This window comes from Polynucleobacter sp. JS-Fieb-80-E5 (genome assembly GCF_018882015.1).
Classification (GTDB): domain Bacteria; phylum Pseudomonadota; class Gammaproteobacteria; order Burkholderiales; family Burkholderiaceae; genus Polynucleobacter.
In genome coordinates, this window is sequence record NZ_JACVPH010000006.1 from 115,344 (window position 1) to 173,014 (window position 57,671).

Consider the following 57,671-nt stretch of genomic DNA (forward strand, 5'->3'; position numbering starts at 1 on the left):
CATTAGGTGCTGATCTCGCCATCAATTACAAGACACAAGATTTTGTAGAAGAAGTGAAGAAGGCAACTGATGGCAAAGGCGTTAACGTCATTCTTGATATGGTGACTGGCGCTTATGTACAAAAAGAAATTGACTGTCTCGCTGATGATGGTCGCATTGTGATTATTGCCATTCAAGGTGGATCAAAAGCAGAAGTGAGTACCAATCAGATTCTGCGCCGTCGCTTAACGATTACTGGCTCAACCTTACGTCCACGCCCAGTTTCATTTAAGAAGCAAATTACCAAACAGCTTTTTGAGAATGTTTGGCCTTTGCTCAATGCTGGCAAACTAAAGCCAGTCATTTATAAAACGTTTATGCTAGATCAAGCGGCAGATGCTCATGCATTGATGGAGTCATCCGAGCACGTTGGCAAAATTGTTTTAACTGTTTAGAAATATTCATTACCCCTATGCGACCACTCATCGTTATCGGCAATTGGAAAATGAATGGCAGTCTTGCAAGTAATCAAGATTGGATCAAGACCGTTGCTCGTGGCATGGAGAGTGGAATGCCATCAGGACGTAAATATGCGGTTTGCCCGCCATTTCCGTATTTATCCCAATGTGCACAGTTGATTAAAGAGTATTCATTGGCTTTTTTGAATCTAGGTGCACAAGACGCATCAGCCCATAGTTCAGGCGCTTATACCGGTGAGGTTGCGGCCTCAATGCTCAAAGAACTTGGTTGTACTTATGTCATCGTTGGGCACTCTGAGCGCCGTCAAATGCACCAAGAGGTTGATGAGGCTGTTGCTGCTAAAGCCCTCGAGGTGTTGGACAATGGCATGACTCCAGTAATTTGTGTGGGTGAGACTGCTGATGAAAGAAATTCGGGCAGGGCGGAAGAGATTGTTTGTGCTCAAGTTGCAAAGCAGGCGGGTGTTTTACAAGATCGTCTTGCTGACTGCCTAATTGCTTATGAACCAGTATGGGCGATCGGTACGGGTAAAGTTGCCAGCGCCCAAGTTGCACAAGATATGCATCGTGCTATTCGTCTGCAATTGGCTGAATTTAATGAAGATGTTGCATCTCACGTTGGAATTTTGTACGGCGGCAGTGTCAAGCCTGACAATGCTGTTGAATTATTTGCCATGCCAGATATAGATGGTGGATTGGTTGGGGGGGCATCCTTGAATCCCCAAGACTTTCTAGCTATTTGTCAGGCATAGATTTTTTATTTGGAGATAAGCTGTGGAATGGTTTAAGACTTTATTGATCGTATTGCAGGTAATTTCAGCTTTGGCTGTCATTCTATTGGTGCTATTACAGCAAGGTAAGGGTGCCGATATGGGTGCAGCCTTTGGCTCAGGCTCTTCTGGCAGCCTCTTTGGTGCTAGCGGATCCGCTAATTTCTTGTCTCACACAACGGCTGTTTTTGCAGCAGTTTTCTTCCTTTGTACTTTAGGAATTACTTGGATTGGCAATAAGAAGGAAGTAAGTCCTGGGGTCCTCTCGGGAACTGTAGCACCGGCAGCAACGCCAGCCGCTCCAGTAGCCCCAACACAGGACCCAAGTAAACCAGCAGTTCCTAAGTAAAACAGTAGGCTTTTACAGATTTTCTAGCCCAGAATTTGGGTTAGTGCACTTGTGCAATGCAGTAGAATTGATGAGTTTTCAAGATGCCGACGTGGTGAAATTGGTAGACACGCTATCTTGAGGGGGTAGTGGCTTAGGCTGTGCGAGTTCGAGTCTCGCCGTCGGCACCAAAAAAGGGTATTGATGAGCATTTTTTGCTCTAAATCAATATCTTATGTAGTGGAATAAGTAATAATTTGTTGTTTTTAAGTATTACCAGACAAACGAATCAGGGCTATTTTGAATCTCGCTAATTACTTTCCTGTTCTGCTTTTTATCCTCGTAGGTATTGGGGTGGGATTGGTCCCCATGTTCCTCGGAAAAATCTTGGCTCCTTCGAAGCCTGACGCTGAAAAGCTCTCTCCCTATGAGTGCGGTTTTGAAGCTTTCGAAGATGCGCGTATGAAGTTTGACGTGCGTTACTACTTAATCGCCATTCTCTTCATCCTTTTTGACTTAGAAACTGCATTCCTATTCCCATGGGGTGTAGCTCTACGTGACATTGGATGGCTTGGCTACGCCTCTATGGTGATTTTCTTATTGGAATTCATTGTGGGATTTGTATATATCTGGAAAAAGGGCGCTCTCGACTGGGAGTGATAGATATGGCATTAGAAGGCGTACTTAAAGAAGGTTTTGTCACCACCACTGCGGATCAGTTAATTAACTGGACGCGTAATGGCTCCCTATGGCCTATGACCTTCGGTCTGGCTTGTTGTGCTGTAGAGATGATGCATGCGGGTGCCTCCCGTTATGACTTGGATCGATTTGGCGTTGTATTCCGCCCATCTCCACGTCAATCCGATTTGATGATTGTTGCAGGTACTTTATGTAACAAGATGGCCCCTGCATTGCGCAAGGTTTACGACCAAATGCCAGAACCGCGTTGGGTAATCTCTATGGGTTCCTGCGCCAATGGCGGTGGTTATTACCATAACTCTTATTCAGTAGTACGCGGTTGCGACCGCATTGTGCCAGTCGATATTTATGTTCCAGGATGCCCTCCAACTGCAGAGGCGCTGATCTACGGAATTATTCAGCTACAGTCCAAGATTGCTCGCACGAGCACGATTGCGCGGAAGGCTTAAGTTATGTCAGATCGTTTAATTCAATTAGCAGCCAACTTAGAAAAAGTTTTAGGTAAGCGCGCTAAATCCATTGAGATTGCATTAGGTGAGGTGACTGTAGTTGTTAATGCGGACACTTATTTTGAATCTGCCATGTTGTTACGTGATGATCCTTCACTTGCTTTTGAGCAATTGATTGATCTGTGTGGTGTTGACTATCAAGATTTTCGTGATGGAGCATGGAGCGGTCTGCGCTTTGGCGTTGTAAGTCATCTACTTTCTTTGCAACACAACTGGCGTTTACGTGTTCGTGTTTTTGCGCCCGATGATAGTTACCCATTAGTAGCCTCAATTACACCAGTTTGGGCTGCAGCCAATTGGTTTGAGCGTGAAGCTTTCGATCTCTACGGCATTCTATTTGACGGTCACGAAGACTTGCGTCGCATTCTGACTGACTATGGCTTTATTGGTCATCCATTTAGAAAAGATTTCCCAATCAGCGGTAATGTGGAAATGCGCTATGACCCAGAGTTGAAGCGCGTTGTCTATCAACCGGTCACGATTGAGGCTCGCGAAATTACTCCACGCATTGTTCGTGAAGAGCAGTACGGAGGTCCGGTTTAAGTCATGGCACAAATTAAGAACTACACCCTCAATTTTGGTCCTCAGCATCCTGCAGCGCATGGCGTATTACGTCTAGTGCTTGAACTCGATGGTGAAGTGATTCAACGCGCTGACCCGCATATCGGTTTATTGCATCGCGCGACAGAAAAATTAGCTGAAACACGTACTTGGATTCAAAACGTTCCTTACATGGATCGTTTAGATTACGTTTCCATGATGTCCAATGAGCATGCCTATGTCATGGCCATTGAAAAATTACTGCAAGTTGATGTTCCGTTGCGTGCTCAATATATCCGCGTGATGTATGACGAGCTCACTCGTTTGCTCAATCACTTGCTTTGGATTGGTTGTCATGGTCTGGACGTTGGTGCAATGGCTGTCTTCTTGTACGCTTTCCGTGATCGCGAAGATATCTTTGATATGTATGAGGCGGTATCTGGTGCACGTATGCATGCCGCTTACTATCGTCCAGGTGGCGTTTATCGTGACCTGCCTGATCAAATGGCTCAGTACACCAAGAACAAGATTCGCAGTACATCTGCCATTAAGCGTTTGAATGAAAACCGTAGCGGCACATTATTGGACTTCATTGAGCAATTTACCAATGGCTTTGATGCCAATGTGGATGAGTACTGCAACCTCTTAACTGATAACCGTATTTGGAAGCAACGATTGGTGAATATCGGTATTGTGACTCCAGAGCGTGCATTGCAGCTCGGATTCACCGGTCCGATGCTACGTGGTTCAGGTATCGAATGGGATTTACGTAAGAAGCAACCATATGAAGTCTATGACCGTTTAGATTTTGATATTCCTGTGGGTGTGAATGGCGATTCTTATGATCGTTATTTAGTGCGCATGGAAGAAATGCGTCAATCTAATCGCATCATCAAACAGTGCGTAGCTTGGTTAAAGGCTAATCCAGGTCCTGTGATGAGCGACAACCATAAGGTTTCCCCACCAAAGCGCGTGGATATGAAAACCAATATGGAAGAGTTGATTCACCATTTCAAATTATTTACTGAAGGCATTCACGTTCCAGATGGCGAGGCTTACTCAGCCGTTGAGCATCCTAAAGGTGAATTTGGTATTTACTTAATTTCTGATGGTGCGAATAAACCCTATCGCATGAAGATTCGTGCGCCAGGATTTGTGCACTTGTCGGCAATGGACGAGATGTCACGTGGCCACATGTTAGCTGATGCGGTAACGATTATTGGTACCCAAGATATTGTGTTCGGGGAGATTGACCGCTAATAAGGCGTGCCAAGGAATATTTAATGACTACGACTCTGCAACTATCCGATAAAACACTAGCTGATATTCATCGCAATATCGCTAAGTATCCTGCTGAGCATAAGCAATCCGCTGTGATGGCTTGTTTGATTGCCGCTCAAACTGAGGTGGGCTGGGTTTCTCCTGAAGTGATTGAAACGGTTGCCCAGATTTTAGAAATGCCAAGCATTGCTGTTGATGAAGTCGCAACTTTCTACAACATGTACAACACAAAGAAAATTGGTAAATACAAATTGGTAATTTGCACTAATTTGCCATGCCAATTAACCCATGGTGAAACTGCAGCAACATACCTCAAAGAGACTTTAGGTATTGGCTACAACGAAACTACTCCATGCGGTACTTTTACCTTGAAAGAGGGTGAGTGCATGGGTGCCTGTGGTGATTCGCCAGTGATGTTGGTGAATGACAAGCGCATGTGCAGTTTTATGAGTAAAGAAAAGATCGATGCTTTATTGAGTGATTTGCGTGCAGAAGGGAAAGTAGCATGACCAGCTTGCACGATCGCCATATCAAGCCTTTAATCCTCGCTGGATTAAATGGAGATAACTGGCGTTTAAATGATTACGAAAGCCGTGGGGGCTATCAACAATTACGTCGTTTAATTAACGACAAAGTATCTCCTGATGCCATCATTGCCGAATTAAAAGCTTCTTCATTACGTGGTCGCGGAGGCGCAGGCTTCCCAACAGGTTTGAAGTGGAGCTTTATGCCCCGCCAATTCCCGGGACAAAAATATTTAGTTTGCAATAGCGATGAAGGTGAGCCCGGTACTTTTAAAGACCGTGACATCATGCGCTATAACCCACACGCTTTGATCGAAGGCATGATCATTGGCGCCTATACAATGGGTATTACAGTTGGTTACAACTACATCCACGGTGAAATCTGGGATGTGTATTCTCGCTTCGAAGAGGCGCTTGAAGAGGCGCGTGCTGCTGGATACCTTGGTGACAAAATACTAGGAAGCGATTTCTCCTTCCAGTTGCATGCATCGCCAGGTTGGGGTGCTTATATTTGCGGTGAAGAGACAGCCTTGCTTGAATCTCTAGAAGGTAAAAAAGGGCAGCCACGCTTTAAGCCACCATTCCCTGCAAGTTTTGGCTTGTATGGCAAACCTACAACCATTAATAACACCGAAACATTTGCCGCTGTGCCATTCATTTTGGCCATCGGCGGTCCGGCCTATTTGGAACTTGGAAAACCCAATAATGGTGGAACCAAAATATTCTCGGTATCGGGTGACGTAGTTCATCCAGGCAACTATGAAATTCCGTTGGGAACCCCATTTGCAGAGCTCTTAAAGCTTGCTGGCGGTATGCGTGATGGCAAAGCTTTGAAGGCTGTAATTCCTGGAGGATCTTCTGCGCCAGTTGTTCCTGGTGTGCAGATGATGGATCTGACTATGGATTACGACAGCATTGCAAAAGCAGGATCTATGTTGGGATCTGGCGCTGTGATTGTGATGAACGAGACCCGTTGTATGGTCCGCGCCTTAGAGCGTTTGTCCTATTTCTATCACGAAGAATCTTGTGGTCAATGCACCCCATGTCGTGAAGGTACTGGTTGGTTATGGCGCATTGTTCATCGCATTGAACATGGTGAAGGGCGTCCAGAGGACTTGGATTTGCTCAATGACGTAGCTGCCAATATTCAAGGTCGTACGATTTGCGCTTTAGGTGATGCAGCAGCAATGCCGGTACGTGGCATGTTGAAACATTACATGGATGAATTTGCGTATCACGTAGAACATAAGCGCTGCTTAGATTCTGCAAAACCTTTATAAAGATTTAGAGTACGGGATATCTAAAAGTGAGCATGGTAGAAATCGAATTAGATGGTAAGACTGTAGAAGTTCCGCAAGGTTCGATGGTGATGCACGCCGCGAACAAGCTCGGCACCTACGTTCCTCACTTCTGTTATCACAAGAAGTTATCGATTGCCGCTAACTGCCGCATGTGTTTGGTTGAAGTAGAGAAGGCTCCCAAACCTCTACCCGCTTGTGCTACACCAGTAACTCAAGGCATGAAGGTGTTTACGCATTCTGCCAAGGCGGTAGAAGCTCAGCGTTCTGTCATGGAATTCTTGCTCATTAACCATCCATTAGATTGCCCAATTTGCGATCAGGGTGGCGAGTGTCAGTTACAGGACTTAGCAGTTGGTTACGGAAAATCAAACTCACGTTACGATGAAGAGAAGCGTGTTGTCTTCCATAAGAATGTTGGCCCATTGATCTCCATGCAAGAGATGACGCGTTGCATCCATTGCACTCGTTGCGTACGCTTCGGCCAAGAAGTTGCCGGTGTTATGGAGCTGGGTATGGTCAACCGTGGTGAGCATTCCGAGATCACCACCTTCGTTGGTCAGACGGTAGATTCAGAGTTGTCTGGAAACATGATTGATTTGTGTCCAGTTGGTGCTTTAACCAGCAAGCCATTCCGTTATGCAGCGCGTACTTGGGAATTAGGCCGCAAGCGTTCAGTTAGTCCTCACGATAGCTTAGGTGCGAATACTACAGTTCAGACTAAAGCTAATAAAGTCATGCGTGTAGTTGCTCTAGAAAACGAAGCCATTAATGAATGCTGGATTAGCGATCGTGATCGCTTCTCTTATGAAGGTTTAAATAGTGCTGACCGTGTAACCACGCCAATGGTGAAGCAGGGCGGCCAGTGGTTAGAAACAGATTGGCAGTCAGCTTTAGATTATGTTGCTCATTCTCTGAAAACAATTTCAGCAGAAAGTGGTCCTGAGTCCATTGGTGCTTTAGCCCACCCAATATCTTCCACTGAGGAATTGCACCTCTTGCAAAAGTTAGTGCGTGGCCTTGGCTCCAATCAAATGGAAACTCGATTGCGCCAAACGGATGTAAAAAATGCAGCAGCAGCGCCATGGTTGGGAATGCCAATCGCCAAGATCAATGAATTGGATCGTGTATTAGTTATTGGTAGTTTCTTGCGCAAAGACCAGCCTGTATTGGCTGCTCGTATTCGTACTGCCAGCAAACGCGCTTTGCAAGTATTGCGTATTGATGCAGGTGGTGATGACTGGTTGATTCCAAGTAGCGGTATTTCAGTAGCTCCAAGCGCATGGTTGAATGCATTGAGTGAAGTTGCACTTGCTGTTGCAAAAGCAAAATCATTAACAGCGCCAGTTGGCACATTTAATTTAACTATTTCTCCTGCGGCGCAGAAGATTGCCGATAGCTTGCTTTCCGGTGAGTCAAAGGCTGTATTGCTCGGTTCTGCTGCTATTGCGCATCACCATGCTTCTGACTTGCACGTTATGGCGCAATTTATTGCTGATCAGACTGGTGCTACTTTAGGCTTCCTGCCGGTTGGCGGAAACGCAGTTGGTGCATCTTTAGTGAATGCTAACGGCGTGGGTGTTGAGTCAGTCTTATCTGGCGAACGTCGCGCAGTGATCTTGATGAATATCGAGCCAGATTCAGATTTGCCAAACCCAGCAGCTGCTCGTGCAGCCCTGGAAAAGGCTAACACCGTTATTGCTTTGAGCGCTTATAAGAGTGCTGACTTGATGGAGGTAGCTGATGTCATTCTGCCTACTTCAGTTTTCTCAGAAACAGTCTCTACCTTTGTGAATTTAGAGGGAAGAGTTCAAACTGTCCAGCCTTCAGTGAAGCCTTTAGGTGATTCACGTCCAGCATGGAAAGTATTGCGCGTATTAGGCGGGCTCTTAGGTTTAGACGGTTTCTTGTTTAATGCTCCTGAGGAAGTCCTAGGAGAAGCATTGGACGATGGTTATTGCAATCGCTTAAATAACAAAGCTTCTAGCTCTTCGATTGCCAATGGAAATCTAGCGCCTTTCAATGGTCTCGAGCGTTTGGCTGATGTCAACATTTATGCTGGCGACCAAATCGTACGGCGTTCTTCAGCCTTGCATTTAACGCGTGATGCTAAGCGCGGCAATCAGGTAGGCCTAAATAAAATTACTTTCGCTGAATTGGGTCTCAAAGAGGGTGATGCAGTGCGCGTTACCCAAGACTCTCATTCAGTCGATATGCCGGCAACATTAGAAGTTAATTTAGCGCCTGGAGCTGTCAGAATTTCTGCTGGCACCATGGCTAGTGCCAAATTGGGATCGATGTTTGGTCCAGTAACTATTAGTAAGGCATAAGGGACGAGATGGATAATTTCTTGAACCTCATTACCACTCAAGGTGAGGCTATTTTTGGCTCACTGTGGCCCTTAGTTTGGGCATTAGTGCGCATTGTAGTCATCGTATTGCCAATGTTTGGTTGTGTAGCTTACTTAACCCTCTGGGAAAGAAAATTGATTGGCTGGATGCATATTCGTCTTGGCCCAAATCGCGTAGGTCCACTGGGTTTATTGCAGCCAATTGCTGACGCATTAAAGCTCTTGATGAAAGAGATCATTGCACCTGCTCAAGCTAGTAAGGTTTTGTACTTTATTGCACCAATCATGGTGATCATGCCTGCATTTGCTGCTTGGGCGGTGATTCCATTTCAGGCGAAGATGGTTTTGGCTGATGTAAACGCAGGCTTGCTTTATATCATGGCTATTTCCTCTATTGGTGTTTATGGGGTCATCTTGGCTGGTTGGTCTTCTAACTCTAAATATCCATTCCTCGGTGCAATGCGCGCTTCAGCCCAAATGATCTCCTATGAGATTGCAATGGGTTTTGCATTGGTTACCGTCTTGCTTACCTCGGGTTCATTAAATTTAAGTGCCATTGTTACTTCACAAGAGCAGGGTTACTTTGCCAGCATGGGCCTTAATTTCCTCTCGTGGAATTGGTTACCTTTATTACCAATGTTCTTGATTTACTTTATCTCTGGCGTTGCTGAAACAAACCGCCATCCATTTGACGTGGTTGAGGGTGAATCTGAGATCGTAGCTGGACACATGGTTGAGTATTCAGGCATGTCTTTTGCCATGTTCTTCTTGGCTGAATATGCCAACATGATTTTGATTGCAGCTGTTGCATCCATCATGTTCTTAGGCGGTTGGTTGCCGATTGTTGACTTGCCAATCTTGCGTGATATTCCAGGGTTCTTCTGGTTATTTGGTAAAACATTCTTCCTCTTATCCTGCGTTATTTGGTTACGCGCTACATTACCGCGCTATCGCTATGACCAAATCATGCGTTTGGGTTGGAAAATATTTATTCCCATCTCAGTATTTTGGGTGGTTGTTATCGGCGCGTGGGTTGTCTCACCATGGAATATTTGGAAATAAGTTGATAAATCATGTTTAAGAAAATTTCCCAATTCCTCGATAGCTTGATGCTAAGAGACATCTTGGTTGGTATGTCTATTACTGGTCGCTATCTCTTCAAGCCAAAAATTACCGTTCAATACCCCGAAGAGAAGACGCCGTTGTCTAGTCGCTTCCGTGGTTTGCACGCACTTCGTCGCTATGAAAATGGTGAAGAGCGCTGTATTGGCTGCAAGTTATGTGAAGCAGTTTGTCCGGCTTATGCCATCACCATTGAAACTGCTGAGCGTGATGATGGCACTCGTCGCACCAGTCGTTATGACATCGATCTCACAAAATGTATTTTCTGTGGTTTCTGTGAAGAGGCTTGTCCAGTAGACGCCATTGTTGAAACAAATATTTTTGAGTATTTTGGCGATAAGCGCGGTGACTTGTATTTCACCAAAGATATGCTTTTAGCTGTAGGCGATAAATACGAAAAAGATATTGCCGCTAACCGTGCAGCTGATGCACCTTACCGTTAATCGAATCGAGCTTAACTAATATGACATTCGATCCATCTACTTTATTTGCCATGTTCTTCTATGGCTTTGCAGGCTTATTGGTGTTTTCTGCGCTTCGTGTGATCACGGCTTGTAACCCAGTGCATGCAGCACTATTTCTGGTATTGGCGTTCTTTTGTGCATCAGGCCTCTGGATGTTGCTCAAAGCCGAATTCTTGAGCTTGGCTCTGATTTTGGTCTATGTTGGCGCAGTGATGGTTCTGTTCCTCTTCGTGGTGATGATGTTGGACTTAGATGTTGAACATTTACGTCGCGATTTCAAAAAGTTTCTGCCAGTTGCCTTCTTGATGGGTGCCGTTATTGTTCTAGAGCTGTCGATTGTGATCATTCGTAGCTTTATCGGAACCAATGCTCCAGTGCAGCCTATGCCAGAAGAAATGATGGCTAACAATACCCAAGCTTTGGGTATGCTGATCTTTGTAGATTATGTATACGCCTTTGAGGTTGCTGGTGTGATCTTACTGGTGGCAATTATTGCCGCTGTAGCATTGACATTGCGTAATCGCAAAGACTCTAAATCGCAGAATATTCACGAGCAAGTCAATGTCGTTGCAGCAGATCGCATGCGCATTGTGAAAATGGGTTCAGACATGGCTGCAAAGCAAGATATAAGAGGGGAGAAGAAATGAATATCACTCTCGCTCATTATTTAGTGCTGGGTGCGATCTTATTTGCAACTAGCGTTATCGGAATTTTCTTAAACCGTAAGAATGTCATTGTTTTGCTAATGGCAATTGAGCTGATGCTTCTCTCGGTGAACATGAACTTTGTGGCTTTCTCCCATTATTTGGGTGATATGGCTGGTCAAGTATTCGTATTCTTTATTTTGACTGTGGCAGCTGCTGAGGCGGCTATCGGCTTGGCAATTTTGGTTGTGCTCTTCCGTAAGGTTGACACGATTAATGCTGATGATCTTGACCACCTAAAAGGCTAGTCATGCAATTGACCTTAAACATTCCTGTACTTTGCGCCATTCCTTTGGCGCCATTAGTCGGCTCTATCATCGCTGGCTTCTTTGGCACTAAATTAGGCGGCAATCGCATTGGTCATGGCGCAAGTCAGTTCGTGACTATTTTGGGCGTAACCATTGCATTTGTACTTTCCTGCAATGTATTAGTTCAAGTGATGGATGGCTTCTATTTCAACGGAACTGTTTACCATTGGATGCAATTGGGCGAACTCAATTTAGATATTGGCTTCCTAATTGACCCTTTAACGGCAACGATGATGTGCGTAGTGACCTTTGTGTCATTGATGGTTCACATTTATACCATTGGCTATATGCATGGTGAAGAAGGTTACAACCGCTTCTTCTCCTATATTTCTTTATTTACCTTTGCCATGTTGATGTTGGTAATGAGTAATAACTTGTTGCAACTCTTCTTTGGCTGGGAAGCTGTGGGTGTGGTTTCTTATTTGTTGATTGGCTTCTATTTTGAGCGCCAATCCGCTGTATTTGCCAATATGAAGGCTTTTTTAGTTAACCGCGTCGGTGACTTTGGCTTCATCTTGGGCATCGGTATTCTGCTGGCCAGTACTGGCTCGATGCAATATGACGTGATCTTCTCTCAGAATTCTGCTTTAGCAGCCCAGACATTGCCTGGTACTAGCTGGAATTTAATGACGGTTGCTTGTATCTGCTTGTTTATTGGTGCAATGGGTAAATCTGCTCAATTCCCATTGCATGTTTGGTTGCCTGATTCGATGGAAGGCCCAACACCAATCTCTGCATTGATTCATGCCGCAACTATGGTTACCGCTGGTATTTTCATGGTGTCACGGATGTCACCACTGTTTGAGCTTTCAGATGTCGCGCTGAGCTTTATTTTGGTGATTGGTTCAATCACAGCGCTCTTTATGGGCTTCCTTGGTATTGTGCAAAACGATATTAAGCGTGTTGTTGCTTATTCGACCTTATCTCAGCTGGGGTATATGACAGTCGCTTTGGGTGTATCTGCATATCCAGTGGCTATCTTCCATTTGATGACGCACGCTTTTTTTAAAGCATTGCTATTCCTTGCTGCAGGTAGCGTAATTCTTGGTATGCATCATGAGCAAGATATGCACAAGATGGGCGGTCTTTGGAAATATATGCCAATTACTTGCCTCATGATGTTGCTGGGTAATCTGGCGTTGGTAGGGACTCCATTCTTCTCAGGCTTCTATTCAAAAGATTCCATTATTGAGGCGGTGGCTGCAAGTCATATCCCTGGTTCAGGCTTTGCCTACTTTGCAGTCATGGCTAGCGTATTCGTAACAGCCTTGTATTCATTCCGTTTGTATTTCTACGTATTCCACGGTAAAGCACGCTGGGGTCATGAGGATTCACATGCCCACGACCATCATGATCATGCAGAGCAGGGTGACGATCATGCGCATCATGGTTTAGCTCCAGGTCAAAAGCCACATGAATCACCATTCGTTGTCACTTTGCCATTGATCCTTCTGGCAATTCCATCCGTGATCATTGGTTTCTACACCATCTCTCCCTTGTTATTCGGAACTTACTTTGGCGACTCCATCTTTATTGACTTGGCTCGCCATCCAGTGATGAAAGAGTTGGAAGATGAGTTCCATGGTCCAGTTGCTATGGCAATTCATGCATTCACTTCACCAGTCTTGTTGTTGGTAGTACTTGGCGTGTTGACTGCTGCGATTGGTTACCTCTGGGCTCCTAAACTACCAGCCAAAGTTGCTGAAACATTTGCACCAATTAAGAAATTATTTGATAACAAGTACTACCTCGATGAAATTAACCAAGCTGTTTTTGCTAAAGGCCTTATTTGGATCGGCAGTTTCTTATGGCATCGTGGCGATCAAAAGATCATCGATGGTTTCTTTGTTAATGGCAGTGCGCATGCAGTAGGGCGCTTTGCCGGAGTAATTCGTCATTTGCAATCCGGTTATCTCTACCACTATGCCTTCGCAATGATTGCGGGCCTAGCAGTATTGTTGGCTTGGGTTTTGTATGCTTACCTGCCTTTTGTTCGCTAGGCCTTTGTTACTTAAGTAGCCACTATGATTCTTTCTTACGCCATTTGGACCCCGATTGTCTTTGGACTCATTATTTTGTTTTATGGGTCTGAAAGATCAACTGCCGGTGTACGCTGGTTGACGCTGATCGGAGCGGTACTTAGCTTTATTGCAACGCTTCCATTGTTGATTAATTTTGATATCGCTAATTCTGGAATGCAGTTTGTTGAAAAGGTCAGCTGGATTCCACGTTACGACATTAACTATCACTTAGGTATTGACGGGATTTCTGTTTGGTTCATCGTGCTTACTGCATTCATTAACGTTATTGTGGTGATTGCAGCATGGGAAGTGATTCAAACCAAGGTATCGCAATACATGGCTTCGTTCATGATCCTGTCTGGACTAATGATCGGCGTATTTTGCGCTCTTGATGCATTGCTTTTCTATGTATTCTTTGAGGCGACATTAATTCCGATGTACATCATTATTGGTGTATGGGGTGGCCACAACCGTATTTATGCGGCATTTAAGTTCTTCTTGTATACCTTGCTTGGCTCTTTACTTACTTTAATTGCCATGCTGTATCTGTACAACGTGACTAATACATTCGATATTCTGGCTTGGCAAAATGCCCGACTAGATATTGTTGAGCAGATCCTATTGTTTGCAGCATTCTTTATGGCGTTTGCTGTCAAGGTTCCAATGTGGCCATTACATACTTGGCTACCAGACGTCCACGTTGAAGCGCCAACAGGTGGCTCAGTAGTCTTGGCTGCCATTATGTTGAAGCTCGGTGCATATGGCTTCCTGCGCTTCTCTTTGCCAATCGCGCCAGATGCGAGCCAGTACTTGGGCCCATTTGTTATCTTCCTGTCTTTGGTTGCTGTGATCTATGTAGGTGCAGTTGCTCTTGTTCAAAAAGACATGAAAAAACTGGTTGCCTATTCTTCAGTTGCTCACATGGGCTTTGTAACCTTAGGCTTCTTCCTCTTTAGTCCGCTGGGTATTGAGGGCGGCATTGTGCAGATGATTTCACACGGCTTTGTTGCCGGTGCGATGTTCTTGTCCATTGGCGTGCTTTATGACCGCATGCATACCCGTCAGATCGCTGATTACGGTGGCGTAGTGCATCGCATGCCTGCATTTACTGCATTTGCCGTACTAATGGCGATGGCCAACTGTGGTTTACCTGCTACCTCTGGTTTTGTTGGTGAATTCATGGTGATCTTGGCTGCTGTTGATTACGACTTTGTCATCGGTATCCTAGCTGCTACAGCATTGATCTTAGGCGCCGCTTATTCCTTGTGGATGGTGAAACGTGTATTTTTCGGTACCGTTAACAATGCCCACGTTGAAGAGTTAAAGGATTTGAACGGTCGCGAATATTTCTTGATGGCAGTTTTATCTATCTGTGTAATTGGTATGGGTGTCTATCCAAAACCATTCACGGACATCATTCATCCAGCTGTAATTAATCTGTTGCAGCATGTTGCTGTCAGCAAACTCTGAGTAAGTACAAATGCAAGCATTCGACCTTTACGCCATCCTGCCGGAACTTGTTTTACTCATAGCAACCTGCTTGTTATTGGTTGTTAGCGTTTATGTTCGCGAAAGAGTGATATCTACCCCTGGTGTTGAGCAAGACATCTTTCATACTCCGCGTGGAGTTGGCTTCGTGTACTTTTTCTCACTGATCTTGTTGGCCTATCTCATTTTTGCTTTTATTAGCCGCATGGGCGATCCAGCGCTTGTAGCAATGAATGGCCTATTTCAGTCTGATCCATTTTCTAACTTGCTCAAGGCATGTTCATGCATCGCTGTTTTGGTGAGCTTGATTTACTCCAAGCAATATTTGATGGATCGTGCCTTGTTCCGTCCTGACTTCATTGTCTTGGCTCTGCTTGCTTTGCTTGGCCAGTTTGTATTGATCTCTGGTGCAAATCTATTAACTCTATACCTAGGCTTGGAGTTGATGGCTTTGCCTACATACGCATTGGTTGCAATGCGTCACAGTAGCGAAAAGAGTGTGGAAGCTGGTATTAAGTACTTTATCTTGGGTGCATTAGCATCTGGTTTCTTGCTCTATGGCATGTCGATGCTCTATGGTGTCACCGGATCGCTTGACCTTATTGAGATCTTTAAAACGGTTGCCGACCCTCGTGTAAACCATTTGGTGATGGCGTTTGGCTTGGTATTTATTGTTGCTGGTTTGGCCTTTAAGTTGGGTGTGGTGCCATTTCATATGTGGGTACCAGACGTTTATCAAGGTGCTCCAACAGCTGTTACTTTAATGATTGCTGCAGCACCCAAGCTAGCTGCCTTTGCTTTGTTATTCCGTTTATTGGTAAATACTTTATTGCCTTTACTAGGCGACTGGCAGCCAATGCTTGTCCTGTTAGCAGTTCTATCGTTAGTTGTTGGTAATGTGACTGCGATAGCGCAAACCAATATCAAGCGCATGCTGGCTTATTCTGCCATTGCGCAAATGGGTTTTGTGCTATTGGGCATGCTATCTGTTTTCGATGATCACGCATTTAGTGCGGCAATGTTCTACGCCATTACTTATGTGCTAACAACGCTTGGCACGTTCGGCTTGTTGATGGCTTTGTCACGCAAAGGTTATGACTGCGAAACCTTGGATGGTTTAAAAGGCCTCAATAAGAAGCATCCGTGGTTTGCTTTTATTGGTCTGGTGATGATGTTTTCCTTGGCTGGTATTCCGCCTACAGTCGGTTTTGCTGCTAAGTTAGGTGTTTTGGAAGCTTTGGTGGATGCGGAGCATACATTCTTAGCTGTAATTGCTGTGATCGCCTCTTTGATTGGTGCTTTTTATTACCTCAGAGTGGTTAAGGTAATGTACTTCGATGAGCCTGAGCATGAGATTGCAGTTTCTGGTTCGGGCTTTGCCAAGGGAATCTTGAGTCTCAATGGCATTCTGGTTTTAGTTATCGGTATTGTTCCTGCGGGTTTAATGAGTCTTTGCTTGGATGCAATGCGCCGTACCTTATTAGGGTCTTAAAAGTAATCAAATTCTATCTAAAGGCTCCGTAAGGGGCCTTTATCATTTCAGGTACCATCAAAATGACATTCAATTTAGCTAATCTAGTTTAATCAATAACAGACGGAATATGTACTAAGACCCATGACTGAAAAATCATTTGAAGATCTACCGACTGGTGATGAGCATTTACGTGAAGAGCGTCTATCTGGCGAAGATATTTACGGCGGCATCTTTTTAAAGATGAAGCGAGATAAAGTCTCATTGCCTGATGGTGAAGAGGCGATACGCGAATATTTAACTCATCCGGGTGCGGTAGCTATTGTTGCGATCTTAGATGATGGTCGTGTGTTGCTCGAGCGACAATATCGCTATCCGATTGCAAAAGCCTGCATTGAAATTCCTGCTGGAAAGTTAGACCCCAAGGAAGATCATCTGGTTTGTGCTCAGCGAGAGCTTGAGGAAGAAACTGGGTATACAGCCAAAAAATGGAGTTTCATTCGTCGTATTCATCCTGTGATTTCGTATTCAACAGAGTTTATTGATATCTATCTGGCAGAGGAGCTGATTCCCGGTAAAAGCCATCTAGATGATGAAGAATTTTTGGACGTATTTGCTGCTCCATTGGAGCAATTGATATCCTGGGTTGAGAATGGTGAGATTACAGACGTCAAAACCACGATAGCCACCTATTGGCTTGATCGCTATCGTAGGGGCTTAGTAAAACCGCATCCAATCGAATAGGTTGTATTCAAACCCGATTAAAATGGGGGTATTGAATTTATCGTTTTTGCCCTTATATACGTTTTATGAAAGTTTATAACTTAGCCTGCCCCCTAGACCATCGCTTTGAAGGATGGTTTGCTTCAGAAGAAGATTGCCTTGCTCAGCAGGACAAGGGGATGCTTGCTTGTCCAGTATGCGACAGCACGGAAATCACTCGCATGCCTTCAGCGCCGCATATTGGCAAATCATCGTCTACCGAGTTAACTGTATCCAAGCCTCAATCCGAAAATTTAAGCGGGGGCGTCGTTGCTCTTACTGGTAGCGATCATTCGCACTTAGAGGCTCAGGTACAGGCCGCCTTTTTGAAAGGTATGCGTGAGCTAATGGGTCGCTCTGAGGATGTTGGCAATTCCTTTGCTGATGAAGCTAGAAAAATTCACTACAAAGAATCTCCTGAGCGAAGTATTCGTGGGCAAACTACTTTCGATGAGGCTGAAGCCTTGAGAGAAGAGGGCATCGATGTCCTCTCGATGCCAATGATTCCCGCTCTTAAAAATACGCTACAGTAATTTTTTACTTCATCCTGGCAAATAAAAAAGCGATCCGAAGATCGCTTTTTTGCTAATCACTTCCTGATATTACTTAGAGGTAGGCATTACAAACTCTGCGCCTTTAGCAATACTCTCAGGCCAGCGTTGCATCACACTCTTTTGCTTGGTGTAGAAACGTACGCCTTCTTTGCCGTATGCATGCATATCGCCAAAGATCGACTTTTTCCAGCCACCAAAGCCGTGCCATGCCATAGGTACTGGAATTGGTACGTTAATACCAACCATGCCTACTTGTACACGACGAGCAAATTCACGGGCAATATTGCCATCGCTTGTGAAGCAGGCGACACCATTGCCAAATTCGCAAGAGTTAACTAAGTTAAGCGCATCTGTAAAGTTGGCAACACGCAAGCAGGACAAAACTGGTCCAAAGATTTCTTCTAGGTAAATCTTCATGTCTGGTGTGACGTTATCAAACAGTGTGCCGCCGATAAAGAAACCGTTCTCGTTGCCAGGAACTTTGAGTCCACGGCCATCAACAAGGAGTTTTGCGCCCGAAGCTACACCAGCCTCAATATAGCCAGTAATGCGCTCTAGGGCTGCTTTAGTAACGATTGGACCCATTTCAGCATCAAGCTCCATGCCGTTTTTAACTTTTAGAGTCTTGGTGCGCTCGATTAGCTTTGGCATGATCTTCTCTGCCACATCACCAACCAACACCGCTACAGAAATAGCCATACAGCGTTCGCCAGCGGAGCCGTAAGCAGCACCAACCAGGGCATCAATTGCTTTATCAATATCAGCGTCAGGCATGATCACCATGTGGTTCTTAGCGCCGCCTAAAGCTTGGGAGCGCTTGCCAAAGTGCGAGCAGCGCTCATAGATGTAATTGGCAATTGGAGTGGAGCCCACAAAACTGACCGCTTTAACATCTGGATTTTCTATTAAGGCATCAACCGCTTCTTTATCGCCTTGAACAACGTTGAATACGCCGTCAGGTAGGCCAGCTTCCTTGAGGAGCTTAGCCATGAACAGTGAAGCAGAAGGATCTGTAGGGCTAGGTTTGAGAATGAAAGTGTTGCCGCAAGCAATCGCAACTGGGAACATCCACATTGGCACCATGACTGGGAAGTTAAATGGGGTGATACCAGCAACTACACCTAATGGCTGACGCATGACCCAGTTATCGATACCTGTTGATACTTGCTCGGTGTAGTCGCCTTTGAGTAGCTCAGGAATGCCAGTAGCAAATTCCACAATCTCAATACCGCGTGTTACTTCCCCTTGGGCATCGGTAAATACCTTGCCATGTTCTGCTGTAATGATGGCTGCCAACTCATCGCGATGAGCGTTTAACAATTCAAGATACTTGAACATGATGCGTGCACGACGCAATGGGGAGGTTTGACTCCATGAAACAAATGCTGTTTGGGCATTGGCTACAACTTCATCAACCTCTTTGCGGCTGGCAAGTGCAACACGGCGCGCTACAGTTCCTTTGGTTGGGTTGTAAACATCGGCAAAGCGACCATCTTTAGGGTTAACTACATTGCCGCCAACAAAGTGACCAATATCTTCTTTTGATTCAAAGGCTTGAGGTGCGTTCATAATCTCTTGTGGTGAGTATTTTTCAGGTTTTTATTAAAAAAGCCGCTTGGCCAATTAGCCTGCACGACTTCGCTGTCTCGTTTATTCTGCTTTTTAAGTATTCTATCGCTTTACGGCAATTTTCGTATTTTTGACCTATTTTTGGGCTTTTAAAGGCATTCTATGAGTCTTTTATTTTCAAGCTACACCCTCAATTCCCCCCGGGGACCTCTAGAGCTGGCAAATCGCATCGTGGTTGCCCCGATGTGCCAGTATTCAGCTAATAACGGCGAAGCAACTGACTGGCACCTTATGCACTGGGGAAATTTACTCAATAGCGGTGCAGCCCTCTTCATTATTGAGGCCACCGGGGTAAGCCCAGAGGCCCGAATTACGCCAGCATGTTTGGGGCTTTGGGATGATCGCACCGAGTCAGCTCTTAAGGACAAACTGAGTCGTGCGCGTGGTCTGGCTCCTGCTACACCTGTTTTTATTCAGCTAGCTCATGCTGGTCGAAAAGCATCCAGTGCGACACCCTGGGACGGCGGACAATTGCTCTCAACGGATCAGGGTGGATGGGAAACGTTAGCGCCCTCAGCGATCCCCCAGTTAGATGGAGAGCGTTTACCTCATGAATTGAGTAAGACTGAATTAAAAAAGTTGATTGATGATTTTGTGGGATCCGCAAAGCGTGCTGCACGAATTGGAATTGATGGGATTGAGCTCCATGGTGCTCATGGATACTTGTTGCATCAATTTTTATCTCCCATTGCCAATCAACGCACGGATGAGTATGGCGGCTCATTTGAAAACCGCATTCGCTTTCCATTAGAGCTTTTTGCAGCTGTTCGAGCGGCATACCAGGGTGTGCTTGGCATACGCATTTCAGCTAGTGACTGGATAGAGGGTGGTTGGACTCCTGAAGAGACGGCAAACTTTGCCAAGCAACTTAAACCAATGGGCTGTGATTTTGTACACATTTCTTCTGGTGGCATTTCACCAAAACAAAAGATTGCGATTGGACCAAACTACCAAGTTCCTTTTGCAAAGATAGTTAAAGATCAATCTGGTTTGCCAACAATGACTGTTGGACTCATTACCGAGCCACAGCAAGCCGAAGACATTTTGCAAGCGGGTGATGCGGATCTGATTGCTTTGGCAAGAGCATTCCTATACAAGCCGCGTTGGGGTTGGGAGGCTGCAGCAGCTCTGGGCGGCACAGTTACCGCAAATGAGCGTTATTGGCGTTGTTTGCCTAGAGAAGCCCAGGCTGTTTTTGGTGACGTAAAAGTAGGGCAGCGATAAGTACTCAAAAATCATACGTTGGAGACAGTCATGAAAAAATATTCAGTGATACGCAGTGCGCTTGTTATTTTGGGGTTTGGGATTTCATGTGCAGCTTTGGCTCAATCCTTTCCGGGTCGCCCAATTACTTTAGTAGTACCTAATCCACCAGGCGGGCTGGTTGATACTTCGGCACGTCTATTGAGTGAACCATTAACACGTGTGATCGGTCAACCAGTGATTGTTGACAATAGGCCGGGAGCAAGCGGTAACACGGCCTATCAGTATGTTGCTAAAGCAAAACCAGATGGCTACACTTTATTAATTTCCTATTCTGGTTATCACGTTGGTAATCCCGCTTTATTCGATAAGCTTCCGTGGGACCCAATTAAAGATTTCTCTCCAATTGCCTTGTTGACAGTTTCAACTAATGTCATTGCAGTACACCCTTCAGTGCCAGTCAATAATCTGAAGGAATTCATTGCATATGCAAAAGCTAATCCAGGTAAATTAAATTACGCCTCACAGGGCAATGGGTCTGTGTCACATATTGGTACGGAGATCTTCAAGCAAACTACCGGTGTGGATATGGTGCATGTTCCATACAAGGGATCTGGCCCAGCCATTCAGGATGTTTTGGCGGGGCAGGTACAGGTATTTATTAGTACGCCACCCTCAGTCATGCAACACGTCCAAAGTGGAAAACTCAAGGGGCTTGCTGTGACCGGCAAAAATCGTCACCCTGGTATGCCAAACGTACCAACCACCGCTGAAGCTGGTCTACCATCATTTCAGTTGGAATCATGGGTGGCCCTCTATGCGCCTGCCGGAACACCTGCACCAGTCGTTACCACGCTCACTAATTCTGTAAAGCAGAGCTTGGCATTACCTGAAATTAAAGAGCGTGCGGATGCTGCTGGTGTTGAACTTCGTTACTTAGGACCAAACCAAACTGATGCGCTAGTTAAGAAAGAACTTCCTTTCTGGGCTAAAGCAATTAAAGCAGCAAACATTACTCTCGATTAAGAACTTGGCTAAGCCTGATCTCGCAGGGTGGGGTCAGGCAATGCCAATGTAAATGCCCGGGCAGCGCTCAATAAGAAATGATCTTTACCTGGGCCTGCAATGAGTTGCACGCCTACTGGCAATCCATTGGGGCCACTGCTTACGTTGATATTGATGCAGGGCAAACCCAGAAGAGTCCAAGCTCTAGAAAAAAGAGGATCTCCAGTACCATCTTTGATGTTGGGCGCTTCGCCATTTGCGCTTGGGGCAATCAAGATATCAACTTCATTATTAAATAAGTCTTCCATAGTCGCCCTTGATCTATCGGCAAAGCTCAAATCTTTTGCATATTGCTCGTAGCTAATTTCAGCGCCTTCACTAAGTTGCTTCAGAAGTTGTGGGCTGAGCTTTTTAGCGTATTGCACTCGTTCAAAAGTAAGGCTGCGTGACATTTCAGAGATCATGATGCGGGTTTGCGCTTGGGTGAGTCCATCACACGTCTTTGGTAACTTCAGATCAATTACAGTGCCTTTAGCAATTATCTCGGCAGCATGCCGGGCAACAGCAAGTGCTGTTGCAGTTTCCTTTTGTGCAAACGGCCAGTTAGATGTTTTGCAAATGGCAATGCGAGGTTTGTTATGCAAGACTTCGATTTTTGCTAGTCGATGATCGCCACTCATAGCTGCTACACCGAGCCCCACATCTTCTACTGTTCTACCAAAGCAACCCATGGTGTCGAGTGTTACAGAAAGACTTTTAATTCCCGCAATACTCACTTTGCCGTAACTAGGTTTAAAACCCACTACACCACAAAAAGACGCAGGGCGAATGATTGAGCCAGCAGTTTGACTGCCGGTTGCTAGTGGAGCCATGAAATCGGCTACCGCAGCAGCAGAGCCGCTAGAAGAACCGCCGGGAGTGTGCTTTGGGTTATGCGGATTTGTTGTTAATCCACTCTTAAATGTTGCAAATTCTGTTGTAACGGTTTTGCCTAAAATAATGGCGCCAGACTGTCGCATCAGGGCAACCGCCACAGCATCAGCGACTGGATAGTGGTTGGCGTAAATGGGTGAACCATAGGAGGTCGGCAAATCATAGGTGTCATAAAGATCCTTAACCCCAATTGGGAGACCATGTAATAGGCCCTGAAAGGCGCCTTTATCAAGCTGTTTGGCGCGAGATAAGGCATTTTCCTTACCCAGGCTTGCCCAGGCCTTAACAACGCTCTCTTTTTGTCCTATGCGGTCAAGGCAGGATAGGAGTAAATCAGTCGCTTTAATTTCCCTCTTAGAGAGGGCTTTGATGGCTTGGGTAGCGCTTAGGCTTTCGAGATCTTTCATGGACTCATTCTACTTATGGTGGCGTATGATCGCAATTGATGGTTTTTTTATCCCAGATTTCGATAGAAGAGAAGTTAAATGAAGCAACATACAGTCCGTGAGGCCTGGCTTGAAGACGCTGTAAGGCATCTAGAGCCGGTCTTTTCAAAAGCAGGTTATGCCATCCCTCCCGTCCGGGTCTCATGTGGATTTCCAGCCTCTAGTAGCCCTAGAACGACACTAGGGCAATGTTGGCCGCGTGAGCGCTCAGGCGGTGGCGTAAATGAGATATTCATATCCCCTAAGTTAGAAGAACCCGTACAGCTTTTAGATACCTTGGTTCATGAGCTCTGCCATGCGGTGGATGACTGCTTTAGCGGCCATGGCGAAGATTTCAAGGGAATCGCTCAAACGGTCGGTCTGGAAGGCCCCGCAAGAATGGCTCATGCCACTGAGGAGCTCACTGTAAGGCTGATGATGATTAGTCAGGAGCTTGGCCCTTACCCGCACCAGGCGATTGTTTTCCCCCCACCAAGGCCTAGCAATGCCAGTCGAAGTAAGGCCAAATGTGGTCAATGTGGCTATGAGGTGACCTTGCTCAAGAAATGGGCCAGTTATGGCGCACCCATCTGTCCCAAGGACAATATTCGCATGCTCGAGGCCGTTCCAGAGACCATCGAAAATACCACTGATTACGATAGCGAATCAGTTGAAAAGGGCAGCAAGAAGGCGCCGGATGAAATCCGGCGCGCTATTAGCTAGTTATTTGTAAAATTCATCTTCAACAAAAATAAAACGAGACACATTATTTATGAGCGCAAAGAAAATATTTAAGAATCCCAAGATCGCCGTTATTCCTGGAGATGGTATTGGTAAAGAAGTCATGCCAGAGGGTGTACGTGCGCTAGAGGCGGCCAATCGTAAATTTAATCTTGGTATGCAGTTTGATCATTTTGATTTTGCGAGCTGTGATTACTATCTCAAGCATGGCAAGATGATGCCGGACGATTGGTTCGATATCCTCATGAAGTACGATGCGATCTTTTTTGGCGCAGTCGGGATGCCGGACATTCTGCCTGACCATGTGTCGCTTTGGGGAAGCTTAATTCAATTTCGCCGTGGCTTCGATCAGTACGTCAATTTGCGTCCAGTACGTTTATTGCCGGGAGTGCCATGCCCACTAGCCAACCGTAAGCCTGGTGACATCGATTTCTTTGTAGTTCGCGAGAACACTGAAGGTGAATACTCCAGCGTTGGTGGCAAGATGTTCCCGGATACCGATCGTGAGATCGTGATTCAAGAATCAGTTTTCACAAGACAGGGCGTTGACCGAATTTTGCAATATGCATTTGACTTAGCCCAAAGTCGCCCTAAGAAGCATTTAACTTCTGCAACCAAATCAAATGGTATTGCCATCACCATGCCTTATTGGGATGAGCGTGTAGAGGCGATGTCTAAGAAATTTGCTGATGTAAAAGCTGACAAATACCACATCGATATTTTGGCGGCTCACTTCGTTATGAATCCAGATCGGTTTGACGTTGTAGTAGCGAGCAATTTATTTGGAGATATTCTCTCCGACTTAGGTCCCGCATGTACCGGCACCATTGCGGTAGCACCATCAGGCAGTATCAATCCCGAAGGTAAATTTCCTTCTTTATTTGAGCCGGTTCATGGATCAGCACCGGATATTTTTGGAAAAATGATCGCCAATCCGATTGGTCAGATCTGGAGTGGGGCGATGATGTTAGATCACCTTGGCTATCCAGAGGCTGGCAAGGCAATATTTAGTGCTATTGAAAAGGTATTGGCATCGGGTCCAGGACATGCACCTTTGACACCAGATCTTGGTGGTACTGCAAAGACAGATGATTTGGGTAAGGCGATTGCCGCAGCAATCTAATTGCCAATATAGTAATTAGTTGGCAGCATTTAAAGGACTCCAAATGGGGTCCTTTTTACTTGCCTTGGCAATTTCTGCCAAGATTTTTTCATGACTATGTAGATCGTCATCGGAGGCTGAAAGCACCATCAGATTCGTTGGCAATGCCTTGGCATGGCCAGTAGAGTCTGCTCCCACTGTGTAATCAATTAAATCAATGGAGAGGTCCTCTTGACCTCTAGTCATCGATACGTAAACTTCAGCAAGTAACTGGGCATCTAACAACGCGCCGTGCAAAGTGCGGTGTTTATTGCTAATTGAAAAGCGTTCACACAGTGCATCTAATGAATTGCGCTTTCCAGGGAACATTTGACGTGCGTCGAGCAGGGTGTCGGTAATCCTGGAGGCTAAATTTCTGAATGGAGGACGCTTTAGAAGGGCAAACTCGTTATCCAAGAATCCCAAATCGAAGGCTGCGTTATGAATCACAATTTCAGCGCCATCTACAAACTCAATTAACTGCTCAACAATGTTTGCAAAGATTGGTTTGTCAGATAAAAACTCTCTAGATAGCCCGTGGACTGCAAAGGCCCCAGCATCAATATCGCGTTCAGGATTAATGTAGTAATGGAAAGTTCTATCGGTAAGACGACGACCAACCATCTCAACGCAACCAATTTCAATAATGCGGTCGCCAGTAGCTGGATTTAGGCCAGTAGTTTCGGTATCGAGAATAACTTGACGCATTAGGTTCCCTCAAGAACGGCTGGTGGAATATCAATCGGTCCATTACCGGCATATTTATCCAGATAGAGATAAATCACGGGTGTAATGATCAACGTGACGAACTGAGAAAAAATCAGGCCGCCAGCAACACTAATGCCTAAAGGCTGACGTAACTCTGCACCGGCACCCAATCCAAAAGCAATCGGAATGGCTCCCATCAGCGCTGCAAACGTAGTCATCATGATGGGTCGGAATCGCAAGATGCAAGCTTCACGAATGGCCTTCTCAGGAGACATGCCTTGATTTCGTTGAGCGTCTAGAGCAAAGTCAATCATCAGAATCGCATTCTTTTTAACAATACCAATCAAAAGCAAAATACCAATAGAAGCAACGATAGTCAGCTCAAAGCCGAATATACGTAAAGCTAAAATCGCACCAATCGCAGCAGACGGTAAGCCGGCCAAAATAGTCAGTGGGTGAATATAGCTCTCATATAGAACACCAAGCAAAATATAAATGACACCTAATGCCGAGAGAATCAGTATCAGCTGACCAGATTGATTGCTTTTAAATACTGCAGCATCACCGCCGTAGCTGGTAATGATGGAAGACGGCAAATCAATCGCTTTGGTAAAGGATTCAATTTGTTTGGTTGCATCACCAAGGAAAACATCTGGAGCCAAGTTAAACGAGAGTGTTACTGCCGGAATTTGGCCTTGATGGTTTACGGCTGTTGGTCCAACGGTGCGGGTAAAGCTAGCCAGGCTTGATAGCGGAATGAGTTTATCTGTTGCCCGTCCGCGCACGAAGATTTTATTCAGATCAGATTCATATTGACGATCTTCTACTGCGCCCTCAAGGATGACGTAATAGGTATTTACTGGGGTGTAAATGGTAGATACCTGCTTTTCTCCATATGTGGAGTAGAGGGCTGATCGGATATCTGCAACGCTAACGCCAGCGCTTGCAGCCTTTTCACGATCGATATCGATTTTGACGTTCAAGCCTTTCATTTGAGAGTCGCTGGTTACGTCCCTGAACATCGGATCGGCACGCATTTTCTGCATTAATTTATCGGCCCACTCATTTACACCTTCAAAGCCTACGCTTTGCAGTGTGAATTGATAGCGGCTCTTACTGCTCTTTCCGCCAAGCTGTAAGTTCTGCACGGGGCGCATATAGACCTGAAGACCCGGAATTTCTTTGAACTTGTTGCGTAAGCCCTCCATAATCTTCGCCATTTTGGCGCGATCACTTTTGGGTTTGAGAATAATAAATATCCTGCCAGTGTTGTAACCAGAGCTAGCACCACCGCCAATGACAGAAATAGAGCTAGCCACATTAGGATCAGTGTTTACCAATTCAGCAGCTTGATCCTGCAAAGCAAGCATGGCTCTGAAGGAGATGTCTTCGGAAGCTTCTGTGGTGGCTAATATTTGTCCGATATCTTCTTCTGGGAAAAAACCTTTAGGGCTGTTGATAAAGAGCGCAACCGTAATGACAAAGGTAGATAGAGCGCCCCACAAAACCACTTTACGGTTTTTCAGAGCTAGATCTAGGTAGTGAATATAGGTTTTGAGCATCCAATCAAAAAGACGGTCAAACTTTTTATTGATTGCAAATTCTTTGGCATGCTGTCCTGGTTTTGGCAGGAAGCGACTACAAAGCATTGGTACTACGGTCAGGGATACAACAGCAGAGACCAAAATAGATAGAGAAACTACTACAGCAAACTCTCTAAAGAGGAGGCCAATAGGACCGGCCATAAAAAAGAGCGGAATAAATACAGCTACCAAGGAGATCGAAATGGAGATGATGGTGAAGCCAACTTCTTTACTTCCTTTGAGTGAAGCCTTGAGCGGATCCATGCCTTGCTCAACATAGCGCATGATATTTTCAAGCACAACAATCGCATCGTCAACGACCAGTCCAACGGCTAGAGTAATGCCAAGAAGTGAAATGTTATCGAGGCTATAGCCCATGAAATACAGCAGAAAAAACGCGCCAATGAGTGAAATTGGAAGGCTAATGGATGGGATAACAGTGGCTGATACATGTTTTAAAAACAGGAAGATCACTAAGATCACCAGCAAGACTGTTAATGCTAGCGTGAAGTTAACATCATGAATCGCCTCAATAATAGAGAGGGAGCGATCGTTTAAGAGTTGCAGTTTGATTGACTCAGGCATTTGCTTTTGTAGCTGAGGCAATAAATCTTTAACTGACTTCACTACTTCAACAGTATTGGCGCTTGGCTGCCTTAGAACAGCAACTGCAATGGAGCGTTCACCATTCGAGCTGGCCAGTGTTTTGACGTCCTCATAACTTTCAACGACATCTGCTACATCTTTTAAATAAATTGGTAAGCCATTCTTTTGGCTCACAATTAAATTAGCAAATTCTTCTGGTCTAACTAGCTGAGGATTGGCATAGATGGTGATCGCTTGTCGTGGTCCATCCAGAACACCCACTGGGCTATTAGAGTTTGCTTTATTTATGGCTAAGGCAATGTCGTCGACAGTCAGGTTTCGATTGGCTAGCGCATCAGGATGAACTCGGACGCGAACAGCATAGCGTTTGGCCCCGTAAACCAATACCTGTGCAACGCCGCTAATTGTGGATAAATTTGGTGAAACAAGATTTTCTGCATACTGATTAATATCTGAAAGGCTGATTGAAGGTGAGCTCATGCGCACAACCAATACCGGTGTATCTGCCGGATTAATTTTGCGATAGGAGGGCGGTACCGTCATCTCTATCGGAAGACGCTTTTGCGCACGCAACAATGCAGCTTGTACATCGACAGCTGCCTTATCAATATCTCTGTCGTTATTAAATTCCAGAGTAATACTGGTGCTACCTAAAGAGTTGGTAGAGCTGATGACGTTAATGCCGTCAATTGTCGAGAACTCTTTTTCAAGAGGAAGTGCAACTGCAGATGCCATGTTTTCTGGTGAGGCGCCTGGTAGGGAGGCGCTGACGGAAATAACCGGCGTATTAAAACTTGGTAGTGCCGCTACCGGAATTTTTACGTAAGCAACTGCGCCAGCTATGACGGTAGCTACAGAGAGCAATACCGTCATTACCGGGCGCCGAATACATAATTCGGAAAGTGTCATTTCTTATCTGGGGCTGAAGGAGTTGCGGGGGCAGTCGCACCGGCATTGGCTGGGGCTGCTGGCGATGGATTCTTGGCTTCACGGACTTTGCCACCAGGACGCAAGTTTTGCTTACCTTCTACTACCACTCTATCACCAGCCTCAATACCGGTCACCACGGTTGAGCCTAAATATTCGTAAACCACTTTAATTGGTTTAGCAACAGCTTTGCCATCCTTATCGACGACATAAACCATTTTTCCACGGGCATTAATAATCACCGCTTGAGATGGAATTGCCAAAGCATCCTTCAAGGTATTTGCTACTAAGGACACGCGGGCAAACTGGCCAGGCAGCAAGGTCTTGTCATCATTGGGGATCTGTGCTTTAACACGTACTGCTGCGATCGATGGATCCACTTGGTTATCAATCACCAAGACTTTTCCTTCATATGTTTTTTTGCCGCTATCACCAACCACTACTTTGACGGTCATAGCTTCTCCATCAAGCTGATTCTCTAGCATGATTGGAATGTCTTTTTCAGGGATAACAAATTGAACATTGATTGGGTTCAATTGGGTAATGGTGACCATAGAGCCTACGCTTGAAGTGGCCGTAGAGCTGGTTGCAGTTGAAACAATGTTACTAGCTTGGACCAGTGAACCGGGGAATACGTTCACAATTCCGGCACGCCCATCTATCGGTGACTTTATATAGTCAAAGGAAAGTTGAACCTCTGAGGAGCGGGCTGCAGCTTGGGCAGACTTGGCATTGGCTAAAGTCGTCTCTAAGGCTGCTTTGGAAATAAAGTTTTTAGCAACAAGCTCCTTGGCTCTCAGGTATTGCTTTTGCGCATCATCAGCAAGCGCTTTAAGCTTTTCATAGTTAGCCTTGTCATTGCGGTCATCTAAAGTAAAGAGTAAATCGCCGGCTTTGACTTCTTGACCATCTTTAACTTCAATCTTGGCTACAGTATTGGTCACCATTGGGCGAATATCAACAATACTGTTGGAGACGATGGTGCCGGTTGCCTCAATAATGAGCGGCACATCTTTTTTCTCGACTACTACTGAAGTAATGGTTACAGGACCACCCGATTTTTCAGAAGCGGGGAAGAAATAATCGTAAGCCTTAGAACCCGCGTAAAGAACAATCAGCACCAATAAGATGCGCCACTTAAATTTCACTACAAATGATTTAAAGGTTGGATAGTCCAGCCGCTTGATTTGATTTAATCGGGGAGAGTGTTGTTGCCAAAGTGCGCATAAGCGAGCTTTGCCACTGTTTTTAAATTGCACGAGTTTGGCAACAGCCTTATCGAGTGAAGATTCTATTTTTGACACAGTCTCGTTTTTCTTGGTTTTTATGTGGGTTTTATGCTGTTTCTAAGCTATTTAGAGCAGGATCATTCTCTCATAAGATGGCTGAAAAGGAGGCTCTTGAGATGCATTTGCCCTATGGCAAAAACTCCTCAACACCCTTATTGGCTAATTGGTCAGCTAACTCATTTCCGGGGTGTCCGTTGTGCCCTCTAACCCAGTGCCAGGAAATCTCATGTCCTGGAAGCAGGGAGTCGAGCTCCTGCCAGAGGTCTGCATTTTTAACTGGATCCTTGCTGGCGGTCTTCCAGCCCCGCTTTTTCCAACCCTCTAGCCATTCTGTGACGCCTTTTTGGACATATTGAGAGTCCGTCCATAGCTCGACAGTGCTTCGTTGTTTGAGTGCTTTTAAGGCAAAAATAACGGCGCAAATTTCCATGCGGTTGTTGGTGGTGAGCTTTTCACCGCCATGGATATGCTTTTCATGACCGCCTGATCTCAAAACAGCCCCCCAGCCGCCAGGTCCAGGATTACCTTTACAGGCACCATCGGTGTAGATCACGATGTGAGGGTGGTGAGGATGGGATTTCGAATGCGGCATAGCAATAATTTACTTGGAATTCTCGTTTTTGAGGCGTTTTTGGAGATTGCTTCTCTCAGCAGCAGGACTTAGCTGCTTAATGGCTGGTATGCGAACAAGTGATGCCGGGCCAATGAGACGTATTCCTTGTTGGCGCTTAATGGCGGAAACTAAAAAAACAGCGCCAAATATAGGCCACCAACGATTCCCCATTTTTTCAAGAAAATTCATCTTGCCCATAGCAGATTCGCCCTGCAGGGGAAATTTATAGCAACCAAAGTGACCGCGGTCTAAGGAAAAGTTAAGCAACTCGAGCCAATCTTTTATGCGGATGAGGCTAATAAATTGACCATCTCTAGGGAGATAAGGGGTTCCAACTAATCTACTGAGATATTGTCTAGCACCCCACAGACTTGCGGGGTTAAAGCCAGAAATAATTAAACGACCTTCGGGTCGAAGCACTCGATCGACTTCGCGCAATATTTGATGGGGATCTGCAGCAAATTCCAAAACATGGGGTAGAACAATTAGATCCAGACTTTCACTGGCAAAGGGGAGGTCTGAAGAGTCACCTTCAATTAAATGCCAGTTGTACTTAGTTGCATGAGAGCGGCTATCGTTAGAGTGAATCAGGATGGCATGCAAAGGCATCCGATTTTCGCTTAGCGAGTTGATTTGGGGTAGACCTATTTGCACCGCATGAAAGCCAAAGACATCAGCAACAATTTGGTCAAAACACCGTTGCTCCCAAGCTAGAACGTAGCGTCCAGGAGGGGATTGGAGCCATTTTTCCCATGAGCTCCAGGGAGGTGCAGGTGTCTGAGAGGGTATGGGTGGGGTTGGTATCATCGGTCTATGGATAAGAATACTTTATTGCAGGTTTGGCCCATTCCGGCTTTTGATGATAACTATATCTGGTGCATTCACGATGGCAGCTCTGCTTTAGTGGTGGATCCAGGTGATTCAGTACCAGTTTTGGAGTACCTGAGCGCAAATCATTTGACCCTCAAGGGCATTCTCATTACTCACCACCATGCAGACCATACGGGTGGCATTCTCAACTTATTGCAAAGTTTGGGTACAGATCTGCCCGTTTATGGCCCAGTTGGTGACGATATTCCAGGTCGTACTAATGTCGTAATGCAGGACGATAAATTTGAAATTGCTTCCCCACGTATTAGCTTGAAGGTTCTCGAAGTTCCTGGGCATACCTTAAGCCACATTGCTTACTTTGCAAACATGCAAGCAAATGTTGTTGAGCCAATGCTGTTCTGTGGGGATACTTTATTCGCCTCGGGTTGTGGAAGATTGTTCGAGGGTACGCCTACGCAAATGACGGAGTCGCTAGGTAAGTTCGCCTCACTTCCAAAAAATACTTTGGTGTATTGCACTCATGAGTACACCTTATCGAATATTCGCTTTGCCTTAGCTGTAGAGCCCAACAACCTTAATCTACTCTCATGGGCGGACCAGGCTAAATCTCTGCGAGAGCAAGGTTTGCCAACACTGCCAACGACTATTGGGCAAGAAATCCAGGTAAATCCTTTCATGCGTTGCGATCAAGCCGAAGTCATTGCAATGGCTAAAGAGGTTTCAGGTCAGACATTATTGCCAACGCCTGCACATGTATTGGCAGTCATTCGTGGCTGGAAAGATCGCTTCTAATGCGGATGATGTATGCAGTAGTAGTGATTACTGCTTTGTTAAGTGGTTGCGCTAGCACTGGCGATTGGTCTTCCGATACGCCAACGAAAGCGAATTCAAAAGCTTCCAGAGCCGCAAGGGTCAACTTCAAAAATCAATCCGTTAGCAAGGTTTATGCGCCTTCTGACAACCTGTGGATACGCATTCGTGATGGCTTCCAGATGGAGCCCATGAATACCCCGCTAGAGATTGAACAGGTTCGCTGGTTGGCTGCAAGACCGGACTATGTAAATCGCTCGATGACGCGTTCTTCACGCTATTTGTTTTACATCGTTCAAGAAGTAAATGCGCGCAATATGCCTACCGAGATTGCATTACTACCATTTGTTGAAAGTGCGTTTGTAACCAACGCAAAGTCAAATGCAAAGGCTGTGGGTCTATGGCAATTTATGCCTGCCACAGGCAAAGACTTTCGTCTTACACAAAACGTATTTAGAGATGAGCGTCGAGATGTTGTCCAGTCAACAGATGCGGCTTTAGATTACTTGCAACGTTTGAATAATCAATTTGGGAGTTGGGAATTAGCACTTGCAGCTTATAACTGGGGTGCTGGCAACATTACGAAAGCGCAAAAGCGTAATGCCGCTGCAGGCTTGCCTATAGATTATGAGAGTTTGACCTTACCGCGTGAAACTAGAAATTACGTTCCTAAATTAATGGCTTATCGTCAAATTGTGTTGGATCCACAGGCTTATGGCATTGTGCTACCTGAGTTAGAAAATCACCCCTATTTTGTTGCAGTTGATGTGGGTAGCGATATCGACGTAGCTCTAGTTATTAAATTAGCCGAAATACCAGCTGATGAATTTCATAGCCTGAATCCGTCTTTTAATAAGCCGGTTATTTTGAGTAATGCTAACCAGCAAATTCTGTTGCCGTTTGCGCATGCCGAGATCTTTCAAGATAACCTCAAGCAATACGCTAAACCTCTTTCGTCGTGGACTGCTGTTCAAGTATCCAAAACAGAAAGTGTTGATCAGGCAGCTAAAACTTTAGGGGTGGATGTAGATACTCTGCGCGAGGTCAACGGCATTCCAAGGGGGATGCGTATACGGGCGGGCTCTACCGTGCTGATTCCTAAAACCAGTCGTAGACCGGGCGATGTTTCAACTGCTATGGCTGAAAATGCTAGCCTCAGCTTAGAAAAGCCAGCTCCACCTGCACCTAAATGCCCCAAACCAGCAAAAGGTGCAAAAGGGGCTAAATCAAGTAAATGTGTAGCACCCAGTAACACCAAAACAGTAGTTAAGGGCACCTCTAAGGGTAATTCTTCTGCAAAAAATGCTGCATCTCAGCATAAATCCGCATCGACAGGGCTTGCAAAATCTGCGAAAAATGGTAGTTCACCTGCCTCAGCCAGCAGCAACGCTAGTAAAGGGGTGAGTAAGAGCCAGTAATTCGAGTAACTTTTTAAGAGATCAGGTTGACCATGTCCTACAAAGCACACCACGAACGTTCAATTAAAGACCCAGATGGATTTTGGGGTGAGCAGGCGCAGTTAATACATTGGGAAAAACCTTTTGACAAAGTCCTCAATTACGATAACCCTCCATTTGCTAAATGGTTTGAGGGTGGCTCAACGAATCTTTGCTACAACGCAGTTGATCGTCACTTAAAAGATCGTCCAGATCAAATTGCCTTGGTTGCGGTTTCTACAGAAACCAATCAAGAGAAGGCATATACCTTTAAAGAGTTATACGAGGAAGTGAATCGTATGGCAGCAATCTACAAAGCGGCAGGCGTTAAAAAGGGTGATCGTGTACTCATTTACATGCCAATGATTGCTGAAGCTTGTTTTGCTATGTTGGCGTGCGCCCGTATTGGCGCTATCCACTCCGTTGTATTTGGTGGCTTTGCATCCCATAGCTTGGCATCCCGTATTGATGATGCAAAACCAAAACTGATTGTTACTGCAGAAGCAGGTGCGCGTGGTGGCAAGGCGGTTCCATACAAGCCATTACTGGATGAGGCTATTACTCTGGCTGAATACAAGCCTGAAAAGGTCTTGATTGTGAATCGCGGTTTAACTGAATTCACCACCGTCGCGGGACGTGATTTAGATTACGCAAGCGAACGCCAAAAGCATTTAAATGATGTAGTGCCTATTGTATGGGTTGATGCAACTCATCCTTCTTATATTTTGTACACCTCCGGTACAACTGGAAAGCCTAAAGGTGTTCAGCGTGATACAGGCGGCTACGCAGTCGCTCTCGCCGCGTCGATGAAACATATTTTTACCGGTAATGCTGGTGAGACCATGTTCTGCACATCCGATATTGGTTGGGTTGTTGGCCACAGCTACATTATTTATGCGCCATTGCTATCTGGTATGGCTACGATCATGTACGAGGGCACTCCCTTGCGTCCTGATGCAGGCATTTGGTGGGAGCTAGTAGATAAATACAAAGTGTCTGTCATGTTTTCTGCGCCAACAGCAGTTCGCGTTCTGAAGAAACAAGACCCTGCTTTCTTAACCAAATATGACCTTTCTAAATTGCGTGCTCTGTTCCTGGCAGGAGAGCCCTTGGATGAACCGACAGCCAGTTGGATTCATGGTGCAATTAATAAGCCGATCGTGGATAACTATTGGCAGACAGAAACAGGTTGGCCAATGCTGGCAATTCAGCGTGGCGTTGAAGTCATGCCGCATAAATTTGGCTCACCAGGTGTGCCATCGTTTGGTTACAACATGAAGTTACTCGACGATGCCACTTCCGAAGAGCTGGGCCCAGATCAGAAGGGCGTCATTGCCATTGAAGGTCCATTGCCTCCAGGTTGCATGCAAACTGTTTGGGGCGATGACAAGCGCTTTGTCAGCACCTATTGGGAAACGATTCCAGGCAAATTAATTTACTCCACCTTTGACTGGGGCATTAAAGATAAGGATGGTTATTTCTTCATCTTGGGTCGTACGGATGACGTGATTAACGTAGCTGGACATCGCCTTGGTACTCGCGAAATCGAAGAAAGTATTTCTAGCCATCCGAATGTTTCAGAAGTTGCCGTGGTTGGTATTGAGGATAAATTAAAGGGGCAAGCCGCGATTGCCTTTGTGATTCCTAAAGATGCCTCCAATACCGCTACTTTGGAAGCGGAGTGCATGAAGACTGTCGACACCACCTTAGGGGCTATTGCACGACCTGGCCGGGTTTATATAGTTACTGCGTTGCCAAAGACACGTTCAGGCAAGATTGTTCGTCGCGCACTTCAGGCTGTAGCCGAAGGACGTGATCCTGGCGATATCAGCACGATGGATGACCAGTCTGTTTTAGCTCAAGTTAAGACTATCATTGAGCAAAGCGCCAAGGCTTAAAACACCCATTTTTGAATAAATTGCTCTCCCAGCCATTAGGCTAGGGGAGCTTTTTACCTTCCAACCCCCATTTGGCTGTATATCCAAGGGTTTACGAGCAAAAATGTTATGATTGCAAGGTTCGAAACTTAATAAATACCCTAGCGCTTAAAGACACTCACCACCCGCAAAAACATCCCCGGGCTAGTCTTTTTTGGGGTTTTGAGCGTCGGATGGAGCAGGGACTGGAGATGGTTTGTCACCCTTGCTTCCTTCTTTTCCCCCAGCTGTGTTGGCCCTAGCCGACGGCACATTATTTCCCGGTTTTAGCATTGGCGCCCCTGGCGAAACTACTGGCGAAGTTGTATTCAATACCGCATTGACTGGATATCAAGAGATCATTACTGATCCCAGCTACTCACGCCAAATTATTACCTTAACTTATCCGCACATCGGCAATGTTGGTGTAAACGCTCAAGATGCGGAATCAGATCAGATTCATGCAGCAGGTTTGGTAGTGAAGGATCTTCCAAAGCGCGTATCCAATTTCCGCTCAGAAGGTTCCTTGGATGACTACCTTACCAAAGCAGATGTTTTAGGAATTGCTGGCATAGATACACGCAAACTCACCACAATTCTGCGTGACAAGGGCGCCCAATCCGGCGCAATTGTTGCCGGTAAAGTAGGCGATAGCTATGAATCCTTAGGAGCGAAAGCTCTTGAGCTTGCTAAAGCTTTCCCCGGCATGTCAGGCTTAGATCTTGCAAAGGTAGTTACTACTAAAAAAGCCTATCAGTGGCGCGAGGCCGAATGGGATCTTCACGGGCCAAACGGCAAGCCTGCATATAGAACATTAGATACTAGCAAGCCAATTAAAAAGGTAGTTGCTTACGACTTTGGTGTGAAACGCAATATCTTGCGCATGCTGACTGAGCGAGGCTGTGAATTAACAGTTGTGCCTGCGCAAACTAGCGCAGCAGAAGTGCTGGCCATGAATCCGGATGGCGTGTTCTTCTCAAATGGGCCTGGCGATCCTGGTCCATGCGACTACGCTATTGCTGCAGCAAAAGAAATTATTGAAAAAGGCGTCCCAACCTTTGGCATCTGTCTAGGCCATCAAATCATGGGTCTTGCAGCAGGCGCCAAGACATTAAAAATGAAATTTGGCCACCATGGCGCCAATCACCCTGTGAAAGATTTGGATACAGGTCGTGTTGCCATCACTTCTCAAAACCATGGATTTGCTGTTGATGCCAATACATTACCAAGCAATATTCGCGTAACCCACGTGTCTTTATTTGATGGATCTTTACAAGGTTTGGCATGGAATGACAAGCCAGCACTGTGTTTCCAAGGACATCCTGAGGCCTCACCAGGTCCTCATGACATTGCCTATTTATTTGATCGTTTTGTGGAGCTAATGAATGCTGCCAAGAAGGAGGGCAAATAATGCCTAAGCGTAGCGACATTAAGAGCATCCTGATTATTGGAGCTGGTCCGATTGTGATTGGACAGGCCTGTGAGTTTGACTACTCTGGAGCGCAAGCTTGTAAGGCATTGCGTGATGAGGGCTATAAAGTTATTTTGGTAAATAGCAATCCCGCAACCATCATGACTGATCCTGAGATGGCTGATGTTACGTATATTGAGCCTATTACTTGGGAAGTAGTTGAACGCATTATTGCTACTGAAAAGCCTGATGCCATTTTGCCAACCATGGGTGGCCAGACTGCACTGAACTGCGCATTAGATCTTCACCGTCATGGTGTTTTAGAGAAATACGGCTGCGAACTGATTGGCGCTTCACCAGAAGCCATTGATAAAGCAGAAGATCGCCAAAAGTTTAAAGAAGCCATGACCAAAATTGGCCTAGGCTCTGCAAAGTCCGGCATTGCGCACTCAATGGATGAGGCTCATGAGGTTCAGCAGCAAATTCAGAAACAAACTGGCAGCTCAGGTTTCCCAGTAGTTATTCGTCCATCATTCACTATGGGCGGATCGGGTGGCGGTATTGCCTATAACCGTGAAGAATTTGAAGAAATTTGTAAACGTGGTCTCGATTTATCACCAACACGTGAGCTCTTGATCGAAGAGTCTCTCTTGGGCTGGAAAGAATTCGAGATGGAAGTTGTGCGCGATCGCAATGACAACTGCATCATTGTTTGTTCAATTGAAAACTTAGATCCAATGGGCGTACATACCGGTGACTCAATTACCGTAGCGCCTGCGCAAACGTTGACGGATAAAGAATATCAAATCATGCGTAATGCATCGATTGCTGTTCTGAGAGAAATTGGCGTCGATACCGGTGGGTCTAACGTTCAGTTCTCGATTAATCCAGTAGATGGTCGCATGATCGTCATTGAGATGAATCCAAGGGTATCCCGTTCATCGGCTTTAGCATCAAAGGCTACAGGTTTCCCAATTGCAAAAATTGCGGCTAAATTGGCTGTAGGTTATACCCTCGATGAACTCAAGAATGATATTACTGGTGGTGCCACACCAGCATCATTTGAGCCTTCAATCGATTACGTTGTTACCAAGATTCCACGTTTTGCATTTGAGAAGTTCCCTCAGGCTGATTCCCGCCTAACAACGCAGATGAAGTCAGTTGGCGAAGTCATGGCCATTGGTCGAACTTTCCAAGAGTCTTTCCAGAAAGCGCTTCGCGGTCTTGAGGTTGGTGTTGACGGCTTGGATGAAGTATCCACAGATCTTGATGACATCATTAATGAAATCAATGAGCCTGGTCCAGATCGTATTTGGTATTTGGCAGATGCATTCCGGATGGGTATGGGTCTTGATGAGATCTATAGTGAAACTAAAGTTGATCCTTGGTTCTTAGAGCAAATTGAAGAGCTAATTACTATTGAGACTGAACTTAAGCAGCGCAAGATCGATAGTCTGACAGCCCCAGAGTTGCGTTTTGTAAAACAAAAAGGCTTCTCCGATCGCCGCTTGGCAAAATTATTAAAAGTTGATGCTGCATCCGTTCGTGCTGCACGCCATCGATTGAAAGTTGTTCCGGTCTACAAGCGTGTGGATACTTGTGCGGCTGAATTCTCTACTAACACTGCTTATTTGTATTCAACCTATGAAGCAGAGCACGGTGAATGCGAGTCACAGCCGACCAATAAAGAGAAGATCATGGTTTTGGGCGGAGGCCCTAACCGAATTGGTCAAGGTATTGAGTTTGACTATTGCTGCGTGCATGCTGCTTTAGCAATGCGTGATGATGGTTATGAAACCATCATGGTTAACTGCAACCCTGAAACCGTTTCGACTGACTACGATTCATCGGATCGCTTGTACTTTGAGCCACTAACTCTAGAAGATGTATTGGAGATTGTTGCTAAAGAAAAACCAAAGGGCGTCATCGTTCAATACGGTGGTCAAACACCTTTGAAATTGGCTTTAGATCTTGAACGCAATGGGGTGCCAATTATTGGCACTTCACCAGACATGATTGATGCAGCAGAAGACCGCGAACGCTTCCAGAAGCTACTACAGGATCTCGGACTGCGTCAGCCGCCTAACCGTACAGCGCGTGCTGAAGAAGAGGCTCTAAAGCTCGCCGAAGAAATTGGTTATCCATTAGTGGTTCGTCCTTCCTATGTCTTGGGTGGTCGTGCAATGGAAATCGTTCATGATGGTCGTGACCTTGAGCGTTACATGCGTGAAGCCGTTAAGGTATCTCATGACTCTCCTGTGCTTCTAGATCGCTTCTTGAATGATGCTATTGAATGTGACGTTGATTGCATTAGCGATGGTACAGCCGTATTTATTGGTGGCGTTATGGAGCATATCGAGCAAGCCGGTGTTCACTCTGGCGATTCAGCCTGCTCATTGCCTCCATACTCTTTATCTGATGCAACGGTGGCAGAGATTAAACGCCAAACTGCAGCGATGGCTAAAGGACTGAATGTTGTTGGTTTAATGAACGTTCAGTTTGCGATTCAGAATGTAGATGGCAAAGATGTCATCTATGTCTTGGAGGTAAATCCACGCGCTTCACGCACCGTACCGTTTGTATCAAAAGCCACTGGTTTGCAGTTGGCGAAGATTGCTGCACGTTGTATGGTTGGTCAGACTCTAGAGCAGCAGGGTATTAAGACTGAAGTGAAACCGCCATACTTCTCAGTCAAGGAAGCGGTATTTCCGTTTAATAAATTCCCAGGTATTGATCCAATTCTCGGACCAGAAATGCGTTCTACTGGCGAAGTGATGGGTGTTGGCAAGACCTTTGGTGAGGCTTTATTTAAGTCACAGTTGGGTGCTGGCATCAAATTGCCTAAGAGCGGAACCGTTCTTTTGACTGTCAAAGATAGTGACAAGCCAAAAGCAATTGAAGTTGCTAAGTTGTTACATCAACTGGGCTTCCCGATGGTTGCTACTAAAGGTACTGCAGCAGCAATTGAAGCGGCTGGCTTACCTGTAAAGGTAGTTAATAAAGTAAAGGATGGACGTCCCCATATTGTGGATTTCATCAAGAATGGTGAGATTTCATTGGTATTTACTACTGTGGATGAGACCCGGACGGCGATTGCAGACTCTAGATCGATTCGAACCAGCGCTCAGGCTAATGGCGTTACTTATTACACGACTATTAGTGCAGCACGAGCAGTGATGGATGGTTTGTTAGCCTCTGAAAATGGCCGACTCGACTCCCTCGAGGTTTATTCCTTGCAAAACTTACATCGCGAGCTCATTTAATCTAAAATTGACTTTTATACGCGCGATTTTGCGCAAGAATTTAAGTTAGGTTAGTTTCATGAGCACAATTCCGATTACTAAGCGCGGTGCAGAACTTCTCAAAGAGGAGCTGCACCGTCTTAAACACGTTGAGCGTCCTTCTGTTATTAATGCTATCTCCGAAGCTCGCGCTCAAGGCGATCTTTCTGAGAATGCTGAATACGATGCTGCTAAAGAAAAACAGGGTTTCATTGAAGGCCGCATTCAAGAGTTAGAGGGCAAATTATCGGCAGCTCAAATTATTGACCCTGCTACCTTGGATGTTGCTGGCCGCATAGTCTTTGGTGCTACTGTTGATCTTGAGGACTTAGAAGATGGTACTAAGCTAACCTATCAAATCGTTGGAGATGATGAGGCTGATATTGCCGTTAAGAAAATCTCCATCAGTTCACCGATTGCTCGTGCATTAATCGGCAAAGAAGAGGGTGACATTGTGGCTGTGCAAGCCCCTGGCGGCAATCGCGAAGTTGAAATCTTGGCTGTGCGTTACGTCTAATGCCCCACATCCGCACCCAAAGAATTTTTAGCCTGATTTCGGGTCTCTGGGTGGGTAGCTTCATCACCATTGGATTTCTAGTGGTGCCTGTTTTGTTCTCTAATTTGGGCGACAGACAGGTTGCTGGCATGGTTGCAGCAAATCTCTTTACAACCACCGCCTATATCGGCGTCGCCTTAAGCGCTTTTCTAATGGTGACGGCAAGTCACCTAGTAAGGCAGGGTCGAGACCATTACCGCATCGCCCGCTGGATCTTACTAGGAATGCTTGCTTGCACTGTTGCCGCAGCATTCATCATTATTCCTTGGATGGATTCATTGAGAGGTCAAGCGCTCTATTCAGGCTTGTCGGTTCGCGAGTCTACTAATGCCACATTATTTGCACGCCTGCATGGTGTTTCTAGTGCAATATTTATGATTCAAGCGGCGCTCGGTCTTACCTTGGTTTGGCAGGCAACAAAAAACGCCGACTAGCGGCGTTTCTCAATTTCACTTGCTTAAATTAAGAGCCAAGTGATTTTTTCTTTGTGCTACTCATTCTGACTTTACGCTTCTTAATCGGTGCTGGCGCAGCAACTGCTTTTCTGTAGCCGGGAGAAGACCAGCCAATTTTTGATTCCGCCGCTTCAGAGCGCAAAACACGTTTCTTAGGTGTTGCCGACTTCACTGCTGCAGCACGTGCAAATGGTGCTGCATTTGAAGCAGAGCGACGATCCGATCTTTCAGAGGTACTCGTGCGGACACCAGCTTTTGCCGGAGCGCGATTTGGCTGGCGTTTCGTACGGGGAGCCTGCAAAGATTTTTTTGTTTGCTTACTTGACCTCCCTAGATTGCTAAAGGCCTCATCCACTATATCTTTTGGTTTCCACAACACGAGCAACTTGCCGATATGTTGAACTGGAGCGGCATTAAGCTTGTCACAAAGCTCTTCATACATTGCTATACGAGCTTCGCGCTCATCACCAAAAACGCGGATCTTAATTAAACCATGATGATTAATGGCTAATTTAGCTTCTTTGATTACAGCAGGTGTTAAGCCATCGCCACCAATCATGACAACAGGACTTAGGTCGTGAGCGTCAGCTTTGAGGGATTTACGTTGTGCAGGGGTAATAGTGAGTGCAGTCATGGTGTTGATGATAGAGCATTGAGGGTCTAAATTGCCCTTTTAGCTTGAATTTGCCTACATTTTGATCGATTCCTTTTGCTTTAGAGGTCAGAAACTAGGAAAATGGAGGGCGAAAGTGGGTAAGTTGTGGCAAAGAATAAATTTAATAAAAGTTGGTTACAGGATCATCTGTCCGATCCCTATGTGAAGATGGCTCAAAAAGAGGGCTATCGCGCTAGAGCGGTTTATAAGCTCAGTGAAATTGACGAGCAAGATCACCTTATCAAGGCAGGTATGACTATTGTGGACTTAGGGAGCGCTCCCGGGAGTTGGTCTCAGTACGTCCGCAATCGCCTCACTGAGCTTGGTAAAAGCAATCCCAAAATTGAGTCCGGCAAACCAGATGGTCAGATTATTGCCATCGACATTTTGCCAATGGAAGACATTGCTGATGTGAGCTTTATTCAGGGCGATTTTAGGGAAGAAGAGGGGCTTGCTGCTTTGGAGGCGCTTTTACCGAAGAGTGCTGAAGGCAAGGTCGATTTGGTTTTATCAGACATGGCGCCAAACCTTTCTGGGGTTGGTGTTGCTGATGCTGCCAGAATGGCTTTTTTAGCAGAGATAGCCCTAGACTTCGCTACCGCTCATCTGAAGCCTGAGGGTGCGCTTTTAATCAAATGTTTTAACGGTAGTGGCTATAGCCAGATAGTGGAATCCTTTAAAAAGGTCTTCAAAACGGTTGCCTCCCGTAAACCTAAAGCATCAAGAGCAAAGTCTTCTGAGATCTTCCTTTTAGGTAGAAACCTAAAACCTCCGAAATAGGCTCTAAATACTGGCTAATACCCCCGTTTTTATAGGGTTTTATCAAATATATATGCCATTAGCTATTGAAAAAGGGTGGTAGTAGAATCAAATACTTAGGAAGCAAATCGCTTTAACTCCTGGTTCAATCCAGAAAAGGACTCATTTTGAACAGCAATATGTTCCAAAAAATCGGTGTGTGGCTCATTGTGGGCTTGGTGCTTTTCACTGTTTTTAAACAGTTTGATAAGCCTAAGGACCAAACTCAGGTGACGTATTCCCAATTCATGGATGACGCTAAAGCCGGCAAAGTAAAGCGTGTAGATGTGCAAGGTCGCACATTGCAAGTGACGCCTGCTGACGGCACTAAATACTCCATCATCTCTCCAGGTGATATCTGGATGGTTGGTGACCTCATGAAATATGGAGTTCAAGTTACCGGTAAAGCTGATGACGAGCCAAATATGTTGGTTTCTGCTTTGTACTATCTTGGCCCTACCTTATTAATTATTGGCTTTTGGTTTTTCATGATGCGCCAAATGCAAGGTGGCGGTAAGGGTGGTGCATTCTCCTTTGGCAAATCTAAAGCGCGCTTGATTGATGAGAACAGTAATACTGTTACCTTTGCCGATGTTGCAGGTTGCGATGAAGCCAAAGAGGAAGTCTTTGAGATTGTTGATTTCTTAAAAGATCCGCAAAAGTTTCAAAAGCTTGGTGGTCGTATTCCGCACGGCGTATTGCTCGTAGGTCCTCCGGGCACTGGTAAGACTCTTTTGGCTCGCGCCATTGCAGGCGAGGCGAAGGTTCCTTTCTTCTCAATCTCCGGCTCTGACTTTGTTGAGATGTTTGTTGGTGTTGGTGCATCACGTGTTCGTGACATGTTTGAAAACGCCAAGAAAAATTCTCCTTGCATCATCTTTATTGATGAGATTGATGCTGTTGGTCGTCATCGCGGTGCTGGCATGGGCGGCGGCAATGATGAACGCGAACAAACACTAAACCAAATGCTGGTTGAGATGGATGGTTTCGAAAGTAATAGTGGCGTGATCGTAGTGGCTGCCACTAACCGCTCTGATGTGCTTGATAAAGCTTTATTACGTCCAGGACGTTTTGATCGACAAGTGCATGTAGGTTTGCCAGACATCCGTGGCCGTGAGCAAATTTTGCAAGTGCATATGCGCAAGGTTCCAATTGACCCCGACGTTAATGCTGCTGTTTTGGCTCGCGGTACTCCGGGTTTCTCAGGAGCAGATTTAGCGAACTTGGTAAATGAATCTGCATTATTTGCAGCACGTCGTAATAAACGTGCAGTAGACATGAAAGACTTTGAGGACGCTAAAGACAAGATCTATATGGGTCCTGAGCGCAAGTCTGCTGTTATGCGCGAAGAAGAGCGTCGCAATACCGCTTATCACGAGTCTGGCCATGCTGTTGTAGCTAAGGTTTTACCTAAGGCTGACCCTGTTCATAAAGTCACCATCATGCCGCGAGGTATGGCGTTGGGCGTGACTTGGCAGCTACCTGAATTTGATCGTGTGAACTTGTATAAAGATCGCATGATGGAAGAGTTGGCTATTTTGTTTGGTGGTCGTGCTGCTGAAGAGTTGTTCTTGCACTCTTCAAGTACTGGGGCATCCAATGACTTTGAGCGCGCTACGAAAATGGCTCGTGACATGGTGACTCGTTATGGTATGAGTGATAGCTTGGGCACTATGGTTTATGTTGATACTGAATCGGAAAGTATTTTTGGTCGCAACAGCACCAAAACAGTTTCTGAACTGACTCAACAAAAGGTTGACGCTGAAATACGTACGTTGATTGATAGCCAATATGCTTTAGCTAGATCGATCTTGGAACAAAACCGAGATAAAGTTGAGGCGATGGTTGCGGCTTTGCTTGAATGGGAAACCATTGATGCAGAGCAAATAAATGACATCATGGAAGGTCGCCCACCACGTGCGCCTAAGCCACCTCCAGCCACTCAGTTTGGTAATTCTGCTGGTACCCCTGGCCCTGCTACTGGCAGCGCTCCAGCTACTGCTTAATTACTTTGCTTAGCTGCAGTCTTTGATGCATTATCAAAGCCTTCAAGATATGCCCACAACTTGGCGTTGTGGGCGTTTTCTTTTTGACTTCACCGAACGCAAGCGCCCGATTGTGATGGGCATTCTGAATGCAACCCCGGATTCATTTTCTGATGGCGGTAAATTTAGAAGTGCTAAGGATGCTATTGCGCAAGCGGAGTTGATGATTGACAACGGCGTTGATCTTATTGACATTGGCGGGGAATCAACTCGACCTGGTGCTGAACCAGTTGAACTGCAAGAAGAGTTGGATAGAGTGCTTCCGGTCATTGAGGCCTTAAAAGATTGTGGCGTGCCTTTATCAATAGACACCTATAAAGCAGAAACAATGCGTCAAGCGCTGCATGCTGGAGTTGATTGTGTAAATGATATTTGGGCCCTTAGGCAGGCGGGAGCTTTAGAGGCGGTGATGGAAAGTCGCGACTGTGGCATTGTATTAATGCACATGCAACGCGACCCCTTAAAAATGCAATTTAACCCCGAGTATCAGGATGTCATTGTAGAAGTAAAGAAATTTCTGAAGGATAGGGCGGAACTCCTCATTTCCAAAGGCATTAGAGGTGACCGTATTGCTATTGATCCGGGATTTGGTTTTGGCAAGAGCTTGGAACATAACCTCAAAATGCTGGCACACTTTGCTGACTTCTCGACTTTAGGTCTTCCTGTATTGGCGGGAATTTCCCGTAAATCGATGATTGGCAAAATTACTGGTAAAGACACTAACGAACGTGTTGCCCCAAGCATTGCCGCAGCAATTATGGCTGCTGATCGTGGCGCTCAAATTGTCCGGGTTCATGATGTTCCCGAGACTGTTGATGCTCTAAAGCTTTGGGAGGCTATCAATACTTAGTGACGCATCTAAGTTTTATAATGAAACCCATGAAAAAACAATACTTTGGTACTGATGGCATTCGAGGAGAAGTAGGCCAATTTCCTATCGTCCCTGAATTTATGACACGCCTTGGCTATGCTGCCGGCAAAGTATTAACACGTGAAGCCAAGCCGGGTGAACGCTGCAAAATTCTCATAGGTAAAGACACTCGCGTATCGGGATATTTGTTGGAGGCTGCGTTGGAGGCCGGGTTTGCTGCTGCAGGGGTGGACGTCATGCTTTGTGGCCCCATTCCAACCCCCGGTGTTGCTTACCTCACTAAGGCATTGCGTTTGTCTGCTGGCTTAGTGATTTCAGCTTCCCATAATCCCTACCAAGATAACGGCATCAAGTTTTTCTCTGCAAATGGCGATAAGTTGTCAGATGAGTTTGAGCTTGCCATTGAAGCTGAATTGGAAAAGCCCATGGGTTGTGTAAATTCAAAAGAGCTTGGTAAAGCCTTCCGCTTGGATGATGCTGCGGGACGCTATATTGAATTTTGTAAGTCAACATTTCCAGGAGAGCTAAATCTTAAGGGGTTGAAACTCGTAGTCGATTGCGCCAATGGAGCCGCATATCACACAGCCCCCCATGTTTTTCATGAATTAGGTGCGGAAGTAATATCCATCGGCGTTAGCCCTGATGGTCGCAACATCAATGATGGTTGCGGAGCAACGGCGCCAGCGGCCTTAATTGCGAAAGTTAAAGAAGTAAAAGCGGATCTAGGCATTGCTCTTGATGGCGATGCTGATCGCCTGCAAATGGTAGATGCTTCTGGTCGTTTATTTAATGGCGACGAGCTTTTGTATGTACTGGCAAAAGATCGTTTGGATCGTGGCCAGCAGATTGGTGGCGCTGTAGGCACTCTAATGACTAATCTTGCAGTTGAAAATGCTATTAAAGAGTTGGGCATCGGTTTTGAGCGCGCCAATGTAGGCGATCGTTATGTTTTGGAATTGCTCAAACAAAATGGTTGGATTATTGGTGGCGAAGGTTCGGGTCACTTGCTTTGCTTAGACCAACACTCCACAGGTGACGGCACTATTGCGGCACTTCAAGTGTTAGCGGCAATGAGTCAAAATAAAAAAAGTCTTACCGAATTATTAGATGCCGTCAAAGTTTTCCCGCAAGTACTTTTGAATGTGAAATTCAAGTCTGGTTACGACTGGAAGGCTGATGACAAGCTAATCAGTCAAATCACGAAGGTTGAGGCTGATCTCCAAAATATTGGTAGGGTTCTGATACGCGCATCTGGTACGGAGCCATTATTGCGTGTAATGGTTGAGACCAAAGATGCTGATATTGCAATGAGTGCGGCCAAAAGTATTGCTGATTTGATTCCTACTGCCTAACCCCCTCAATTCGCTAGGGGCTTTGTTTACCCATGTACAGCCTCATGAACTGATTTAATTTCATGAGTTGGTGATAAGCTCAAGAAAAAAGGATTATTTTATGAAGCTGCATCCATCCATCACCAATAGAGAATTTAAACTGCTCATCAAGCCCAAGGGCCTTGATCGTCACGGCAGAATTTTGCTTCTTAGCGAACAAATTGTGAAGTTTTGCAAGAAAAGTAAGGTGGATTTCTTTCATCTTGAGAATGCAAATACTGGGCTACGAAATATTTATTTTTACGATACCCCTGGTGAGGATTTCCGTTTAAATAATATTATTTTGCGCGTTCGAGAGTCGCGACAGAATGTGTGGGTTGATGACTATGCAGAAGTCACGCTCAAGTGTCGAACCCATGACATGGAGCATGCCTCCAAATTTAATCCAACCCCACAAAAGAAGATAAAATCCAGATCTCGCTTCAAAGAGGAAATATTACGTGGTGATGCCCTGGGCTCTAAACGTCAAATTTACTCGAATAATGCAATTTTGGACGCCGTTCCAATTGATAGTTTATTTGACAGATCCATAAGTGCGATTTGTGAGTATTTCCCAGGCATGGCATATCTTTCAATAGATAAAAAAACGCCTGTGCATATTGTTGGTGGTCCTAATAATAAGATACTTGAAGCCTGTCTGCCATTGGGAAATCTGGTTTTTGGGGATGGTGTGCAAGCTCATTGTGAAATTGCTATTTGGATGAGGACTGCTGGCGACCCTATCGTAGGCGAGCTTGCCTTTTCATATCGCGTAAACGATGAAAATCGCTCACAAGCCAAGGCTCACAAGAGGGCTGATAAGTTTTTTAAAAAGCTTCAAACTGAATTAGCTGATTGGTTAGAAATTGGTAGTACAAAAACGGCATTAATCTATGGAAAGCCTGAATGAGCTCCACAAACTTAACTGATAAAAAGCTGTCAGTAAGTTTATATGACCTCTTTTTCCAGTTTTTGCTCATCGGTGCCATAAGTTTTGGTGGGGGAATTATTGCCTATGAGCGCATTCTTTTAATTGAAAAAAGGTGCTGGCTGACTGCCGATGAATTCATGGGCTATCTTGCAATTAGCCAAACTATGCCAGGCTTAAATTCAGTGAACTTAGCGGTGTTAACCGGAGATCATTTGCGTGGCATGCTAGGCGCTTTCGTGGCAACCATCGGCCTAATACTTCCCGGATCTCTATTTGTACTAATTATTGGTGTTGCATACACCTCGAATACAGATCACCCGTTGGCGAATTTAATTTTGTCTGGAGTTGCAGCAGCTGCATGCGGCTTATTGGCGGCAATTACTTATCGGATTGGTGATGAGCACTGGAAGCATCTCAAGTCACTTCTCATTATTGTTCCAACCTTTATTTTGATGAGTCTGGTAAAGCTAAGTCTTCCTCTCGTCCTTTTAATAATGGCTCCGATAGCAATTTATATGTATCGCCCAAGGGTTAGCTCATGAGTCATTTAGTTTCATTGGCACTCAGCTTTGGCTTGCTGTCACTCCTGGCAGTAGGGGGCGGGACCGCTGTATTGCCGGAGATGCAAACCTTACTGGCTCATCAATTTGGTATTGATCACCTGCGTTTTGTACATATTTATAGTATCGGACAAATTGCACCAGGCCCTAATATGCTGATGGTCTTAGTGATCGGATTTCAGGTTGCTGGCTTAGTAGGAGCTGGAGTTGTTCTGCTCTCATTTTTCTTGCCATCGAGTATTTTGTGCTTTTATGCTGGCCGCATCTGGAATCGCTTTGGCGAAAGCCCTTGGCGTAGAAGCATCCAAAATGCATTAGAGCCCATTTCAATCGGCTTAATGGCATCTGGAGTCTATGCTGTAGCCAAATCTTCTATCGTTAGCCCCATAACTTTGGGATTAGCCTTAATTTCCCTGTATTTCATTCTGAGAACAAAAATTAATCCTGTATTTGTAATTCTCGGTTCAGGATTACTTGGATTTTTACTACTCAAATATCTTTAGTGTGCCTTTATTAAAAGGCTGCGCGAACGCCAACCATGAGACTTCTTCCTGGTTGTGGCGCATATAGTCGTACTGCCATGGGTGATGTAGCGTAGCGAATCTCTTCATTAAGTAGATTCTTTAGTATGAGATATCCAGTCCAATTCACTTTTCCAATACGCTCAGTGTAGGAGAGGTTGGCATTTACTAGGTTGTAACTGGGCGTAGGACCAATTTCCCAGCTGGCCAATTTATTTTGTTGATAGCTGTAAATATAGGTGGCGCTTGTTAACCAGCCGTTACGTTGGTAAGCCAATTCACTGCCTAGACGTGGTGCCGGTTGTAGCGGAAGATTTCCTCCCGCGGTAAATGTTCCTTGTGATACATCACCAAACAATCTGCCCCCCACGCCGGTTTCATTCCAGTTATAACTAAGCTCTGCCTCTGCACCTTGAATAGAGGCATTTGCTTGAGATGCTTGAACCACGGAAAAGTTTTCATTGGCTTGGCTATAGGCGCCAGTGTAGTAGCCATAGATGTAGTTACTAAATTGGTTCCTGTAAATACTAGCTTTACTGCGGATTACCCCCAAGCTCTTCTGAAAACTCAGTTCTAAATTATGTGATGTTTCTGTGCTTAGGTTTGCATTACCGATATCGAATGTTGCGGTTGAATCATGAGGCCCATAGGAGTAAAGCTCTTGTGCAGATGGCGCTCTTTGAGAGACTGTATAGGCAAGACCCATGCCGTATCCTTTGGCAATATCGAACATTCCACCAGCTGAATAGGACATTAAATTAAATTGTCTACTCTGTAGTGATGGAGGACCATAAGATGTCGGGACAAATTCCTGACTGCTTGCGCTTGGAAACTGTGTTCCGGAATTGGGATTTTGAGTAGTGTAGCTATAGCGAGCCCCAAGACTTGTTTTTAAAGGGCCATAACGGCCTTCCTCAACCAAAAATAGGGCAGTTGCATTGGATTTTGTCTGCGGAACAATAGCGTAATTATTCGTGGATAAATCCGTGGCATTTAAGGTTGCGCCAGTAATTTGCGCGCCTAATATACCCTTAGATCCAAGCAATTCTTTATGAGCCAACTCTAGCCTTGCTTCAGTGGCTGTGTTGTTCCACTGTGTGGAGGCAACCCCATTGTTAGTAAATTCGGTGTGTTGGTAATTGGTATTGGCAGCACTAATTTTGACCGAGCTAAAGCCCTCAAACGGATCATTAGTTTGGTGAGCAAAATCGTAACGATTCTGCGACTGCTGAATAAAGCCACCTTCTGCAGTAGGAATTCCGTAGTTGTGATTCATACGCTCTAAGGAGATGCCGGTGTATCCATCGGAGCGAACATAGCTCGCTCCTAAGCCCATACTATTTTCATTGCTAAAAGAGAAGGGTAACTTGCCGCTGTAGGGGATATTCACTGGCTGACCTGGATTGATAGACCAATTAGCATTTGGTCCACCTTGTTCTGCAAAGCCTGGGATGCGATAGTTATTCGAATTACTGATCGCTGAATCAAAGTGGAGTGCTAAAGGTCCCGCAGGTGCATCTAATTCAATATTGGCAGTCTTACCTTGATTCACTGTTTCGTAGCTGGTATTGAGTGCGCCAGATACTGCATCAGGCATTGAGGTGACAATGCGATCATTCACAACGTTTACCAGGCCACCGCTTGAGCCTGATCCATAAAGCAGGGCAGAGGCACCGCGTAAGATTTCAATCTGATGGGTATTTTGCATTGGGCTTGCAACCGCATGGTCTGGCGAGATGCTGGAAACATCACCAACCGATAAGCCGTTCTGCAAGATTTGTACCCGTGCACCATCTAGGCCGCGAATCACCGGTCTTGAAGATCCCGCCCCATAACCAGTCGCAGATATTCCCAGTTCATTGGCAAGCGTTGCTCCTAGTGTTCCGGAAAGCTTATTTTGAAGTTCATCACCAGCTAATACTTTATTTGGCGAGAGGAATCCTTGGCCACCTTCACGTACTCCAGTGACATCAAGTTGAGGCAAACTCTCCGCTTGGTTTTGGGACCAAGCAGGATTCATTAGCAAAACACAGGCCAGTGCTATGAGGCGATTGCAAGAAAGTTGTGTAAAACGATAATTCATATTCATCCAGATTCACCAATACATGGTGAGCAATTAAAACGGAGGTGCGCAATAGAGCGCTTTGTTTTAAAGGATGAAAGTAGGAGGAGCGCGTGAGTGGTAAGAGCTACCAGTAAAGCTTCGCAACGAAGGATTGCTTGAATTTTGTAGATCTAAAGCGCTGACAAGAATAACCGGGGCTTGAATGTGATTACTTGGTACAAATCCTGCAAGTGAAAGTGCGTCAAATAAATGACAGGCATCCGAGCTGTGATTAAAACTTTTATCAATATTGGTGGAAGCATTGACTTCTAAAACTTGATTTTGGAAGCCGGCATGAGAAATGCTATGTGAGAGGCCTATCCAGTGGGTGCCAAGCAAGCAAAATACTAGCAATGCCGCTGTAAACGCAGCATGAATTTGCTTCATAAATTTGCTTGAAAAATAGGCAACCATGTGACGAATCTTACAGGATTTGCCTTGCATGGCCCTCTCGGTGTAGAATATCGGTTCCGTCGGAGTGTAGCGCAGCCTGGTAGCGCACCTGCTTTGGGAGCAGGGGGTCCAAGGTTCGAATCCTTGTACTCCGACCATTTTCCCTTATTGTTCTAGATATACCCAGCATATAACTGCCCATAGCTCAGCTGGATAGAGCAACGCCCTTCTAAGGCGTAGGTCGCACGTTCGAATCGTGCTGGGCAGGCCAAATTTCATATTGCATCATATAAAAGTAGGCTGGTAGATTGGCTCGATATTGGACTAATCATTGCTGAGCTTGGCCGGCGTTGGGAAGACCTTGAGCCAGCGTGACGGATCCTTACAGACTATGAGCAACTGGGTCAACAGTAAATTTGTCGGGTAAACCGACTATCCAGCGTCACTCAATGCGACGGTCAGTGTGGTGTTTATCGTGTGCCCAAGCAGGGCGTAGGTTGATCTTATTTGTTACCAATAAGCAAGTTGAGTGCTCGCACATACTTGGCAGAATCAATAGCTTTTTCATCCATAAATACGCTTTGTACAGTAAAGCCTGGTATGACCAATCCAAATAGGGCTACGGATAACTGTTCAGTATTTTTATTCTTTTTCAGTTTGCCCTTTTTCATTAAGAGAATAATTTTTTGCTCTAAGCCGCTACGAATCCGTTCAAAGTAGATCAGCATGGTTTTACGTACTTCAGGCTCAACCATTGACATTGACCATACATGAAACGCAATTCCCTTACCGGGACCTTTGGTAATCTCCTCGGCAAAACTGGCTAACTCTTCAATGATCTCTAATAAGCTCAAGTCACGTTCATCGGATTCTTTGAGAATAGTCTCAATCCGATCACAGAATCGACCTAGGTTCTGCTCAGTAATGATTTGAACAATTTCTTCTTTGGCTTTGAAGTGGTGATACAAGTTTCCACGGGAACAGTCTGCGGCCAATTGAATATCTTTCATGGACGTGCCGGCAAAGCCTTGTTTGGCAAAGCAGGCACGAGCCGCCATCAAAATCTTTTCCCTGCCGCTGAAAAGATCCTCTTCCTTGGCCTTTAAAAGACGCTTTTTAAGCGTGGTGCCTTGACCTGTTCTAGCAACAGGAGAGTTTGATTTATATAGGGGCTTGGATACTTTTTGCTTACTTGCCATAGTCACTTTCTCTCAAAACCGACCGCTTGATTCAAATTTAGTAATTGTTCTCAGTATTAGCTTTAGAAGCCTGATTTCACATGGGCTTCATGGCTACATCGCTTTAAAAACCGACCGCTTGATTCAAATTTAGTTCTTTAATTTAATCTTAAACAATATAAATTTATACCGACACGTTAGTCGGTAGCAAGTAATTTATTTAATTTTCAATACTCTAATGAAAACCAAAAAATCCAAACTCAGTTATTTAATGAATAACTTTTTTGCTGTGTTGTCGGTGACTGCATCGGGAGCTGTGATGGCGCAGTCTATGAATAGCTTGGGCACTTTAGGAGGTGCCAATAGTGCCGCCAATGCAGTTTCAGCCGATGGCTCAGTGATTGTTGGGTATAGCTATCTCACTGGCAATGCATATACTACGGCTTTTAAATACTCTGGCAATACCATGACGCCCTTAAATGCCTTAGGGGTAACAGAGAGTCGCGCCAATGGCGTCTCAGCGGATGGCTTAGTGATTGTGGGCTCAGGATTTTTCAACGGTAATGTCAACGCACACGCTTTTAAGTACTCTGGGACTACGATGACTGATCTAGGTACTTTGGGGCAGGATAGTTACGCTCAAGGCGTCTCAGCTGATGGCTCAGTAATTGTGGGATTTTCTAGAAATATTGCTGGCGAACAACGCGCCTTTAAATATGTCGGCACTACGATGACAGACCTTGGCACTTTAGGGGGAGCTACTAGTTTCGCCGCTGGCGTCTCAGCGGATGGCTCAGTAATTGTGGGGTTTAGCGATATCACTGGTGGCTTGTTCGCTCACGCTTTTAAATATGTTGGCACTACGATGACAGACCTTGGCACATTAGGTGGATCCAATAGTTTCGCTCAAGGCGTCTCAGCTGATGGCAAGACGATTGTGGGATATAGCTTTATCACCGGTGATGCCGCCGCTCATGCTTTTAAATATGTCGGCACTACGATGACAAGCCTTGGCACTTTAGGGGGCGTGCTAAGTAGTGCCAATGGCGTCTCTGCTGATGGCTCAGTAATTGTTGGTTATAGCCTGATAGCTGGAAATGCCGCTAATCACGCTTTTAAATATGTCGGCAATACCATGACTGACTTGGGTACTTTAGGGGGCACAAATAGTTACGCCAACGGTGTTTCAGCTGATGGCAAGGTGATTGTGGGGGAAAGCGATATTGCGGGCAATACCGCGCGACACGCTTTTGTCTATGGCGCTTGGGCTAACGGTGGATTGGTTGATGTGAATAACACCTACAGCGCAATAGCTACCAATAGCTATCAACTGAACTCATTACTCAATGCTCAAAATACCGCCTTGGTTGTGAATCTCAATAGTGATTGCACAGCGTATGGCGCCAATAATGTGTGCGTTGGAGTGGGTGGCCGCTATACCAATGTAAGTAGCCCCACCTCTACTCAAACTGCAGGCAATATTCAAGTAGGCTATCGCTTTGCTCCTAGCTTTCGGGCTGGTGTGTTTTTAGACCAAGGTATTAGTAACACCACGCCTAATAACTACACCGTGAAAAACTCTCAACCTTTAGCCGGACTCTTTGCAGTCTATGCTCCTAGTGGTTCTAACTTAGGAGTGCAAGTCAAGGCTTCAGCGGCCTACAGCAGTAATGGTGTCAATATCACCCGCACCACTTTGTCTAATACCGAAGCTGGTCAGGGTAGCTCAACCATGACAACTCAAGGCGCTCAATTAGAAAGTGCTTATGGATTTGCAGTGGGTAATAGTTGGGTTGCTTCGCCATTAGCCGGTATCAGAACCACTTCAGTTGTTCGCAACGGCTACACCGAAACAGCAGGAGCGACTTTTCCGATTACGTATAACTCAGTAACGCAATCAGCCACGACTGCGTATGCAGGAGCTAAGGTGATGGGTTATGTCACGCCAAAAGTGAGTGTAGGCGCAGGTGCTGGAGTAGAGCAGGATCTTAGTAGCAATATCAGCAACTACAGTGGTTCTATTTATTATTTAGGCGCCTTTAGTTTGACTGCGCCCAGTATTCAAAAGACAAGACCTTTCGTCAGTGCCAATGCGGATTATTGGGTAGAGAAAAATCAACGAGTCAGTTTAAGTGCTTATTACAACCAGCAGTCACTCAATACCAGTAATGGCATAACAACCATGCTCACTTACACGATTGGTTTGTAAGCAAGCTTTGTAATTTATGAGGGGCTGCAATGGGTCGGATTGAGCCTGCCGCTATTAAGTAGGGTGTAGGTCTGCTTTGCGATCAGCACCAGTCTATCGCGGCCCTGACGCTGTGGTGTCGGTTTAACCGACAGTAAATAATTCAGGTCGCCCAAGCCTAAATCTGAAATTAAGCTAACAAGTGTCATGTAACGAGACGCTTGTCATGAATAATTTATCACTCTTATTTTCTACCGTTATCACTGATGATGAGCCCATCAAACTTCTTGATGGTGCCATCACCCTCTATAAAAGACCCACGAGTCACCAATGGCAATGCCGTTTCAAGCTCTCTACAGGTGCTTGGTATTCGGCTAGTACTGGATCGAATCAGATTGCTGAAGCCACCACCCAAGCCATTGCCATCTATGAAACAGTCAAGGTCAAGCTAGCCAGTGATCTTGCCATTAAGACTCGCACCTTTCGCCAACTAGCCACGCAAGAACTGGCTATGGCTGCTCGAGTAGTGCAAGCCAATCCCAATAAGCGTACCCATGCGGATTACATTCATATCTATACCAAGTACTTGATCCCATTCTTTGGCAATTATCAGATCAATGACATCACCCAAGAGTTAGTAGATGACTATGCGGCTTGGCGCATATCCCAGATGGGTAAGAACCCCAAGACCTATACCCAAAGACGTCATGCTGGTCTTTATAAGCGGGTAATTGAGCGAGCTAGAGTGCAGGGCTTAATTCACCAGCACCGAACTGTTCCATTATTAGAGGTAAACGCTGATAGGGCGGAAATTAGGCCAGCCTTTAGCCACCAAGAGATCGATTACTTATTGGAATACATGCGGGACTGGGAACGTTTTGGCCGCAATCAACGTAGTAATCATATGCGCAGACTTTGCCGTGTTTATGTGGAGTTTTTGCTGGGAACGGGCATAAGGCAGGGCACAGAGAGTATGCCAATCCGCTGGAAAGCTTTGCAGTGGCACTGGATTGGTGAAAAACGCTATTTACGGATCTGGGTGTCAGGTAAGACTGGGCCTAGGTATCTGATTGCCCGACATTTTGTGGTTGAGGCACTTGAGCGACTAATTGCTTGGCAGGCTTTGCCTTATCAGAACCTAGATGCTGTTATTGAGGCCAAGTTAGATCGCCGAGTTTTTATATTTCCTGCGGGTGATGCACCCCATAGCCTAGATAGCGTGTTCGAACGCTTAATGGTTGAATCGGGTTTGTTTAAGGATGCAGCCGGCAAGAATAGGGTTTTATATAGCCTACGCCATACTTATGCCACCTTTAGATTAGAAGAGGGTGTCGATATTCATACTCTTGCAAAGCAGATGGGTACTAGCGTAGGGATGATTGAGCGTCATTACAGCAAACTAACCCCAATGCTCAGTGCGGAGAGATTGGCGGGGTAGAGATGGGTGAGGGGATGACCATTTGGTGTCGGTTTTACCCGACGCTACAACCTACGCCCTATTTGCTGGCAGGTCTTAATGAAGGGTTTAATTTTCTGGAAGCACCCCTTAAAATACCGTAATATAGATAAAACAGCCCTTATGAAAAATAATCAAACTACCTTAAACCGAAAAGACATTGTTGACAATGCCTTGGGTTCTTTGCGGGTAGAGGGTATGAAGCCTAGCAATGAGTTGATGAAAGATTTTGATGCCTTTATTGGTGGATCAAAAACAATCGATCAAATCATTGCAGAGACTAAAGAACGCTATGTCGCGCTACGACGCGGATAGTGTCTATTGCTATCCGGGTTCTCCGGTATTGCAAAACAAATTGGGCTTTAGGGATCAAAATGAGCTTGAGGCGTTTGAGTCTGATATGACTGCTTCGCGTTTAGTGGCTTTAGATTTAGAGCCAATTCAAGGTAATTTTGATTTAGCGCATTTACAAGCAATTCACTATGCTCTTTTTCAAGATGTCTATGATTGGGCTGGAAAAAATTCGGACTGTAGATATAAGTCGTGAAAATAGCCGCTTTGCAAATATCCGCATGATTGATTCAGCCGCTAAAACTTTATTCAATAATTTAGCTAAAGAGCATTTATTCCAAAATCAAGATATCAAGCAAGTTGCACAGAAGTTAGCCCACTATCTTTCTGAGATTAATGTCTTGCATCCATTTCGGGATGGCAATGGACGGGTGCAGCGAGTGTTTATTGCTCAGTTAGCTAGCGAGGCTGGGTTTAGGCTCAATTATTCCGATCTAAACCAGTCCCAAATGTATCAAGCAATGGAGTTAGCCTTTTTTGGTGACGAGAAGGCGCTAGCGCAACTCATTCTAGATAAGCTCAGCAGCCAATAAGCAGTTTCACACCGTTACTTAAAGTAACGCTTGGGCTGAAAAGTGCTTGATTTGTGGTGATTTGACATTACCAGCGTCACTTAAAGAGACACTAGTTTGTCGGTTAAACCGACAAACTTAAATGAGCTCTACTGCATTGCGTTTCATATCGTCATTTACGTCAATGTATTTTTGGGTAACGGCAATGGATTTATGGCCTGCCAAACTAGCCAAAACTCTTACTGAAATACCTTTATTGGCTAAATTCGTAATAAAGGTTCTTCTGCCTGAATGGCTCGTTGCCCCAGAAATGCCAGAGTGTTTGTAGTTCCAATAAAACCATACGCATAAGCCGTTGGCAGAAAATCCCAGTCTGTTTGCTGTATGGAAAAAAGGGATCTCTGGCATCTTGGCATGTCTAGTGCCGACATAGGCCAATAATTCGTCTTGTAGTTTCTTAGGAAGAAATACGGTTCTCGGTTGACCGCCTTTCGTTTGAGCTGCAGACAAACGGATTTCATTTTTGATACTGCCATCAATATTGAGAACATCGCCCATCTTAAGCGATGCAATTTCTGCGACGCGAAG

The 57,671-nt window shown here is 45.4% G+C and carries 55 protein-coding genes and 3 tRNA genes (2 of these 58 cut by a window edge); 45 read left to right on the top strand and 13 right to left on the bottom strand.

Annotation, left to right across the window (positions count from 1 at the left end; all coding sequences use genetic code 11):
• From ICN44_RS10095 to ICN44_RS10190, 20 genes are all read left to right on the top strand, one after another.
• A protein-coding gene (locus ICN44_RS10095) for an NAD(P)H-quinone oxidoreductase (RefSeq protein WP_216263842.1) crosses the window boundary here: on the top strand, positions 1–434 show its 3' end. It extends 565 nt beyond the left edge of the window; 434 of the gene's 999 nt are visible here — the last part of the coding sequence; its start codon lies beyond the left edge, outside the window; its stop codon occupies positions 432–434.
• Between the two features lie 17 nt (positions 435–451).
• Complete coding sequence (gene tpiA, locus ICN44_RS10100) at positions 452–1,210, top strand: triose-phosphate isomerase (protein WP_216263844.1); 759 nt, start codon at positions 452–454, stop codon at positions 1,208–1,210.
• Between the two features lie 22 nt (positions 1,211–1,232).
• Complete coding sequence (secG, locus tag ICN44_RS10105; RefSeq protein ID WP_215319874.1) at positions 1,233–1,577, top strand: preprotein translocase subunit SecG; 345 nt, start codon at positions 1,233–1,235, stop codon at positions 1,575–1,577.
• A gap of 85 nt (positions 1,578–1,662) precedes the next feature.
• Positions 1,663–1,747 (top strand) — tRNA-Leu (locus ICN44_RS10110).
• Positions 1,748–1,856: 109 nt separating this feature from the next.
• Positions 1,857–2,216, top strand: coding sequence for an NADH-quinone oxidoreductase subunit A (locus ICN44_RS10115; protein WP_012357790.1), 360 nt, complete (start codon positions 1,857–1,859; stop codon positions 2,214–2,216).
• Positions 2,217–2,221: 5 nt separating this feature from the next.
• Positions 2,222–2,704: an NADH-quinone oxidoreductase subunit B family protein gene (locus ICN44_RS10120; protein WP_011902891.1), complete on the top strand. Its 483-nt coding sequence runs from the start codon at positions 2,222–2,224 to the stop codon at positions 2,702–2,704.
• 3 nt (positions 2,705–2,707) lie between these two features.
• Entirely contained in the window at positions 2,708–3,307 is a 600-nt protein-coding gene (locus ICN44_RS10125; protein ID WP_215356890.1) for an NADH-quinone oxidoreductase subunit C, read from the top strand.
• A gap of 3 nt (positions 3,308–3,310) precedes the next feature.
• Positions 3,311–4,564 carry an NADH-quinone oxidoreductase subunit D gene (locus tag ICN44_RS10130; RefSeq protein ID WP_216153393.1) on the top strand — a complete coding sequence of 418 codons (1,254 nt, stop codon included), beginning with the start codon at positions 3,311–3,313 and terminating at the stop codon, positions 4,562–4,564.
• Between the two features lie 23 nt (positions 4,565–4,587).
• Entirely contained in the window at positions 4,588–5,094 is a 507-nt protein-coding gene (gene nuoE / locus ICN44_RS10135; protein ID WP_216191678.1) for an NADH-quinone oxidoreductase subunit NuoE, read from the top strand.
• A complete protein-coding gene (gene nuoF, locus ICN44_RS10140) occupies positions 5,091–6,389 on the top strand; it encodes an NADH-quinone oxidoreductase subunit NuoF (RefSeq protein WP_216263845.1) in 1,299 nt (432 codons plus the stop codon). The genes nuoE and nuoF overlap by 4 nt, the downstream gene beginning before the upstream one ends.
• A 32-nt stretch (positions 6,390–6,421) precedes the next feature.
• A complete protein-coding gene (nuoG, locus tag ICN44_RS10145; RefSeq protein WP_216263891.1) occupies positions 6,422–8,737 on the top strand; it encodes an NADH-quinone oxidoreductase subunit NuoG in 2,316 nt (771 codons plus the stop codon).
• Between the two features lie 8 nt (positions 8,738–8,745).
• Complete coding sequence (gene nuoH / locus ICN44_RS10150) at positions 8,746–9,819, top strand: NADH-quinone oxidoreductase subunit NuoH (protein ID WP_216263847.1); 1,074 nt, start codon at positions 8,746–8,748, stop codon at positions 9,817–9,819.
• A gap of 11 nt (positions 9,820–9,830) precedes the next feature.
• The gene (nuoI, locus tag ICN44_RS10155) at positions 9,831–10,322 is read left to right on the top strand and encodes an NADH-quinone oxidoreductase subunit NuoI (RefSeq protein WP_215319862.1); all 492 of its coding nucleotides are present in this window, start codon (positions 9,831–9,833) and stop codon (positions 10,320–10,322) included.
• A gap of 20 nt (positions 10,323–10,342) precedes the next feature.
• Positions 10,343–10,990, top strand: coding sequence for an NADH-quinone oxidoreductase subunit J (locus ICN44_RS10160; RefSeq protein ID WP_216263848.1), 648 nt, complete (start codon positions 10,343–10,345; stop codon positions 10,988–10,990).
• Positions 10,987–11,295: an NADH-quinone oxidoreductase subunit NuoK gene (nuoK, locus tag ICN44_RS10165; RefSeq protein WP_072582482.1), complete on the top strand. Its 309-nt coding sequence runs from the start codon at positions 10,987–10,989 to the stop codon at positions 11,293–11,295. Before ICN44_RS10160 ends, nuoK begins: the two co-directional genes overlap by 4 nt.
• 2 nt (positions 11,296–11,297) lie before the next feature.
• The gene (nuoL, locus tag ICN44_RS10170) at positions 11,298–13,355 is read left to right on the top strand and encodes an NADH-quinone oxidoreductase subunit L (RefSeq protein ID WP_216263849.1); all 2,058 of its coding nucleotides are present in this window, start codon (positions 11,298–11,300) and stop codon (positions 13,353–13,355) included.
• A 24-nt stretch (positions 13,356–13,379) separates the two neighbouring features.
• A complete protein-coding gene (locus ICN44_RS10175) occupies positions 13,380–14,846 on the top strand; it encodes an NADH-quinone oxidoreductase subunit M (RefSeq protein ID WP_216263850.1) in 1,467 nt (488 codons plus the stop codon).
• A 10-nt stretch (positions 14,847–14,856) separates the two neighbouring features.
• Positions 14,857–16,356, top strand: coding sequence for an NADH-quinone oxidoreductase subunit NuoN (gene nuoN / locus ICN44_RS10180; protein WP_216263851.1), 1,500 nt, complete (start codon positions 14,857–14,859; stop codon positions 16,354–16,356).
• Between the two features lie 123 nt (positions 16,357–16,479).
• Complete coding sequence (locus tag ICN44_RS10185) at positions 16,480–17,079, top strand: NUDIX domain-containing protein (RefSeq protein ID WP_216263852.1); 600 nt, start codon at positions 16,480–16,482, stop codon at positions 17,077–17,079.
• Between the two features lie 65 nt (positions 17,080–17,144).
• Positions 17,145–17,630, top strand: coding sequence for a DUF1178 family protein (locus ICN44_RS10190; protein WP_216263853.1), 486 nt, complete (start codon positions 17,145–17,147; stop codon positions 17,628–17,630).
• A 69-nt stretch (positions 17,631–17,699) separates the two neighbouring features.
• Here ICN44_RS10190 and ICN44_RS10195 read toward each other — a convergent pair whose 3' ends face one another.
• Positions 17,700–19,220, bottom strand: coding sequence for a CoA-acylating methylmalonate-semialdehyde dehydrogenase (locus tag ICN44_RS10195; protein ID WP_216263854.1), 1,521 nt, complete (start codon positions 19,218–19,220; stop codon positions 17,700–17,702).
• Positions 19,221–19,382: 162 nt separating this feature from the next.
• On the opposite strand from ICN44_RS10195, the gene ICN44_RS10200 reads away from it, so the two are divergent.
• Positions 19,383–20,504 (top strand): NADH:flavin oxidoreductase/NADH oxidase, encoded by a 1,122-nt coding sequence (locus ICN44_RS10200; protein ID WP_216263855.1) that lies wholly within the window; start codon positions 19,383–19,385, stop codon positions 20,502–20,504.
• A gap of 30 nt (positions 20,505–20,534) precedes the next feature.
• Positions 20,535–21,509 (top strand): tripartite tricarboxylate transporter substrate binding protein, encoded by a 975-nt coding sequence (locus ICN44_RS10205; RefSeq protein WP_216263856.1) that lies wholly within the window; start codon positions 20,535–20,537, stop codon positions 21,507–21,509.
• 8 nt (positions 21,510–21,517) lie between these two features.
• On the opposite strand, the gene ICN44_RS10210 is transcribed toward ICN44_RS10205, so the two are convergent.
• Entirely contained in the window at positions 21,518–22,828 is a 1,311-nt protein-coding gene (locus tag ICN44_RS10210; RefSeq protein WP_216263857.1) for an amidase, read from the bottom strand.
• A 78-nt stretch (positions 22,829–22,906) separates the two neighbouring features.
• Between ICN44_RS10210 and ICN44_RS10215 the strand changes: the two genes are divergently transcribed.
• Positions 22,907–23,569, top strand: coding sequence for a SprT family zinc-dependent metalloprotease (locus ICN44_RS10215; RefSeq protein WP_216155984.1), 663 nt, complete (start codon positions 22,907–22,909; stop codon positions 23,567–23,569).
• A gap of 49 nt (positions 23,570–23,618) precedes the next feature.
• On the top strand, positions 23,619–24,710 hold the full coding sequence (locus ICN44_RS10220; RefSeq protein WP_216860510.1) for a tartrate dehydrogenase: 1,092 nt from the start codon (positions 23,619–23,621) through the stop codon (positions 24,708–24,710).
• A gap of 15 nt (positions 24,711–24,725) precedes the next feature.
• Here the strand turns inward: ICN44_RS10220 and dnaQ are convergent, their stop codons facing one another.
• The 5 genes from dnaQ to ICN44_RS10245 form a co-directional block, all read right to left on the bottom strand.
• On the bottom strand, positions 24,726–25,436 hold the full coding sequence (dnaQ, locus tag ICN44_RS10225; protein WP_216263858.1) for a DNA polymerase III subunit epsilon: 711 nt from the start codon (positions 25,434–25,436) through the stop codon (positions 24,726–24,728).
• Entirely contained in the window at positions 25,436–28,534 is a 3,099-nt protein-coding gene (locus tag ICN44_RS10230; RefSeq protein ID WP_216263859.1) for an efflux RND transporter permease subunit, read from the bottom strand. The genes dnaQ and ICN44_RS10230 overlap by 1 nt, the downstream gene beginning before the upstream one ends.
• A complete protein-coding gene (locus ICN44_RS10235) occupies positions 28,531–29,856 on the bottom strand; it encodes an efflux RND transporter periplasmic adaptor subunit (protein WP_216263860.1) in 1,326 nt (441 codons plus the stop codon). Before ICN44_RS10235 ends, ICN44_RS10230 begins: the two co-directional genes overlap by 4 nt.
• 112 nt (positions 29,857–29,968) lie before the next feature.
• Positions 29,969–30,433 (bottom strand): ribonuclease HI, encoded by a 465-nt coding sequence (rnhA, locus tag ICN44_RS10240; protein ID WP_216263861.1) that lies wholly within the window; start codon positions 30,431–30,433, stop codon positions 29,969–29,971.
• Positions 30,434–30,442: 9 nt separating this feature from the next.
• Positions 30,443–31,261: a class I SAM-dependent methyltransferase gene (locus ICN44_RS10245; RefSeq protein WP_216263862.1), complete on the bottom strand. Its 819-nt coding sequence runs from the start codon at positions 31,259–31,261 to the stop codon at positions 30,443–30,445.
• A 6-nt stretch (positions 31,262–31,267) separates the two neighbouring features.
• Here ICN44_RS10245 and gloB point away from each other — a divergent pair, with 6 nt between their 5' ends.
• From gloB to ICN44_RS10280, 7 genes are all read left to right on the top strand, one after another.
• Positions 31,268–32,077, top strand: a complete 810-nt coding sequence (gene gloB, locus ICN44_RS10250) for a hydroxyacylglutathione hydrolase (RefSeq protein WP_216263863.1) — start codon at positions 31,268–31,270, stop codon at positions 32,075–32,077.
• Positions 32,077–33,513, top strand: a complete 1,437-nt coding sequence (locus ICN44_RS10255; RefSeq protein ID WP_216263864.1) for a transglycosylase SLT domain-containing protein — start codon at positions 32,077–32,079, stop codon at positions 33,511–33,513. The genes gloB and ICN44_RS10255 overlap by 1 nt, the downstream gene beginning before the upstream one ends.
• A gap of 32 nt (positions 33,514–33,545) precedes the next feature.
• A complete protein-coding gene (locus tag ICN44_RS10260) occupies positions 33,546–35,429 on the top strand; it encodes a propionate--CoA ligase (protein ID WP_216263865.1) in 1,884 nt (627 codons plus the stop codon).
• A gap of 244 nt (positions 35,430–35,673) precedes the next feature.
• Positions 35,674–36,858, top strand: coding sequence for a glutamine-hydrolyzing carbamoyl-phosphate synthase small subunit (carA, locus tag ICN44_RS10265; protein WP_216263866.1), 1,185 nt, complete (start codon positions 35,674–35,676; stop codon positions 36,856–36,858).
• On the top strand, positions 36,858–40,121 hold the full coding sequence (gene carB / locus ICN44_RS10270) for a carbamoyl-phosphate synthase large subunit (RefSeq protein ID WP_216263867.1): 3,264 nt from the start codon (positions 36,858–36,860) through the stop codon (positions 40,119–40,121). The genes carA and carB overlap by 1 nt, the downstream gene beginning before the upstream one ends.
• Before the next feature lie 58 nt (positions 40,122–40,179).
• Positions 40,180–40,656: a transcription elongation factor GreA gene (gene greA / locus ICN44_RS10275; protein ID WP_216263868.1), complete on the top strand. Its 477-nt coding sequence runs from the start codon at positions 40,180–40,182 to the stop codon at positions 40,654–40,656.
• The gene (locus tag ICN44_RS10280; RefSeq protein WP_216263869.1) at positions 40,656–41,129 is read left to right on the top strand and encodes a DUF4149 domain-containing protein; all 474 of its coding nucleotides are present in this window, start codon (positions 40,656–40,658) and stop codon (positions 41,127–41,129) included. The genes greA and ICN44_RS10280 overlap by 1 nt, the downstream gene beginning before the upstream one ends.
• Positions 41,130–41,157: 28 nt before the next feature.
• Here ICN44_RS10280 and ICN44_RS10285 read toward each other — a convergent pair whose 3' ends face one another.
• Complete coding sequence (locus ICN44_RS10285; protein ID WP_216263870.1) at positions 41,158–41,784, bottom strand: YhbY family RNA-binding protein; 627 nt, start codon at positions 41,782–41,784, stop codon at positions 41,158–41,160.
• Between the two features lie 126 nt (positions 41,785–41,910).
• On the opposite strand from ICN44_RS10285, the gene ICN44_RS10290 reads away from it, so the two are divergent.
• The 7 genes from ICN44_RS10290 (at position 41,911) to ICN44_RS10320 (ending at position 48,883) form a co-directional block, all read left to right on the top strand.
• On the top strand, positions 41,911–42,585 hold the full coding sequence (locus tag ICN44_RS10290) for an RlmE family RNA methyltransferase (protein WP_072582460.1): 675 nt from the start codon (positions 41,911–41,913) through the stop codon (positions 42,583–42,585).
• 146 nt (positions 42,586–42,731) lie between these two features.
• On the top strand, positions 42,732–44,609 hold the full coding sequence (gene ftsH / locus ICN44_RS10295; protein ID WP_072582459.1) for an ATP-dependent zinc metalloprotease FtsH: 1,878 nt from the start codon (positions 42,732–42,734) through the stop codon (positions 44,607–44,609).
• Positions 44,610–44,658: 49 nt separating this feature from the next.
• The gene (gene folP / locus ICN44_RS10300) at positions 44,659–45,498 is read left to right on the top strand and encodes a dihydropteroate synthase (RefSeq protein WP_216263871.1); all 840 of its coding nucleotides are present in this window, start codon (positions 44,659–44,661) and stop codon (positions 45,496–45,498) included.
• A gap of 29 nt (positions 45,499–45,527) precedes the next feature.
• Positions 45,528–46,871, top strand: coding sequence for a phosphoglucosamine mutase (glmM, locus tag ICN44_RS10305; RefSeq protein WP_216263872.1), 1,344 nt, complete (start codon positions 45,528–45,530; stop codon positions 46,869–46,871).
• A 100-nt stretch (positions 46,872–46,971) separates the two neighbouring features.
• Positions 46,972–47,799 (top strand): hypothetical protein, encoded by an 828-nt coding sequence (locus ICN44_RS10310; protein WP_216263873.1) that lies wholly within the window; start codon positions 46,972–46,974, stop codon positions 47,797–47,799.
• Positions 47,796–48,362: a chromate transporter gene (locus tag ICN44_RS10315; protein WP_216263874.1), complete on the top strand. Its 567-nt coding sequence runs from the start codon at positions 47,796–47,798 to the stop codon at positions 48,360–48,362. Before ICN44_RS10310 ends, ICN44_RS10315 begins: the two co-directional genes overlap by 4 nt.
• Positions 48,359–48,883, top strand: a complete 525-nt coding sequence (locus ICN44_RS10320; RefSeq protein ID WP_216263875.1) for a chromate transporter — start codon at positions 48,359–48,361, stop codon at positions 48,881–48,883. The genes ICN44_RS10315 and ICN44_RS10320 overlap by 4 nt, the downstream gene beginning before the upstream one ends.
• A gap of 10 nt (positions 48,884–48,893) precedes the next feature.
• Here ICN44_RS10320 and ICN44_RS10325 read toward each other — a convergent pair whose 3' ends face one another.
• Both ICN44_RS10325 and ICN44_RS10330 read right to left on the bottom strand, forming a co-directional pair.
• A complete protein-coding gene (locus ICN44_RS10325) occupies positions 48,894–50,990 on the bottom strand; it encodes a TonB-dependent receptor (protein ID WP_255537586.1) in 2,097 nt (698 codons plus the stop codon).
• A 60-nt stretch (positions 50,991–51,050) separates the two neighbouring features.
• Positions 51,051–51,449: a hypothetical protein gene (locus ICN44_RS10330; protein ID WP_216263876.1), complete on the bottom strand. Its 399-nt coding sequence runs from the start codon at positions 51,447–51,449 to the stop codon at positions 51,051–51,053.
• Between the two features lie 30 nt (positions 51,450–51,479).
• On the opposite strand from ICN44_RS10330, the gene ICN44_RS10335 reads away from it, so the two are divergent.
• Both ICN44_RS10335 and ICN44_RS10340 read left to right on the top strand, forming a co-directional pair.
• Positions 51,480–51,556: transfer RNA gene (locus ICN44_RS10335), tRNA-Pro, on the top strand.
• Positions 51,557–51,592: 36 nt separating this feature from the next.
• Positions 51,593–51,669: transfer RNA gene (locus tag ICN44_RS10340), tRNA-Arg, on the top strand.
• A gap of 232 nt (positions 51,670–51,901) precedes the next feature.
• Here ICN44_RS10340 and ICN44_RS10345 read toward each other — a convergent pair.
• A complete protein-coding gene (locus tag ICN44_RS10345) occupies positions 51,902–52,597 on the bottom strand; it encodes a TetR/AcrR family transcriptional regulator (protein WP_216263877.1) in 696 nt (231 codons plus the stop codon).
• A gap of 217 nt (positions 52,598–52,814) precedes the next feature.
• Between ICN44_RS10345 and ICN44_RS10350 the strand changes: the two genes are divergently transcribed.
• Positions 52,815–54,785, top strand: a complete 1,971-nt coding sequence (locus tag ICN44_RS10350) for an autotransporter domain-containing protein (protein WP_216263878.1) — start codon at positions 52,815–52,817, stop codon at positions 54,783–54,785.
• Positions 54,786–54,799: 14 nt separating this feature from the next.
• Here the strand turns inward: ICN44_RS10350 and ICN44_RS10355 are convergent, their stop codons facing one another.
• A complete protein-coding gene (locus ICN44_RS10355) occupies positions 54,800–54,973 on the bottom strand; it encodes a hypothetical protein (protein WP_216263879.1) in 174 nt (57 codons plus the stop codon).
• 17 nt (positions 54,974–54,990) lie between these two features.
• On the opposite strand from ICN44_RS10355, the gene ICN44_RS10360 reads away from it, so the two are divergent.
• From ICN44_RS10360 to ICN44_RS10375, 4 genes are all read left to right on the top strand, one after another.
• The gene (locus ICN44_RS10360) at positions 54,991–56,202 is read left to right on the top strand and encodes a tyrosine-type recombinase/integrase (protein ID WP_216263880.1); all 1,212 of its coding nucleotides are present in this window, start codon (positions 54,991–54,993) and stop codon (positions 56,200–56,202) included.
• A 141-nt stretch (positions 56,203–56,343) separates the two neighbouring features.
• Positions 56,344–56,535, top strand: a complete 192-nt coding sequence (locus tag ICN44_RS10365; RefSeq protein WP_215301999.1) for an antitoxin VbhA family protein — start codon at positions 56,344–56,346, stop codon at positions 56,533–56,535.
• Positions 56,513–56,767, top strand: a complete 255-nt coding sequence (locus ICN44_RS10370; protein WP_216263881.1) for a hypothetical protein — start codon at positions 56,513–56,515, stop codon at positions 56,765–56,767. Before ICN44_RS10365 ends, ICN44_RS10370 begins: the two co-directional genes overlap by 23 nt.
• 25 nt (positions 56,768–56,792) lie before the next feature.
• The gene (locus ICN44_RS10375) at positions 56,793–57,104 is read left to right on the top strand and encodes a Fic family protein (RefSeq protein ID WP_255537587.1); all 312 of its coding nucleotides are present in this window, start codon (positions 56,793–56,795) and stop codon (positions 57,102–57,104) included.
• A 117-nt stretch (positions 57,105–57,221) separates the two neighbouring features.
• Here ICN44_RS10375 and ICN44_RS10380 read toward each other — a convergent pair whose 3' ends face one another.
• A protein-coding gene (locus ICN44_RS10380; protein WP_215302003.1) for a site-specific integrase crosses the window boundary here: on the bottom strand, positions 57,222–57,671 show its 3' portion. It continues 117 nt past the right edge of the window; 450 of the gene's 567 nt are visible here — the last part of the coding sequence; its start codon lies beyond the right edge, outside the window; the stop codon is at positions 57,222–57,224.

Bases quoted from the DNA above. Each gene is read 5' to 3' on its own strand.
- tpiA (WP_216263844.1), top strand. From the start codon at position 452: ATGCGACCACTCATCGTTATCGGCAATTGGAAAATGAATGGCAGTCTT.
- ICN44_RS10120 (WP_011902891.1), top strand. From the start codon at position 2,222: ATGGCATTAGAAGGCGTACTTAAAGAAGGTTTTGTCACCACCACTGCG.
- ICN44_RS10125 (WP_215356890.1), top strand. From the start codon at position 2,708: ATGTCAGATCGTTTAATTCAATTAGCAGCCAACTTAGAAAAAGTTTTA.
- ICN44_RS10130 (WP_216153393.1), top strand. From the start codon at position 3,311: ATGGCACAAATTAAGAACTACACCCTCAATTTTGGTCCTCAGCATCCT.
- nuoE (WP_216191678.1), top strand. From the start codon at position 4,588: ATGACTACGACTCTGCAACTATCCGATAAAACACTAGCTGATATTCAT.
- nuoF (WP_216263845.1), top strand. From the start codon at position 5,091: ATGACCAGCTTGCACGATCGCCATATCAAGCCTTTAATCCTCGCTGGA.
- nuoG (WP_216263891.1), top strand. From the start codon at position 6,422: ATGGTAGAAATCGAATTAGATGGTAAGACTGTAGAAGTTCCGCAAGGT.
- nuoH (WP_216263847.1), top strand. From the start codon at position 8,746: ATGGATAATTTCTTGAACCTCATTACCACTCAAGGTGAGGCTATTTTT.
- nuoI (WP_215319862.1), top strand. From the start codon at position 9,831: ATGTTTAAGAAAATTTCCCAATTCCTCGATAGCTTGATGCTAAGAGAC.
- ICN44_RS10160 (WP_216263848.1), top strand. From the start codon at position 10,343: ATGACATTCGATCCATCTACTTTATTTGCCATGTTCTTCTATGGCTTT.
- nuoK (WP_072582482.1), top strand. From the start codon at position 10,987: ATGAATATCACTCTCGCTCATTATTTAGTGCTGGGTGCGATCTTATTT.
- nuoL (WP_216263849.1), top strand. From the start codon at position 11,298: ATGCAATTGACCTTAAACATTCCTGTACTTTGCGCCATTCCTTTGGCG.
- ICN44_RS10175 (WP_216263850.1), top strand. From the start codon at position 13,380: ATGATTCTTTCTTACGCCATTTGGACCCCGATTGTCTTTGGACTCATT.
- nuoN (WP_216263851.1), top strand. From the start codon at position 14,857: ATGCAAGCATTCGACCTTTACGCCATCCTGCCGGAACTTGTTTTACTC.
- ICN44_RS10185 (WP_216263852.1), top strand. From the start codon at position 16,480: ATGACTGAAAAATCATTTGAAGATCTACCGACTGGTGATGAGCATTTA.
- ICN44_RS10190 (WP_216263853.1), top strand. From the start codon at position 17,145: ATGAAAGTTTATAACTTAGCCTGCCCCCTAGACCATCGCTTTGAAGGA.
- ICN44_RS10195 (WP_216263854.1), bottom strand. From the start codon at position 19,220: ATGAACGCACCTCAAGCCTTTGAATCAAAAGAAGATATTGGTCACTTT.
- ICN44_RS10200 (WP_216263855.1), top strand. From the start codon at position 19,383: ATGAGTCTTTTATTTTCAAGCTACACCCTCAATTCCCCCCGGGGACCT.
- ICN44_RS10205 (WP_216263856.1), top strand. From the start codon at position 20,535: ATGAAAAAATATTCAGTGATACGCAGTGCGCTTGTTATTTTGGGGTTT.
- ICN44_RS10210 (WP_216263857.1), bottom strand. From the start codon at position 22,828: ATGAAAGATCTCGAAAGCCTAAGCGCTACCCAAGCCATCAAAGCCCTC.
- ICN44_RS10215 (WP_216155984.1), top strand. From the start codon at position 22,907: ATGAAGCAACATACAGTCCGTGAGGCCTGGCTTGAAGACGCTGTAAGG.
- ICN44_RS10220 (WP_216860510.1), top strand. From the start codon at position 23,619: ATGAGCGCAAAGAAAATATTTAAGAATCCCAAGATCGCCGTTATTCCT.
- dnaQ (WP_216263858.1), bottom strand. From the start codon at position 25,436: ATGCGTCAAGTTATTCTCGATACCGAAACTACTGGCCTAAATCCAGCT.
- ICN44_RS10230 (WP_216263859.1), bottom strand. From the start codon at position 28,534: ATGACACTTTCCGAATTATGTATTCGGCGCCCGGTAATGACGGTATTG.
- rnhA (WP_216263861.1), bottom strand. From the start codon at position 30,433: ATGCCGCATTCGAAATCCCATCCTCACCACCCTCACATCGTGATCTAC.
- ICN44_RS10245 (WP_216263862.1), bottom strand. From the start codon at position 31,261: ATGATACCAACCCCACCCATACCCTCTCAGACACCTGCACCTCCCTGG.
- gloB (WP_216263863.1), top strand. From the start codon at position 31,268: ATGGATAAGAATACTTTATTGCAGGTTTGGCCCATTCCGGCTTTTGAT.
- ICN44_RS10255 (WP_216263864.1), top strand. From the start codon at position 32,077: ATGCGGATGATGTATGCAGTAGTAGTGATTACTGCTTTGTTAAGTGGT.
- ICN44_RS10260 (WP_216263865.1), top strand. From the start codon at position 33,546: ATGTCCTACAAAGCACACCACGAACGTTCAATTAAAGACCCAGATGGA.
- carB (WP_216263867.1), top strand. From the start codon at position 36,858: ATGCCTAAGCGTAGCGACATTAAGAGCATCCTGATTATTGGAGCTGGT.
- greA (WP_216263868.1), top strand. From the start codon at position 40,180: ATGAGCACAATTCCGATTACTAAGCGCGGTGCAGAACTTCTCAAAGAG.
- ICN44_RS10280 (WP_216263869.1), top strand. From the start codon at position 40,656: ATGCCCCACATCCGCACCCAAAGAATTTTTAGCCTGATTTCGGGTCTC.
- ICN44_RS10285 (WP_216263870.1), bottom strand. From the start codon at position 41,784: ATGACTGCACTCACTATTACCCCTGCACAACGTAAATCCCTCAAAGCT.
- folP (WP_216263871.1), top strand. From the start codon at position 44,659: ATGCCCACAACTTGGCGTTGTGGGCGTTTTCTTTTTGACTTCACCGAA.
- glmM (WP_216263872.1), top strand. From the start codon at position 45,528: ATGAAAAAACAATACTTTGGTACTGATGGCATTCGAGGAGAAGTAGGC.
- ICN44_RS10310 (WP_216263873.1), top strand. From the start codon at position 46,972: ATGAAGCTGCATCCATCCATCACCAATAGAGAATTTAAACTGCTCATC.
- ICN44_RS10315 (WP_216263874.1), top strand. From the start codon at position 47,796: ATGAGCTCCACAAACTTAACTGATAAAAAGCTGTCAGTAAGTTTATAT.
- ICN44_RS10320 (WP_216263875.1), top strand. From the start codon at position 48,359: ATGAGTCATTTAGTTTCATTGGCACTCAGCTTTGGCTTGCTGTCACTC.
- ICN44_RS10325 (WP_255537586.1), bottom strand. From the start codon at position 50,990: ATGAATATGAATTATCGTTTTACACAACTTTCTTGCAATCGCCTCATA.
- ICN44_RS10330 (WP_216263876.1), bottom strand. From the start codon at position 51,449: ATGCAAGGCAAATCCTGTAAGATTCGTCACATGGTTGCCTATTTTTCA.
- ICN44_RS10345 (WP_216263877.1), bottom strand. From the start codon at position 52,597: ATGGCAAGTAAGCAAAAAGTATCCAAGCCCCTATATAAATCAAACTCT.
- ICN44_RS10350 (WP_216263878.1), top strand. From the start codon at position 52,815: ATGAAAACCAAAAAATCCAAACTCAGTTATTTAATGAATAACTTTTTT.
- ICN44_RS10355 (WP_216263879.1), bottom strand. From the start codon at position 54,973: ATGACACTTGTTAGCTTAATTTCAGATTTAGGCTTGGGCGACCTGAAT.
- ICN44_RS10360 (WP_216263880.1), top strand. From the start codon at position 54,991: ATGAATAATTTATCACTCTTATTTTCTACCGTTATCACTGATGATGAG.
- ICN44_RS10365 (WP_215301999.1), top strand. From the start codon at position 56,344: ATGAAAAATAATCAAACTACCTTAAACCGAAAAGACATTGTTGACAAT.
- ICN44_RS10370 (WP_216263881.1), top strand. From the start codon at position 56,513: ATGTCGCGCTACGACGCGGATAGTGTCTATTGCTATCCGGGTTCTCCG.
- ICN44_RS10375 (WP_255537587.1), top strand. From the start codon at position 56,793: ATGATTGATTCAGCCGCTAAAACTTTATTCAATAATTTAGCTAAAGAG.